A 55,497-nucleotide genomic window follows, 5' to 3' on the forward strand; every position below is an offset into this window, starting at 1 on the left:
CTGCCGCCCACCACCACGCGGGTGTGGACCTCGCGCCCCTCGACGGCGGTGACGTCGAGCACCACCCGGCCGTCGTCGAGCAGCAGGCGGTCGCCGGGGGCGACGTCGTCGATCAGCTGGCGGTAGTCGCAGCCGACCCGGGTGGCATCGCCGGCGTTGCCGTCGAGCGCCATGTCGAGCACGAAGGGGGCGCCCTCGGCGAGCTCGACGGCGCCCTCGGCGAAGCGGGCGATGCGGATCTTGGGGCCCTGGAGATCGCCGAGGGCGGCCACGCTTCTGCCCAGGCGGTCGGCGATCTCGCGCACCCGCACCAGGCGCTGACGGTGGTCATCGGGCGAGCCGTGGGAGAAGTTGAGGCGCACGACATCGACGCCGGCCGCGATCATGGCCTCCAGCACGCCCTCGCGGTCGCTGGCTGGGCCCAGGGTGGCGACGATCTTGGTGCGGCGGATGGGGGGATGCGGCGGTTGGTTCGGCATGTCGGGCGCCTCCTGAAGGGAAGGGGATGTTGTCAGACTACAACGATACCGGGCATTTGGTAAGTTTACTACATGGTGATGAGGGGTGAATATGCCGGATATCCGCGTGGTAAGGCGATTTTGCTAGCTTGCGAAGAGATTGTCGAGATGATCCTGGCGTCGGGTGCCTCGATTCACCTGGGTCATTATGTTGTAAAGTTACTAAAAAAATCTTGAGTCCCTGATCGGTTTGCGTCACATTGTGGTCATATCGCCAAGAGCCGCAGGCGACGACCCGGCCGGCATCACCGATGCCCGATCTCTGCCCACCGGCTCTGCCCCTACCTTGACGACACAGAGACGCTCTGGAGGAGAGAGGACATGACCCTCAAGATTGCCATCAACGGCTTCGGCCGCATCGGCCGCAACGTGCTGCGGGCCCTCTACGAGAACGGCTATCGCCACCGGGTGCAGGTGGTGGCCATCAACGATCTCGGTGATCCCGCCCTCAACGCCCATCTGCTGCGCCACGATACCGTGCACGGCCACTTCCCCTTCAAGGTAGAGCACGACGAGCAGAGCCTTTGCGTGGACGGTGACCGCATCGCCATCCTCTCCGAGCGCGACCCAGCGGCGCTGCCCTGGAAGGCGCTGGGCGTCGATCTGGTGATGGAGTGCACCGGGCTCTTCACCCGACGTGCCGCCGCCGCCAAGCACCTCGCGGCCGGCGCCCGGCGGGTACTGATCTCAGCGCCGAGCCCGGATGCCGACGCCACCGTGGTCTACGGGGTCAACGAGGAGGTGCTCAAGCCCGAGCACAAGGTGGTCTCCAACGCCTCCTGCACCACCAACTGCCTGGCGCCGATCGCTCAGGCGCTCCACGCGGCGGTGGGCATCGAGAACGGCCTGATGACCACGGTGCACGCCTACACCAACGACCAGAACCTCTCCGACGTCTACCACAGCGACCCCTACCGGGCGCGCAGCGCCACCCACTCGATGATCCCCACCAAGACCGGGGCCGCCGCCGCCGTGGGGCTGGTGCTGCCGGAGCTCGACGGTCGCCTCGACGGCCTGGCGGTGCGGGTGCCGGTGATCAACGTCTCCCTGGTGGACCTGGTGTTCACCGCGAGTCGCGACACCACCCGGGAGGAGATCAACGCCATCGTCGCCAGGGCCGCCGAGGCCTCCCCGGTGCTGGCGGTCAACGCTCAGCCGCTGGTCTCCATCGACTTCAACCACGACGCCCACTCCTCCACCTTCGATGCCAACCACACCCGGGTGAACGGTCGCCTGGTGAAGGTGATGGCCTGGTACGACAACGAGTGGGGCTTCTCCAACCGCATGCTGGATACCGCCCTGGCGATGCAGGCGGTGAGCGACGCCAAGCGCGACGCGGCCTGATCCGCCGGCCTGCCGCCGGGTCCTGCAGTGAACGCCGGGATGGGGAACCTCCCGGCGTTCTCGTGTTCGTCGCCCGGGCGAGAGACCGGCGCAATGCGCGACGCGGAGGGCGGGGCCGGCAGCCAGTTGAGCGCCATGGAACACAGCATCAGGGCCGGGCTGGTGCCCGGGCCCTGTGGCTGGGTGGTGCCGTCGGTGCCGGCTCAGGTGGCAGCACCCACCGCCACCGGGGCGGCGCCGCGCTTGATCGCGGCGTAGCCCAGGCCGGTGACCAGGGAGCCGATCACGATGGCCGCGAGGTAGAGCAGCACCGGGGTGATGGCGCCGGGAATCAGCAGCACGAAGATGCCGCCGTGGGGGGCCATCAGCTGGGCGCCGACCAGCATGGAGAGGGCGCCGGTCACCGCGCCGCCGGCGATGCAGGCGGGGATCACCCGCAGCGGGTCCTTGGCGGCGAAGGGGATGGCGCCCTCGCTGATAAAGCACAGCCCCAGCACGAAGGACGCCTTGCCCGCCTCACGCTCCGGCTCGGAGAACTTGTGCTTGGCCACGAAGCTACTGATGCCCATGCCGATGGCCGGCACCATGCCGGCGGCCATGATCGCCGCCATGGGCGCGTAGGTCTGGGAGGCCAGCAGGCCGACGCCGAAGGTGTAGGCGGCCTTGTTGACCGGTCCACCGAGGTCGACGCACATCATGGCGCCGAGCAGGATGCCCAGCAGCACGGCGTTGGTGGCGTCCATGCCGGCCAGGAAGCTGGTCAGGCCGGCCATGATCGCCGCCACCGGCTCGCCGACCACGTAGATCATGGTCAGGCCGGTGACCAGGCTTGCCACCAGCGGGATGATCAGGATCGGCTTGAGCGACTCGACGCTGGCCGGCAGCTTGACGTGGCGTGCCACCGCCAGCGCCACATAGCCCGCCAGGAAGCCGGCCAGGATGCCGCCGAGAAAGCCCGCCTCGATATTGGCCGCCAGCATGCCGCCGATCATGCCCGGGGCGATGCCGGGGCGGTCGGCGATGGAGTAGGCAATATAGCCGGCCAGTACCGGGATCATGAGCGCAAACGCCGTGCCGCCGCCGATCTGCATCAGCGCCGCGGCCAGGGTCCCTTCCTGCTCGAAGGCCTCGATGCCGAAGGCGAAGGAGAGCGCGATCAGAAGGCCCCCGGCCACCACCATGGGTAGCATGAAGGAGACCCCGGTGAGCAGGTGCTTGTAGACGCCGACCTCCTTGAGGCTCTTCCTGGCGCTGCTGGAGGCGCTGCTGGGAGCGCTGCCGGTGCTCTCTACCGCGGCGTTCTCCAGGGCTGCCTCGATGGTGGGCTTGGCCTTCTTCAGGGCATTGCCGGTGGAGGTGCGGTAGATCCGCTTGCCGGCGAAGCGGGTCGGATCGATCTCGATATCGCAGGCGAGGATCACCAGGTCGGCGTCGGCGATCTCCTCCTCGGTCAACTGGTTCTGGGCGCCCACCGAGCCCTGGGTTTCCACGCGGATCTGGTGACCGAGTGCCTTGCCTGCCTCGGATAGGGCTTCGGCCGCCATAAAGGTATGCGCCACCCCGGTGGGGCAGGCCGTTACCGCCACGATCCGCGCGCCGGAGGCGGGGGCCGTCGCGTCAGCCAGCGCCGGCCCGGGCTCGTCGGCCGGGGTGAAGGCCTCGGCCTCGCGCTCGGCCCGCGCCAGGAAGGCCGCCGGGTCGGGCAGCGCCTGGTCGATGGGGGCCTGGAAGAGCCGCATGCCGGCGAAGCGCTGCGGGTCGGGCACCTGGTCGGCGGCGACAACGACCAGGTCGGCGGCGGCGAGCGCCTCGGCGGAGACCGGGGTCAGTGGCTCGAGCTCGCCGTGCATCTCGACATCGACCCGCCAGCCGAGACGCTGGGCGGCCTGCTCCAGACGGCGGGCGGCGAGGAAGGTGGTGGCCATGCCGCTCGGGCAGGCGGTGACGATGATGGTGTTCATGCGATGGCTCCCCCCGCGCTGGCATCGACATCGTTGAGGCGACGCACGCGGGTCTGTTGTTGGAGGTGGGGGAAGTCGGAGGCGCGGGGGTTGCCCACGCCCAGGTGGCGGACGGACTCGGCGGAGAGCGCGGTGGCCAGGCGCAGAGTCTGCTCCGGGGTGTGGCCCTCGATCACCCCATGCAGGAGGGCGGCGAGCAGGGTATCGCCGGCGCCCACGGTGCTGGCCACCTCGAGCTGTGGCGGCACCGCCTGCCAGGCGCCGCGGCCGCTGACCCACAGCACCCCGGCGGGGCCCGCCGAGATCAGCGCCTCCTCGACGCCGACCGCATAGAGCCGGAGCGCCGCCTTGAGGCGCGCCTCGAAGCCCTCCAGGGAGTGGCCGGCCCAGTCGGCCAGTTCATGCTCGTTGGGCTTGACCGCGGTGGGAAGGGCCTCGATGGCCTGGCCGAGCGCCTCGCCGCTGGTGTCCACCCAGACCGGCAGGCCGTCGCCACGCAGGTGGGCGATCAGCTCGGCGAGCCCCGCAGGAGAGAGGCCGGGGGGCAGGCTGCCGGCGATCACCACCGCCGCGGGGCGACGCTCGGGGTTGGCGAGGCGGGCGTCGAGCCAGGCCAGCAGCCGCTGCCAGGCTCCCTGGTCGATGGTGGCACCGGGGCCGTTGATATCGGTGACCCGCCCGTCGGCCTCGGCGAGCTTGGCGTTGATGCGGGTCTCGCCGGGCACGCGCAGGAAGGCGTCTTCCACGCCGAGTGCCTCGAAGGCGCGCAGGAAGGGGCCGTCGTTGTCGGCGCCGAGAAAGCCCGACACCGTGACCTCGTGGCCGAGGGCGACCAGCACCCGGGCCACGTTGACCCCCTTGCCGGCGGCCTCGAGATGGGTCTCCCGGGTGCGGTTGACCTCCCCGGGGACGAGCCGCTCGAGGCCGATCGACAGATCCAGGGCGGGGTTGAGGGTGAGGGTGAGGATCCGGGCCATCAGCGCGCCTCCAGGGCGTCACGCACCGCCTCGGCGGTGGGTTGGGCGAGTGCCAGCGTGGCCTGGGCACGGGCCTCTTCGAGGTCGAACTCGCGCAGCCGCGCCTTGACCAGCGGCACCTGGCGGGCGCTCACGGAGAGTTCGTCGACGCCGAGGCCGACCAGTACCGGGACCGCCGTGGCGTCCGAGGCCAGCTCGCCGCACACCCCGACCCACTTGCCCTGGGCGTGGGCGGCCTGGACGGTCAGCTGGATCAGCCGCAGCACCGCCGGGTGCAGGCCATCGGACTGCGCGGAGAGCTCGGGGTGGCCGCGGTCGATGGCCAGGGTGTACTGGGTCAGATCGTTGGTGCCCACCGAGAAGAAGTCCACTTCGGGGGCCAGCGTCGGGGCCAGCAGCGCCGCGGAGGGGATCTCGATCATCACCCCGAGCTGGACGTCGGTGGCGCGCTCGGTCTCGGGGATCTCCTCAAGCAGGCGGTCGTAGATTGCCCTGGCCTGCCGGAACTCGCCGAGGTCCTTGACCATCGGCAGCATGATGCGCAGCGGGCGGGATTTTTTATCAACCCCAGCCGCGGGCGCCTTGACCCCAGCCGCAGGCGCTTGTTCCGATTCTGCCGCAGGCGCCGCGGCCATCAGCAGGGCGCGCAGCTGGGTCTCCAGCACCTCGGGACGGGTCAGCGCCAGGCGGATACCGCGCAGGCCGAGGAAGGGGTTGTCCTCCCTGGGTACCGGCCAGTAGGGCAGCGGCTTGTCGCCGCCCACGTCCAGGGTGCGGGCCACCAGGGGGCGGCCGTCCAGGGCCTCGGTGGCCTTGCGGTACTCCTCGACCTGGGTCATGAGGTCGGGCATCGCCGCATGGGCCATGAAGATGAATTCGGTGCGCAAGAGGCCCACCCCCTCGGCGCCACGCTCCACGGCGTCCTGTGCGTGAGCGGTGTTACCCAGGTTGGCGGCCACCTCGACGCGGTGGCCGTCGCGGGTCGCCGCGGGCTGGTGGCGGGCCTCCCAGGCCTCGGCCTCGCGGCGGCGCTGGTCGGCCAGGCGCTGTTCGGCACTGGCCAGGCGCTCCTCGGAAGGCGCGACGGTATAGCGGCCCCGGTCGCCATCGAGGATCAGCAGGGTGTCGTTGGAAAGCGTCAGCACTCGCTCGCCTGCACCAACCGCGGCGGGGATGCCCAGGGCACGGGCCAGGATGGCGCTATGGGCGGTCGCGCCCCCCCTCGCCGTGAGCAGGCCGCGGACCCGTGCGGTGTCCAGGCGGGCCACGTCGGAGGGGCCGAGGTCGTCGGCCACCAGGATATAGGGGCTGTCCGGCGGCTCGGGCAGCGCAACGTTGCAGAGGATGCCCAGCACCCGGCGACCCACATCGCGCAGATCGGCGGCGCGTTCGGCCAGTAGCCGGTCCGCGAGCATCTCCTGGGCGTGGGCGGCGGTCTCGATGGCGTGCCACCAGGCGGCCTCTGCGGAGGCGCCTTCGCCGATGCCCTCGCGGGCGGCCTGGTGCAGCTCGGGGTCGCCCAGCATCTCCTCGTGCATGGAGAGGATCTGGGCCACCTCACCGCCGCGGGCCTGGCGCACCAGGGCCTCGAGCTGAGCCGCGCCCTCGCGCAGCGCCTCGTCCAGCCGGCGGCTCTCGACGGCTGGTTCGCTGGCCCGCTCGGGGTACTCGAAGCGTGGTGTGCGCAGCACGAAGGCCGGGGCGATGGCCAGGCCCGGAGAGGCGGCCACCGCCGTCTGGGGTTCGTCCTCGGGCAGGGGGTTGATCGTCACTACCGGCTGGGGCAACTGGTGCTCGCGGCTCTCGTTGAAGGGCGCGACCGCCTCGCCCAGGCCCTCGGTCACCGCCCGGCAGACGGCCGCCAGGGCACGCTCGGCGGCGTCGGCGGGGAGGTCGCTGCCGTCGATGGAGAAGAGCAGCGGCTGGCCGCGGCGGGCGCCGAGGCCGATCACCTTGGTCAGGCTGGTGGCCGAGACCGCCTGGCCGCTGCCTTCGGCCAGGCGCACCCGGATCGACACGCCCTGAGCGCGGGCCACCTGAACCAGCTGCTTGGCCGGTCGGGCGTGGAGGCCATGGGCATTGAGCACCCGCACCGTGGCGGTGATCGCGCTCGCCGTTTCGCCGGCCAGGCGGGCCAGCACGGTGGCGGCGTCGGCGCCGGCCAGGTCGCCGGCGCTGCCGCTCTCCAGCAGGGTGACGAGCCGCTCCAGCAGGCCGTGATGGGCGTCGCCCTGGGCCGCCAGGCAGAAGACCCCGACAAGGCGAGCGTCCCCGATGTTGAGCGGGTGCGCCGGTGTCGCCAGCGCCAGGGCGGGCTGGGTCACCCCCAGGTCGCTTGCCACCAGCCACAGGCCCTGGCCCAGGGCGCGAGGTGCCTGGTCGGCCACGGTGGCGACGAAGGCGTTCTCCACGCAGCCGGCCTGGCGCAGCCGGGCGGCGGCGGCCAGCGCCAGCTCCTGGCTGTCCCGGGCGGGGAAGCCCAGGCAGAGGGTGTCGGCATCCAGGCGCGGCTCCACCACCGTCTTCGACAGCAGCCCGGCGATCTCGCCCCGGGAGTCGGCGGCGGCCAGCCGTTCGGAGATGCCCTCGCGGTCCAGCACATGGGTCAGCTGGCGCAGGATCTCCAGGTGCTCGTCGCTCTGGGCGGCGATGGTCACCAGCACATGGACGCGATTGCCGTCGTGCCAGTCGATGCCCCGGGGAAACTGCAGCACCCGCACCCCGGTGGCTCGGACGTGCTCGCGGCTCTCCGGGGTGCCGTGGGGGATGGCGATGGCATTGCCGAGGAAGGTGGAGGACTGGGCCTCGCGGGCGTGCAGGCCGTCGCGGTAGCCATCGGTCGTGAGGCCGGCCTGCAGTAGGGCCTCGGCGGCGTGGTCCAGCGCCGCCTGCCAGTCATCGGCATGGCAGTCGAGCAGGATGTCGTCGGGTGTCAGAGTCAGCATCGGGAATGTCTCGAGGGTTAGTGAATCGAGTCACCATGCCGATAAGGCTGGATCGATTCACTTGAGATGGCAAGGCGAACGGCCTACGACATTGGTCGCATCTCGGTGGGGCGCCAGGTCGGTAGCGGGTGGCGTAGAATCGTGTCACCTCCATCACAAGGGAACGTCATGACGCTCGCAGAAATCGCCCGCCTGGCCGGCGTCTCGCGCACCACGGCCAGCTATGTCATCAACGGCAAGGCCGAGGAGCGACGGATCAGCCCCCAGACCGTGGAGCGAGTGATGGCCGTGGTGCGCAAGCACCGTTACCGGGTCGATGCCCAGGCCGCGGCACTGCGGCGTGGCTCGAGTCGCACCCTGGGGCTGATCGTCCCGGACCTGGAGAATACCAGCTATGCGCGCCTGGCCAAGCGGCTGGAGCGCGGCGCTCGGGAGCAGGGCTATCAGCTGCTGATCGTCGGCTCAGATGATCGGCCGGAGAGCGAGCGCGACCTGGCGCTGGCGCTGCGCGCCCAGCGCTGTGAAGTGTTGATCACCGCCAGCTGCCTGCCGCCGGACGATCCCTTCTACGCCGAGCTGATGGCCGATGGCCTGCCTGTCATCGCCGTGGATCGAGGCTTCGATCCCTCGCGCTTCGTCAGCGTGGTGAGCAACGACGGCGAGGCCGCCGAGCGGCTGACCCGTTCGGTGCTGGGCGAGGGAGTGAAACGGGTGGCCTGGCTGGATGCCGTGCCGGGGATCTCCATCACTCGGGAGCGCCGGGCGGGGTTCGAGCGGGCCCTGGCGGACAGCGAGGCCGAGGCAATCATCGCCAGCGGTGAGCGCTATGACCGCGACGAGGGGGCACGGCTGCTGCGCGAGCTGATCGACGCCCACGGTCTGCCCGATGCCCTGGTCACGGCCTCCTATGCGCTGCTCGACGGCGTCTTCGACGTGCTGCTGGAGGAGGGCGGGCTGCCTCAGGGCCTGCGCCTGGCCACCTTCGGCGACAGCCGGCTGCTGGACTTCTTGCCGCAGCCGGTCAACTCGGCGGTGCAGGACCACGAGTGCATCGCTGCCACGGCCCTGCAGGCCGCCCTGGCCGCGGCCCGCGGCGACTATCGACCGGGCGAGACGGTCATCGCCCGGCGGCTGCGCTGGCGGCGGCCGGATCGCCGGCGGGTGTCATGACGGCGGGTCAGTCTTCGAGGCGCGCCAGGTCCTCACGGGTCGGCAGGGCGGCATAGGCGCCGGGGCGGGTCACGGCGTGGGCGCCGCATCGGCAGGCGGTCTCCACGGCCCGGGCCAGGAAGTCGGCGTCGCGGTGCCAGTCGCCGTCGATGCCTGCCTCGCCGAGGTGTTCGGCGAGTTCGGCCAGCAGGCCGCCGATAAAGGCATCGCCGCCGGCGGTGGTGTCCACCGCCTCGACCGGCGGCGGCGTCACCCGTTGCTCGAGGCCCACGCCCAGCAGGCGCACGTCGCCGGCCCCGTCGGTGATCACGATGGCCTTGACCCCAGCGGCCAGGCGCTCGGCCAGCCAGGCCTTCCGGGGATGGTCGCCACGCAGGCAGTCGAGCTCCTCGGTGGAGAGCTTGAGCAGGTCGGCCGTGTCGAGCAGGCGGGTCACCAGGCTGATGTCGGCGGTGCCTTCAGCCCACAGGTTGTGGCGCAGGTTGGCGTCCACGCTGACCAGGCAGCCGGCGCGGCGCGCCATCTCGGCCATGGCCAGGGTGGTCTCGGCGATCGCCGGCTCGGTCAGGCTGTTGCTGCACAGGTGCAGGATGGCGGGTTCGGCGAACACGCCGGCGGGCAGGTGCTCGAGCCGGTAGAGCAGGTCGGCGGCCGGCGGGCGGTAGAAGTCGAAGGTGCGCTCGCCGTGCTCATCCCGGGAGACGAAGGCCAGCGCGGTTCGCGCCTCCCGGGTGCGCACCACCCCGGAGGTGTCGACGCCGTGGGCGGCCAGCTCCCGGGCGAGGAAGTCGCCGAAGCGGTCCTCGCCGAGCATGCCGAGGAAGCGGCTGGGCACGCCGAGCCGGGCGCAGGCCACGGCCACGTTGGCCGGCGCCCCGCCGGCATAGGGCGTGAACGTCTCGGGGCCCTGCGCCGCATCGCCCAGCCGGCTCGAGAGCATGTCGACCAGGGCCTCGCCGAAGGCGATCACGGGCATCATGCGGGAAGCTCCAGGCTGAGGGTGGTGCCCAGCAGGTGCTGGGCGCCGGGCACCAGCCACACGGGGTCGAGGCGGGTATTGGCGGCCTCCACGCAGAGGAAGTGGCGGGCCGCCTCGGCGGCGGTATCCTCGGGCGGGGCCTCGCCGGGGTGCCAGACCACCGCCGAGTCGCTGCCCTGGCGGGCGATGCGCAGGCGCCGGTGGCCGTCGTCCAGCGTCAGCTCGGCGTTGGTGTGGTAGATGCGGTCGAGGGCGCCGCGAACCCCCAGCTCGCCCTGCTGATCGGCCTCGGCGAAGTCGCGGTGCTTGTCCAGGTAGCGGGCCCCGGCTAGCCCCTCGACGCGGCAGGCCTGGGCGTCGCTCACCGCCAGGTAGCTGTGCAGGGCGCCGCTGAGCTTCACCGGGGTCTCGCCGGTGTGCTCGGTGATCAGCTCCACATGCAGGCGGTTGGCGTTGGCCTGGACCAGCAGCCGCGGGCTGAGCTGGCTATGCAGGCGGCTCTCCGGGGAGAGGTGCAGCTCGATGCCGCCCTCGTGCTCGTCCACCGCGTCCAGGCGCCAGTCCGCCTTGCGGGCCGGGCCGTGGAAGGGGCCGCTATGGTCTTCCGATTCGTCCGCGTAGCGTTCGTCGGCGAACCAGGGCCAGCAGAGCGGGATGCCGCCGCGGATCGCCCCGGGCAGCGCCTGGGGCGTAGGGGTCACCCAGAGCCAGCCGCCGCTGTCACTGGCCGTAGGGCGGAAATGAAGCACCTGGGCGCCCTGGAGGGAGAGCGCGAGCTCCCCCCAGGCTTCGTTGGCCAGCCACACCTCGCGGCCTTGCCATTGGGTGCGGCGCTGGCCCTGGGTGGCATCCAGCAGCTGGCGCAGGGAATCGGGAATCATCGGGCTCTCCTGGGGGACGTTGACAAGACCTAGTCGACCTCGGGGTTGTGGAGGGCCTCGGCGGCGCCCAGCAGGCCGGGCCAGGGGGCGGTGACCAGATGCACGGGGATCGTCGCCGTGTAGGCGCCCATGCGCCCCTTGGCGGAGAAGGCCTCACGAAAGCGGCTTCGCGGCAGCCAGTCGCGTAGCCGCGGCAGGATGCCCCCGCACAGGGTGACCCCGCCGCGGGCGCCCAGCATCAGGGCGGCGTCACCGCAGACGTCGCCGAGGATCTTGAGAAAACGCTGCAGGGTATCACGGGCCAGCGGGTCGCTGTCGGCCGCTGCGGTGACCTCGGCGGGGGTGGTGTGCACGGGGTTGGCGCCCTTGAGCGAGCAGTGGGCGAGGTAGAGGTCCAGCAGTCCCTGGCCGCACAGCAGGCGCTCCACGCTGACCCGGCCGTAGCGGTTGCGGAAGTGGCGCAGGAGGTTCTGCTCGCGCTCGTCGGTGGGGGCGAAGGTGACGTGGCCCCCCTCGGTGGGCAGCGGGATCCAGGCCTGGCGGCCGGGGAAGAGACCGGCGACGCCGAGCCCCGTGCCGGGGCCGATCACCAGCCGGGCCGCATGGGGAATCGCCTCGCCGGGCTGCACCTCGACGAGGTCCGACTCGGCCACATGGGGCACGCCGAGGGCCTGGGCGGTGAAGTCGTTGATCACCTTGAAGAGCGTCAGGCCCAGCGCCTGCTGCGCCTCGCGCCGGGAGAAGGCCCAGTGGTTGTTGGTCATCTTGACCCGGTCGCCGCGGATCGGGCAGGCGAAGGCCAGGCAGGCCTCCCGGGGCGCCTGGGCCCCGGTGGCGCCCACCCGGGTCAGGTAGTCGCGTACCGCCTCCACCAGGCCGGGGTAGTCGGCGCAGGGCAGGGCGAGGATGTCGTGGGGCGCGAAGGCGCCGGGGGTCACCAGGGCGAAGCGCGCATTGGTGCCACCGATATCACCGATCAATGCCGGTCGAATCATCGTAAGCTGGTCTCTTTAAACAGTCGCAGACGTAGGGCTTGGTGCCACCGCTTGCCATAAGCCCCGCCGATCAATGCCGGTCGAATCATCGTAAGCTGGCCTCTTTATACAGTCGCAGATGGCTGAATCGCTCGAAGCTGTTCCGTCGACAGGTCTGCGAGGGGGCGCTGTGAACCCTTCCCTGGGCGCTACCGACGCCCTGCGGCGCTCTCGCATCCTGCTCCGCTTGCAGGACCGGTGCTGGCCATCCATGGCCAGCCCGTTCGGAGCAGTGCTCCTCACCCCTGGCGTAGGACCCCCTCTGCGACCTGTCCCCGGCGCTTCTCGCTGTTGCAACCACGATAGCTATTTGTGGCAGTGGCTTAGGCGTCCTCGTCGTGGATCAGGCCGGCCTGGCAGGCCAGGTCGTCGGCCTCGAAGCCTCCGAACACCGAGGCGCCCTGCTCGGAGCCACTGGCCAGGTGGCGCAGGCCGGCGAAGAGCTCGCGGCCCAGGCCCTGATGGTAGTGCTCCAGGTGCGGTTCGGCCCGCTCCCGTTCGGCCCAGGCGTGGGCGTCCACCTTGACCTCGAGGGTGCCGGCATTGGCGTCCAGGCGGACGATATCGCCATCGCGCAGCCGTGCCAGGGGGCCGCCGTCCAGCGCCTCGGGGGTCATGTGGATGGCCGCGGGGACCTTGCCGGAGGCCCCGGACATGCGCCCGTCGGTGACCAGCGCCACCTGGAAGCCGCGGTCCTGGAGCACGCCGAGATAGGGGGTGAGCTTGTGCAGCTCCGGCATGCCGTTGGCCTTGGGGCCCTGGTAGCGCACCACCACCACCAGGTCGCGATCCAGCTCGCCGGCCTCGAAGGCCGCCTTGAGCTCGTTCTGGTCCTCGAAGATGCGGGCGGGCGCCTCCACCAGGCGGTGTGCCTCGGCCACCGCCGAGACCTTGATCACGCCGCGGCCCAGGTTGCCGTCGAGCACGGTGAGCCCGCCGGTGGGGGCGAAGGGCTCGGCCACGCCGCGCAGCACGTCGGCGTCGAGGCTCTCGGTGGGACCCTCACGCCACACCAGCTTGCCCTCCTCGAGGAAGGGCTCCTGGGTGTAGGCGGTCAGGTCGGTGCCGAACACCGTGGGGATATCGGCGTGGATCAGGCCGGCCTGGATCAGCTCGCGGATCAGCAGGCTCATGCCGCCGGCGGCCTGGAAGTGGTTCACGTCGGCCTGGCCGTTGGGGTAGATGCGGGTCAGGCTGGGGGTCACCGCGGAGAGGGCGGTGAAGTCGTCCCAGGTGATGGTGAGGCCCGCCGCGGCGGCCATGGCCACCAGGTGAAGGGTGTGGTTGGTGGAGCCGCCGGAGGCCAGCAGGCCGACCATGGCGTTGACGATGGCGCGCTCGTCGATCTGCCGGTAGAAGGGACGGTAGTCGCCGCCGACCTCGGTGTTGCGGATCGCCTGCTCGGCGGCGTAGCGGGTGAGGGCTTCGCGCAGCGGCGTGCCCGGGTTGATGAAGGAGGCCCCGGGCAGGTGCAGGCCCATGATCTCCATCATCAGCTGGTTGGAGTTGGCGGTGCCGTAGAAGGTGCAGGTGCCCGGGCTGTGGTAGGAGGCGGATTCGGCCTCGAGCAGCTCGTCGCGGCCCACCTTGCCCTCGGCGTAGAGCTGGCGGACGCGCGCCTTCTCCTTGTTGGGCAGGCCGCTCTCCATGGGGCCGGCGGGCACGAAGAGCGCCGGCAGGTGGCCGAAGCGCGCCGCGCCGATGAAGAGTCCCGGAACGATCTTGTCGCAGACGCCCAGGTAGAGGGTGGCGTCGAACATGTTGTGGGAGAGCGCCACGGCGGTGGCCATGGCGATCACTTCCCGAGAGAAGAGCGACAGCTCCATGCCGGGCTGGCCCTGGGTGACGCCGTCGCACATGGCCGGCACGCCGCCGGCGAACTGGGCGGTGGAGCCCATGGCCCGGGCGGCGGCCTTGATGATCGCCGGGTAGCTCTCCAGCGGCTGGTGGGCCGAGAGCATGTCGTTGTAGGAGGAGACGATGCCGAGATTGGCGCTGTTCATCAGCTTGAGGCGATTCTTCTCCTCGGCGCCGCAGGCGGCGAAGCCGTGGGCCAGGTTGCCGCAGGAGAGCTCGCCCCGGTGTACCCCGCGCCGGTGCTGGGCTGCCATGCGCGCCTCGTAGAGGGCGCGGCGCTCGGTGGAGCGCTCGCGGATGCGTCGGGTGACGTCGGCAACGGTGGCGTTCAGGGCGGGGGGCGTCGTGGCCATGGGGCACCTCGGTCTCTGTGTTTTTTGGTAAGTTTACCAAAATAATCTCGGAATCCTCCGCCATGCTAGCCGATGTTTGGCTATAATTGTAGTTTTATTACTTTGTGCATCGCTTGGCCCGTCACAGCCCCAGCAGCCTGAGCAGCCAGCGCCGGTAGGGCGGGTTGAGCAGGCCCACGGCGTTGCGCCGCGCCTGGAGGAAGACGCTGCGCTCCAGGCTGAAGCGCAGGAAGCCGGCCTCGCCCTGGTAGGCGCCCATGCCGCTCTCGCCCACACCGCCGAAGGGCAGGGCGGGCACGGCGTTGTGCCAGAGGGTGTCGTTGAAGACCACGCCACCGGAGTGGGTGGTCTGAAGCACCCGGCGGCGCCGCTCGGTATCGTCGGTGAAGGCGTAGAGCGCCAGCGGCCGCGGCCCGGCGTTGACGTGGGCCAGGGCGGCATCGAAGTCGCGCACGCCGAGGACCGGCAGCCAGGGGCCGAAGATCTCCTCCTGCATGATGGCGAGCCCCTTGTGGGGGTCGATCACCAGGGTTGGCGGCAGCTTGGCTCCGCCGCCCGGCAGCTCGACGCGCTCGCCCAGGACGATCACCCGGCAGCCGTGGTCGCGGGCCTCGTCGAGCATCGCCTCGAGCCGTGCGCGCTGGCGTTCGCCCAGTACGGCGCTGTAGTCCTCGCTGGCGGTGCCTCGGGGGTAGAAATCGGCCACTGTCCGGCGCATCGCCTCGATGAAGTCGCCGAGCCGGGAGGCCTCGACCAGCACGTGATCGGGGGCGATGCAGGTCTGGCCGGCGTTGAGCCACTTGCCGAAGGCGATACGCTCGGCGGCACGCGACAGGTCGGCATCGGGGCCGATGATAGCCGGGGTCTTGCCGCCCAGCTCCAGGGTGATGGGGGTCAGGTGGGCGGCGGCGGCCCGGGCCACCTCGCGCCCGATGCGTGCATTGCCGGTGAACAGCAGGTGATCGAAGGGCAGCGCCGAGAAGGCGCGGGCCGTCTCCACCTCGCCCGGGGTCACGGCGAGCTCGGCGGGGTCGAAGTAGCGCTCGGCCAGGCGCGCCATCAGAGCGCTGGTGGCCGGGGTGTGCTCGCTGGGCTTGATCAGCACCCGGTTGCCGGCGGCCAGAGCGTCCACTGCTGGCAGCCAGGCGAGGTTCCAGGGGTAGTTGGAGGGGGCGATGATGCCCACCACGCCCAGCGGCTGGCGGTGTACCCGGGCCCGCCCCGGCTGGAGCCGCCAGGGCACGGCGGCGCGCCGGGAGCGCATCCAGCGGCGCAGGTGGCGCCGCGCATGACGCACCGCCTGCAGCACGGTGGCGATCTCGGCCAGCCGGCTCTCGGCCTCGGCGCGGTGGCCGCAGTCCTCGCCGATGGCGGCGATGATCTCCTCGCGGTGGTGCCGGGTCAGAGCCGCCAGCCGCGCCAGGCGATCGCGGCGAGTGGCAAGCGTCGGGTAGGGCTCGGCCGAGAAGGCGCGGCGCTGAGCATCGAATTGCGCCTGCAGCTCGCGGGCATCGGTCATGCACGTCTCCGTGTGTCGATGAGGATGGAAGGAGGCTCGGGCTCTGGGCACAATGTAGGCCTTCTGCCAACGGCTTGTCAGCTGCCGGAGCCGCCATGTCCTCGCTTGTGTTGCAAGAACTCCCCGCCATCGAGGCGGTGCCGGCCGCGGCCTGGAACGCCCTGGTGGGCGACGACCATCCCTTCCTGCGCCATGAGTTCCTGCACGCCCTGGAGGCGAGCGGCGCGGTGGCGCCGGCCACCGGCTGGGTGCCGCGCCACCAGACGCTATGGCAGGGGCGGCGGCTGGTGGGCATCATGCCGCTCTACCACAAGTTCCACTCCTTCGGGGAGTATGTCTTCGACTGGGCCTGGGCCGACGCCTGGGAGCGCGCCGGCGGGCGCTACTACCCCAAGGCGCTCAGCGCCGTTCCCTTCACCCCGGCACCCGGGCCGCGGCTGGCGCTGGCCGGGGGTATCGACCCGCTGGCCGCCCGGAAGCGGCTGGCCGCGGCCTGGGAGGGGCGCGGGGAAGGCGTGGCCAGCGAGCTCTCCAGCTGGCACCTGCTGTTTGCCGAGGAGGCCGAGGTGGCCGCCTGGCAGGCAGCGCGCCCCGGGCTGCTGGCCCGCCACGGGGTGCAGTTCCAGTGGCGCGACGCCGGCTACGGCGACTTCGAGGGCTTCCTGGCCGCGATGACCTCCAAGCGGCGCAAGGCGATCCGCCGTGAGCGGCGCCTCGTCGCCGACCAGGGGCTGACGCTGCATCGCCTCGAAGGGGAGGAGATCGACGCGGCGGCCCTCGAGCACTTCTTTCGCTGCTACGAGATCACCTACCTGGAGCGGGGGCGCCACGGCTACCTCAACCCGGACTTCTTCCGCCGGCTGCGCGCCACCATGCCGGAGAGCCTGCTGCTGGTGCAGGCGCGGCTCGAGGGCCGGCCGGTGGCCGCGGCGCTCTGCCTGCAGGGCGCGCGCACCCTCTACGGCCGCTACTGGGGCAGCGAGGTGATGGCCGACTGCCTGCACTTCGAGGCCTGCTACTACCAGGGCATCGAGCACTGCCTGGCCCGGGGGCTGACCCTCTTCGACCCCGGCACCCAGGGAGAGCACAAGCTGGCCCGGGGCTTCGCGCCGCGCCTGCTCACCTCGCTTCACCATATCGCCGACCCCCGCCTGCGCGACGCCGTGGCGCGTTTCTGCGCCGAGGAGCGCGCCCAGATCCGCGCCTATTGCGCCGCCGCGACGCAGGCGCTGCCGTTCAGGGCGTGAGCGGGCCCGGCGATGGTGGCATAATGCCGCCATCCTTTTTCTCGCGACGGACGCTGTTCATGCTCAAGTGGTTGGCCATCGTGCTGCTGGTCCTGCTCGCCCTGCTGCAGTATCGCCTGTGGCTGGGTGAGGGGGGCATCCGCGACCTCGGCGAGGTGCGCGAGCGGGTGGCGGCCCTGGAGGCGGCCAACAAGCCGCTGCGCGACCGCAACGCCCGCCTGGGCGCCGAGGTGCTGGACCTCAAGACCGGCCTGGACGCCATCGAGGAGCGCAGCCGCAGCGACATCGGCATGGTGCGCGCCGACGAGCAGTTCTTCTGGGTGCCGGGCGTGGCGGTGGAGGCCGCGCCGGTGGTCAACCCCGCGTCGGCGGTGGGCCTGGAGGCTGGCCGATGAGCGTGGCGCCCTGGCTGGTGGTACCCGCGGCGGGGCAGGGGCGACGCATGGGGGCCGATCGCCCCAAGCAGTACCTGGCGATCGACGGCCGCCCGGTGCTGGCCCACACCCTGGCGCGCCTGCACGCCGCCTTTCCCGCGGCGCGACTCTGCCTCTGCCTGGACCCCGAGGACGCCCGCTTCGACCCGGCCTGGGTGCCCTTCGCCGAGTGGCGCCGGGTGCCCGGTGGTGCCGAGCGGGTCGACTCGGTAGCCAACGCCCTGGCGGCCATCGCGGGTGAGGCCGGTGAGAACGACCTGGTGCTGGTCCATGATGTGGCACGCCCCTGCGTGACCGTGGCGGATCTTCTTCGCCTTCACGTCGTGCTGGCGGACGACCCAGTGGGTGGCCTCCTGGCCGCCCCGGTGGCCGACACCATGAAGCGCGATGACGGCGCCGGGCGAGTCGCGGCCACCGAGCCCCGCGCCGGCCTCTGGCATGCGCTGACCCCCCAGGGGTTCCGCTACGGCCTGTTGCGCCGGGCGCTGGCGGCGGCGCGGGAGGCCAGCGTGGCGGTCACCGACGAGGCCTCGGCGGTGGAGGCGCTGGGGCTCTTCCCGCGGCTGGTCAGCGGGCGTCGCGACAACCTCAAGATCACCCATCCCGAGGACCTGGCCCTGGCCGGGCAGATCCTGGCCGCCCAGCGCCAGGCGGCGGCCTCGGGCGGGCAGGACAAGGCGCCTTCCGGCGCACTGGAGAGATGATGCGCATCGGCCACGGCTTCGACGTCCACCGCTTCGGCGAAGGCGACCACCTGATGATCGGCGGCGTCGCCGTTCCCTTCGACCACGGCTTTGTCGCCCACTCCGACGGCGACGTGCTGCTGCACGCCGTCAGCGATGCCCTGCTGGGCGCCTGCGCCCTGGGCGACATCGGCCGCCACTTTCCCGACACCGACCCGGCCTGGAAGGGCGCCGACAGCCGCGTGCTGTTGCGCCACGTGGTGGGCCTGGTGCGTAAGGCCGGCTACCGGGTCGGCAACCTGGACGCCACCCTGATGGCCCAGGCGCCGAAGATGGCCCCGCACATCGCGGCCATGGCCGCCACCATCGCCGAGGATCTCGGCGTCGAGGTCGGCGCGGTCAACGTCAAGGCCACCACCACCGAACGCTTGGGCTTCACCGGGCGCGGCGAGGGGATCGCCGCCGAGGCGGTGGTGCTGCTGCTGCCCGCGGCCCTCGTCGCTGAGGGAGAGCGCGCCGGTGAGTGACACCGACGCCCGGCGCGAGCCGGATGCCATCGCCTGGCCGCCGAGCTGGCCGCGGGTGCTCGACGCCGACTTCGGCCCGCCGCCGGCGGGGGAGTATCGCGCCACCCCGGAGGATTTCCAGGTCGCCGAGGTGCTCGACTTCGCCCCGGAGGGGCAGGGCGAGCACCTCTGGCTGCACGTCGAGAAGCGCGACCTGACCACCGCCATGGCGGTGCGCGAGCTGGCCCGGCTGTGCGAGGCCTCGCCCCGCGACGTCGGCTACTCCGGCATGAAGGATCGCGTCGCCGTCACCCGTCAGTGGCTCTCGGTGCAGCTGCCCGGGCGCGAGGCGCCGACAGGGCTCGCCGAGGCGCTGGCCGAGCGCGGCATCCGCGTGCTGGCCGAGGCGCGCCATCCCCGCAAGCTCAAGCGCGGCGTGCACCGCGCCAATCGCTTTCGCCTGCGGATCACCGGCCCCGCGGTGGCCGACCCTACCCTCGAGGCGCGCTGGGCGCGGCTGGTGGAGCAGGGCGTGGCCAACTATTTCGGGCCCCAGCGCTTCGGGCCGGATGGCCGCAACCTGCAGCGTGCCCGCTCGCTGCTGGCCCGCGGCTGGCGCAAGCGCGATGACCGCGACGGCATGATGCTCTCCGCGGCGCGCAGCTTCCTGTTCAACGAGCAGCTGGCCGAGCGCGTCCACGACGGCAGCTGGCACCGCCTGCTGCCCGGCGAGGTGGCGATCCTCGACGGTACCGCCAGCCAGTTCACCCTGGAGACGCCGGATGCCGAGCTCGAGGCTCGGGCGGCTCGGCTCGACCTGCACGGAAGCGGCGTGCTGTGGGGCGTCGGTGGCTCCGTGGCGACCAGCGAGGCGCTGGCCCGGGAGGCCCGGCTGGCCGAACGCTACCCGGCGCTCTGCGTGGGCCTCGAGCGCGCCGGCGTGCGCTTGGCGCGGCGTGCGTTGCGCCTGCGCCTCGGCGAGCCGAGCCTGACCCGCGGCGAGGGCGAGCTGTGGCTCGCCTTCAGCCTGCCGCGAGGCGCCTTCGCCACCGCCGTGCTGCGCGAGCTGATCGCCCACCCCACCCTGTGAAGGAGCCTGCCATGCGCCGACTGCTGCTCTCCAACGACGACGGCGTCCATGCCCCCGGCCTGCGTGCCCTGCATGACGCCCTGGCGCCCCACGCCCGGCTGCGCGTGGTGGCTCCGGACCGCGATAAGAGCGGGGCCAGCAACTCCCTGACCTTGAGCCGGCCGCTGTCGCTGACCGACATGGACAACGGCTTCTACAGCGTCGATGGCACTCCGGCAGACTGCGTCTACCTGGGGGTCAACGGCGTCTGGGAGGAGAGGCCCGACCTGGTGATCTCCGGCATCAACCACGGCGGCAACCTCGGCGACGACGTGCTCTACTCCGGCACCGTGGCCGCCGCCATGGAGGGGCGCAACCTGGGCATGCCGGCCATCGCCATGTCGCTGGTCGGGTCGCGCCACTTCGATACCGCCGGGCGCGTGGCGGCAAGCCTGGTGGGCGCCGCCGACCAGCTCTCGCTGCCGCCGCGCAGCCTGCTCAACGTCAACGTCCCGGACCTGCCCTGGGATCAGATCCAGGGCTTTCGGGTCACCCGCCTGGGCTATCGCGGTCCGGCCTCGCGTCCACTCGAGGTGCGCGACCCCCGCGGGCGGGTGCGCTGGTGGATCGCCGCCGCCGGTGAGAACGCCGACGACGGCGCCGATACCGACTTCGCCGCCGTCGAGGCGGGCTACGTTTCCATCACCCCGCTGCAGACCGACCTGACCCGGCATGCGGCGATCCGTGACGTACAGGGCTGGCTGGATGCACTCACCTGAACGACTGTCGGCGCTGGTGCGGGGAGTGGGCATGACCTCCCAGCGCACCCGCGACCGCATGGTGGCCAGGCTTGCCGATCAGGGCATCCGCGATGCCCGCGTGCTGGCCACCATGGCCGCCGAACCGCGCCACCTCTTCCTGGACGAGGCGCTGGCCCATCGCGCCTATGAGGACACCGCGTTGCCCATCGGCCACGGTCAGACTCTCTCCCAGCCGTGGATGGTGGCGAGGATGACCGAGCTGGTGCTGGAGGCGGCCCCCGCCCGGGTGCTGGAGATCGGCACCGGCTCGGGCTACCAGACCCTGATCCTGGCGCGGCTGGTGCCGGAACTCTGGTCCATCGAGCGGATCAATGCCCTGCACCGCCGCGCCGCCGAGCGCCTGCGCCTGCTGGAGGTCCATAGCGCACAGCTACGCCTGGCCGATGGCGGCCACGGCTGGCCGGAGCAGGCCCCCTTCGATGTCATCCTGCTCACCGCCTGTGCCAGTGAGCTGCCCGCCCCGCTGCTGGCCCAGCTGGCCGAGGGGGGGGTGCTGATCACGCCGCTGGCCGATGCCCGGGGGCGCCAGTGGCTGACCCGCGTGCGGCGCCAGGGCGACACATTCGAAAAGCAGCGTCTGGAGTCGGTTCGTTTCGTGCCGCTGCTGGAAGGCGTCATTCGTTGAAAGGAGTTCGTGCTTGAAGCGTTATCCAGGAATCTTTCTCAGGGGCGCCGGAATGGGGGCCGCCGATGCGGTCCCGGGGGTCTCGGGCGGCACCATCGCCTTCGTCACCGGCATCTACGAGGAACTGATTAACACCATCAAGCAGTTCGGGCCCAGCGCCTTCGTGGCCTGGCGCCGCGGCGGCCTGCCGATGCTGATCGCCCACCTCAACCTGGGCTTCGTGGTGCCGCTGCTAGCCGGCATCGCCGCCAGCCTGATCAGCGTCGCCCACCTGGTGGTGTGGCTGATGGAGGACCATCCGCTGCTGCTCAACGGCTTCTTCTTCGGCCTGGTGGCGGCCTCGGCCCTGGTGGTGGGGCGCCAACCCACCGACTGGCGATGGTGGCACATCGCCCCGCTGGTGGCGGGGCTGCTGCTGGCCCACTTCCTGCCGGCGGTGATGCCGCTGATCACCCTGCTCGGCAGCCCCAACCTGATGCTCATCGTGGGCGGTGCCATCGCCATCAGCGCGCTGCTGCTGCCCGGAGTCTCCGGGAGCTTCCTGCTGCTCACCATGGGGCTCTATGGCACCGTGATGCAGGGCATCCGCACCTTCGACCTGGGCCTGATCGCCGTGTTCGGGGTGGGCTGCCTGATCGGCCTGTTCTTCTTCTCTCGCCTGCTCTCCTGGCTGCTGCGCCGCCACCATGCGGCCACCCTCCAGCTGCTGCTTGGCTTCATCGTGGGATCGCTGCCGGTACTCTGGCCGTGGCGCGAACTGGTACGCTATCAGCTCGGCCCCGAGGGGCAGATGATCCCGTTGGACTATCGCTATCTCACCCCGGGCGATTTCACCCTGCTCACCGGCGAATCGGCCCAGCTGCCGGCGGTGGCCGCGCTGATGCTGGCCGGCCTGGCCCTGGTCCTGCTGCTGGAACGCACCGGCCGGCGTCCGGCCGGTGCGAGCACGCCCAAGGGGGCGAACAAGGAGGATGCTTCCGATGCGTAAGGCAATGATGATTTCCGCGCTGGCCCTGGCCATGGCCGGCTGTGCCGCCCAGCAGCAGGGCCAGGCGCCGCAGATCCGCGACCTGTCCACCAGCCGCGAGCGCGCTCCCGCCGCCCACTACACCGTGGAGGCGGGCGATACCCTCTATGGCATCGCCTGGCGCCACAACATGGACTACCGCGACCTGGCACGTCTCAACCACATCGGCCCCCCCTACCAGATCCAGCCGGGCCAGCGCCTGGTGCTGGACGCGGAAGGCGGACCGGCCCGCGACGAGGGCGTCTCCGCCGTGGCCAGCACGCCCGGCGTGGTGGCCACCCCCCTGGGCGGCGGCCAGCCCCCCGCCGATGTCGAGAGCGGCAGCATGGAGTGGCTGCTGCCTGACGGCACCACCGAGCAGGGCCGTCGGCTCTCCGTCCAGTCCCTGGACGAGGCCGATGGCCCGACCCAGGTGGCCATGGAAGGGGCCATGGAGGCCGCCGGTGGCACGGCGGGCCCCGGCCCCATCTATGACGCCACGACGCCCGGCGCCGACGGCAGCCTGAGCGAGCGTGACCTGGCCGAGCGGCGCGCCGCCGAGACCGCGCCGGAGGCGAGCGCCGAACCGGCGCCGGAAGTCCAGGAGGCGGCCCGTGAGGTGGTGGCGGTCGAGCCGGCTCCCCAGTCCTCGCCCGCCGCACAGCCCGAGCAGGATGCCGGCACCGCCGTGGCCGGCGGCAGCCCGGCGCCGGATCGCAGCTCGCGCACCTATACACCGGTGGACGAGGTCAACTGGCGCTGGCCCGCTGACGGCGAGATCGTCGGTCGTTTTGGCGAGGGTGGCAGTATCACCGCCGGCATTGATATCGCTGGGCAAAAGGGGCAACCTGTCAGAGCCGCTGGTCCGGGGATCGTCGTCTATGCGGGCAGCGGGGTGCGGGGCTACGGCAACCTGATCCTGCTCAAGCATAATGACGAGTACCTGAGCGCCTACGCCCACAACGACTCCCTTCGCGTGCGCGAGAACGATGTGGTCGAGGCCGGCGAGGTCATCGCCACCATGGGCGACAGTGACGCCGAGGACGTGCGGCTGCATTTCGAGGTGCGCAAGAATGGACAGCCACAGGACCCCCTGAACTACCTGCCGTCTCGCTGAGTGCCCTGAGGCCCCCGTTGGCCGGCGCACCGGCGGGGTGTCACACAATAATAATCAGGTGCGCCGATGCTCACCCCAGGGCATCGGCGCCGGGATGCAACTACAGGGTAGCCATCGATGAGCATGCTTGAACGGGACCTTCAGGATGTGAATCTCGACACGCTCGAGGAGAAGGACGACGCGGTAGTGGAGGACGCTGCCGACGAACTGGACGACGACCACGACGACACGGAAAGCCGTCGTGACGACGAGGAGGCCTTCGAGAAGGCGCTGAGTCGCGAGGATCGCTACAGCAACCACAGCCTCGACGCGACCCAGATCTACCTCAACGAGATCGGCTTCTCGCCGCTGCTGACCCCGGAGGAGGAGGTCTACTTCGGCCGCCTGGCCCGCAAGGGTGACCCAGCCGGCCGCTCGAGGATGATCGAGTCCAACCTGCGCCTGGTGGTCAAGATCGCCCGGCGCTACCTCAACCGCGGGCTGTCGCTGCTCGACCTCATCGAGGAGGGCAACCTGGGCCTGATCCGCGCGGTGGAGAAGTTCGACCCCGAGCGCGGCTTCCGCTTCTCCACCTACGCCACCTGGTGGATCCGCCAGACCATCGAGCGGGCGCTGATGAACCAGACCCGCACCATCCGCCTGCCCATTCACGTGGTCAAGGAGCTCAACATCTACCTGCGGGCGGCCCGGGAGCTGACCCAGAAGCTCGACCACGAGGCCTCCGCCGAGGAGATCGCCGACTACCTCGACAAGCCGGTGGAGACCGTCAAGAAGATGATGGGGCTCAACGAGCGCATCTCCTCGGTGGACTACCCGGTGGGCGGCGATAGCGACAAGCCGCTCATCGAGACCCTGGCCGACGACAACGACCTGGGTCCCGAGTCCTCGCTGCTCGATGGCGACATCAAGCAGCACGTCGACGAGTGGCTCTCCGAGCTCACCGAGAAGCAGGTGGAAGTGGTGGTGCGCCGCTTCGGGCTGCGCGGCTACGAGGCGGCCACCCTGGAGCAGGTAGGCGAGGAGATCGGGCTGACCCGGGAGCGGGTGCGCCAGATCCAGGTGGAGGCGCTGAAGAAGCTGCGCCGGGTACTCGACAAGCAGGGCCTCTCGCTGGATTCCATCTTCGAATGAACCGCGCTTGCCGATTTCCTGCATGCTGCTCCGTCAGCCTGTGGAAGAAATCGGCCCGTACACAGGAACTGCCACGCCCATGCACCCCCCGACCCTGACCCGCCTGATTCCCCGCCCGCTGGTCCTGCTGGTGGGGTTCACCGTGGCCACCTCGGCCCAGGCCACCGACCTGTGGACCGTGGCCCGCGACGCCCTGGAGAACGACGCCTCGCTGGCCGCGGCCCGCTCGGGCTTCTCCGCCGTAGAGGCGGGCAGCGATGTTGTAAGAGGTGCACTGCTGCCTCAGCTCAGCCTGGGGAGCAGCCTCAGCCACAGCCGCACCTACGAGAGCCAGAGGGGCGGGACGGCGCAACCGGGTGGCGGGGACGACGATGACTTCAACAGGCTCGCTCTGGGCCTGAATGCTAACTTGGCCCTCTATGACCCCGCGCAGCGCGCCCAGCTCGCCCAGGCCGAGCGCCGGGTCGATCGCGAATCGCTGTCGCTTGCGGTGGCCGAGCAGCAGTTGCTGCTGGAGGTGGCCGAGGCCTACTTCGAGATCCTGCGCGCCCACGACATCCTCTCGGCCCGGCGCTCCCAGGAGACCGCCATCGAGCGCCAGCTGGAGCAGGCCCGGGAGCGCTTCGAGGTGGGGGTGATCGCCATCACCGAGGTGCACGAGGCCCAGGCCTCCTTCGACCTGGCCCGGGCTCAGCGCATCGCCGCCGAGAGCGCCATGCAGGTGAGCTTCGAGGCCCTGGAGCGCCTGACCGGGAAGCGCTACGAGAGCATCGACGGCCTCGCCGAGGAGATTCCCATCGTGCCGCCGGAGCCCGTGGACCGTGGCGACTGGGTCGAGCTGGCTATGGCCAACAGTCCCATGCTGCAGATGGCCGAGGCCGGCATCGAGGTGGCGCGCAGCGAGCTCGACGTCTCCCGGGCCGGCCAGCTGCCGCGCCTGGAGGCCTTCGCCCGCTACGACTACTCGGACAACGACCGCAGCGGGGCTTCCGGCTACAACTCCGGCAGCCAGCTCGGCCTGCGCGCCAGCATGCCGCTCTACACCGGCGGCAGCACCCAGGCACAGATTCGTCAGAGCGGCTTCGCCCTGGAGGTCTCCCAGTACGACTTCGAGGCCCAGCGCCGCGATACCGTCCAGCAGGTGCGCTCGCTGTTCACCCGGGTGAGCAACGACGTGGAGACGGTGGAGGCCCGCGCCCAGGCCATCGTCTCCAACCAGAGCGCCCTGGAGGCGACCCGCTCCGGCTACGAGGTGGGCACCCGCAACATCGTCGACGTGCTCAACGCCGAGCGCAACCTGTTCAACGCCATCGCCGACCACGCCGAGGCCCGCTATGACTATGTGCTGGGCCTGCTGCGCCTGCAGCAGCAGGCGGGGCTCCTCGACGCCGAGTCGATCCAGGCCGTCAATGCCTGGCTCGAGGCCGAGAGCGCCGTCTCCCTGGAGCTGCCCGCCGCGGGCAACCCGGACCCGGTGATGAATATCGGCATCCGCCCCCAGGCGCCTTCATGACATCTTGCTGATCAACGCGCATCCTTCAGGTATAGCTACCGGAAACCACCAGTAATTTGGTGGTTTCTTTCATGAAAGCCTCTGCCTGTGCGTGGATAATGCCAGGACTCCCTTTACGACTCTCCCAGGACACGCCATGGCCCGGCCGCTGATCGCCGATATCGATCTCGACGCCCTGCGTCACAACTATCGTCTCGCCTGCTCCCTTGCCCCCGACAGCCGCACCGTCGCGGTGCTCAAGGCCGACGGCTACGGCCACGGCGCGGTGGCCTGCGCCCGGGCGCTGGAGGATCTCGCCCCGGCCTTCGCGGTGGCCTGCATCGAGGAGGCGGTGACCCTTCGCGAGGCGGGCATCAGTACTCCCATCGTGCTGCTCGAGGGGATCTTCGAGGCCGCTGAGCTCGACCAGGTCGAGGCGCTGGGCCTGTGGATGGCGGTGCACAGCGACTGGCAGGTGGAGGCGCTGCTCGCCCGGCGTCCCGCCCGGCCGATTCCCACCTGGCTCAAGGTGGATACCGGCATGCACCGCCTGGGCTTTTCTCCCGAGCGGACGGAGGGCGCCTGGCAACGCCTGGCGGCGGCACCCGGTCACGCCTGCGACCTGCACCTGATGACCCACTTCGCCACCGCGGACCTTGCCGCCACCGGCTACTTCGCCGGCCAGATGACGCGGCTCGCGGCCCTGGCCGAGCGGCTCGGCGCACCGCTCTGCCTGGCCAACTCGCCGGCTACCCTGGCCCGCCCCGAGGCCCACGGCGCCTGGAACCGTCCCGGGGTGATGCTCTACGGCAGCGACCCGCTGGAGCGCGCCAACGAGGCGAGCCGCCGGCTCGCGCCGGTGATGACCCTGCGCTCGGCGATCATCGCCGTGCGCGAGCTGCCCGCCGGCGAGCCGGTGGGCTACGGCGGGCGCTGGGTCACCCCGCGGCCGTCGCGCATCGGCGTGGTGGCCTGTGGCTACGGCGACGGCTACGACCGCCATGCGGTGGACGGCACCCCGGTGCTGGTGGCGGGCCGTCGCACCGCCGTGGCCGGCAAGGTCTCCATGGACATGATGACCGTGGATATCACCGATATCCCCGAGGCGGAGATCGGCAGCGAGGTGGTGCTGTGGGGCCGGGCCACCAATGGCGAGGTGCTCGGCGTGGACGAGGTCGCCCGTCACTGCGACACCATCAGCTACACCCTGCTCACCGGGGTGCTGCCCCGGGTGCCGAGGCGGTATCATGGGGAATCGGGGACAGACCCCAATTAATCATGCACAAGGAGAGGGTTCACATGGAGCGGTCCGTTAATTGGGGTCTGTCCCCATGAGCCACCAGAACTTCGCCCACCCCCGCTACTGGCCGGTGTGGTTCGCCATCGGCCTGATGTACCTGGCGGCCTGGCTGCCCTGGCGGCTCAAGCTCTGGGTCGGCAGGGGGATCGGCCTTGCCGCCTGGCGCCTCGCCCGGCGCCGGCGGCATATCACCGAGACCAACCTGCGGCTCTGCTTTCCCGAGCTGGAGGATGACCAGCAGCGGCGGCTGGTCAGGGAGACCTTTATCGCCAACGGGATCGGCATCATGGAGACCGCCACCGGCTGGTGCCGCGACCCCGAGCATCTTCGCCATCGCGTCACCTACAAGGGCGAGCACCATCTGGCCGCCGCCCAGGCGGAAGGGAAAGGAGTGCTGGTGGTGGGTATCCACTTCTCGACCCTGGATCTGGGAGGCGCCCTGCACTCGCTCTTCTTTCCGGCCGACGTGGTCTATCGGCCCCACGACAATCCGCTCTTCGAGCGTTTCATGACCCGGGCGCGCAACCGCATCTTCGGGCGTGCCATCGACCGTCATGACCTGCGCGGCGTGGTGCGTCGCATCAAGGCGGGCCATATCGTCTGGTACTCTCCGGACCAGGATTTCGGTCGCGACGTCAGCGTCTTCGCCCCCTTCTTCGGCGTGGAGGCGGCCAGCATCAAGCTCACCGCCAAGATCGCCAGGATGACCGGTGCGCCTGTGGTACCGCTGATGTTCCATCGCAACCCCGACAACCGTACCTACACCATCGAGTGCCATCCGCGTCTGGAGCCCTTTCCCACCGGCGACGAGGTGGCCGATGCGGCGCGCATCAATGCCTTCATCGAGGGCGCCATCCGCAAGCATCCCGAGCAGTACCTGTGGCTGCACCGCCGTTTCAAGACCCGGCCGGAGGGCCAACCCGGGTTCTACTAACGCTTCGCGTCAAGAGCGGCGCTGCGCGCCTGGAAGCTGGAAGTAAAAAACCCCACGACCGAGAGGTCCGTGGGGTTTTCACTTACAGCTTCAAGCTTAGGGCTTACAGCTGGCGCGCAGCGCCTCAAGCGTCGATGCGCTTATATTTCATGCGATGCGGGGTGTCATCGCCCACGCGCTTCCTGTGGTCCGCCTCGTACTCGGCGTAGTTGCCCTCGAAGAACTCCACGTGGGAGTCGCCCTCGAAGGCCAGGATGTGGGTGGCGATCCGGTCGAGGAACCAGCGGTCGTGGGAGATCACCATGGCGCAGCCGGGGAAGGCCAGCAGCGCCTCCTCCAGGGCGCGTAGGGTCTCGATGTCCAGGTCGTTGGAGGGCTCGTCGAGCAGCAGAACGTTGGCGCCCTGCTTGAGGGTCTGGGCCAGTTGCAGGCGCCCGCGCTCGCCGCCGGAGAGCTCGCTCAAGCGCTTCTGCTGGTCATTGCCCTTGAAGTTGAAGCGCCCCACGTAGGCCCGCGAGGAGACCTCGTAGCCGTTGATGTTGAGCATGTCCTGGCCGTCGGAGACCGCTTCCCACACCGTCTTCTTGTCGTCGAGGCCGTCGCGCAGCTGCTCCACATAGGCGACATCGACGGTATCGCCGATCACCACCTCGCCGGCGTCGGGCTGTTCCTTGCCCGTGATCAGCTTGAACAGGGTCGACTTGCCCGCGCCGTTACCGCCGACGATGCCGACGATGGCGCCCTTGGGCACGGTGAAGGAGAGGTTCTCGTAGAGCAGCTTGTCATCGAAGCCCTTGGCGACGCCGTGGAACTCGATGACCTTGTCGCCCAGGCGCGGGCCGGGCGGAATGTAGATCTCGTTGGTCTCGTTGCGCTTCTGGAAGTCGCCGGACTGCATCTCCTCGAAGCGGTTGAGGCGCGCCTTGCTCTTGGCCTGGCGGCCCTTGGCGTTGGAGCGCACCCACTCGAGCTCGTGCTTGATCGCCTTCTGGCGCGAGGCCTCCTGCTTGGCCTCCTGCTCCAGGCGCTTCTCCTTGGCTTCGAGCCACTGGGAGTAGTTGCCCTCGAAGGGGATGCCCTGGCCGCGGTCGAGCTCGAGGATCCAGCCGGCCACGTTGTCGAGGAAGTAGCGGTCGTGGGTGATCGCCACCACGGTGCCGTTGTAGTCGTGCAGGAAGCGTTCCAGCCAGGCCACCGACTCGGCGTCCAGGTGGTTGGTGGGCTCGTCGAGCAGCAGCATGTCGGGGCTGGAGAGCAGCAGGCGGCAGAGCGCCACGCGGCGCCGCTCGCCGCCGGAGAGATGGCCGACCTGGGCCTCCCAGGGCGGCAGGCGCAGGGCCTCGGCGGCAACCTCCAGCTTGCGCTCGAGGTTGTGGGCGTCGGCGGCCTCGATGATGTTCTCCAGGCGCGCCTGCTCGGCGGCCAGGGCGTCGAAGTCGGCGTCCGGCTCGGCGTAGGCGGCATAGACGGCGTCGAGCTTCTCCTGGGCTTCCTTGATGGCGCCCAGGGCCTCTTCCACGGTCTCGCGGACGTTCTTGCTGTCGTCGAGTTCGGGCTCCTGGGGCAGGTAGCCGACGTTGATGCCCGGCATCGGGCGCGCCTCACCCTCGAACTCGGTGTCGACCCCGGCCATGATGCGCAGCAGGGTCGACTTGCCCGCGCCGTTGAGGCCCAGCACGCCGATCTTGGCGCCCGGAAAGAAGGAGAGGGAGATGTCCTTGAGGATCTGCTTCTTGGGGGGCACGACCTTGCCCACCCGGTTCATGGTGAAGACGTATTGCGCCATGGGAACCCATCGGTTGGAGGATTTGCAGTGGTCTCGATGATAGTGGCCACTGCAGGCAAAGGCCAGCCGCGGCTACTCCTCTTCGTCGATGGCCCAGTCATCCTCGATGGCGCGGCGTAGGCGACGCTCCTCGAGCAGCGCCTCCACGCGGCGTCGGGCGCGCAGGGTATCGGCGCGGCTGGTGCGGGGACGAGCGTACTCCTCGTCGTTCACCGCTTCGGAAAAGTCCACCTCGTCATCGAGGCTCGGTTCGAGAAGGTGTTCACGGCCCATGCGATCTCCTCCCATGGCCAGGGGTCGACGGGCGTCGACCGGTCACATATCGCTTCTCTTCCCCAGTGCGTTGCAGGTCTGTAACGCGGAATCCGAAGCGCCCAGGCAACGTGGTTGCCTGGGCGCTATATATCGCCACTTGGCGAGGGACACAAGCCCCACGCGAATTTATTTGCCGGCGCGGCCGGCCGGGGGATTTCAACGCGGCGCGCTCACTCCACCTGTTCACTCCACCAGTTCACTCCACTTCAGGCAGCCGGCTGGCGCTGGCCGCGGCGGCCAGCGCCATCAGCGCTAACACCACCATCAGCGCGGCGGTGCCGAGCCACTGGGCCAGCGCACCGATCAGGCCACCTACCGCCAGCATCAGCACCCCGGTGATGGTGTTGGAAAGTGCCACGTAGAGCGCGCGCCTGTCGCTGCCGGCCATGTCGACGATATAGGTCTTGCGGCCCAGGCGCACCCCGGCGTGGATGATCACCAGCAGGGCATAGAGCAGCGCATAGGGCCAGACGGTCTGGCTCCAGGCGCCCGGCAGCCAGGCAATGGCGGCGGCCAGCAGGCAGCACACCGCGGCGCCCAGGCCCGCGTCGCGCATCACCCGGCGGCTGGAGGCGTCGGCGCGCTTGCCCCATACCGGGCTCGCCACCATGCCGGCGAGCCCCGAGACCACGATCAGCACGCCGAGGCCGCCGAGCTCCGTGCCGCTCTGCTGCTGGCCGAGCAGCGCCACATAGGGCAGCGCCAGGGCACTGGCCAGCAGCAGGGCGCGGGAGAGGTTGAAGTGCAGGAAGTCGCGGTCCTCGCGCAGCAGGCGCAGCCCCAGCCTGACGCTGTCCCAGGCGTTCTCGCCCCCCTCCACGGCGCCGGGGGCCTCCCTGATGCGCGCTGCACACAGGGCGTTGAGCGCCCAGCCCAGGGCCGCGATGCCCAGCAGCACTGCGAGGGCCAGCTCGCCGGGGCGGTCCTCGAAGAGCATCAGCACGCCGCCGGCGGCCAGGGTCACTGCCCCCGCCACGCTGCCGCTCCAGCCCATCAGGGTGCCGCGGCGCTGCTTGCTGATGGTCTTGCCGAGCACGTCCTTGGTGGCCACCGAGGAGAGCCCCCGGGCGAGCGACAGCGCCACCAGCACGGCCAGCACCAGGCCGCCGCCGACGGCGCCTGCGCCGAACAGCGCCAGCAGGGCGAGCAGGGCGGCGGCAGCCGCCTGGAGCAGCCCGCCCACCACCCAGACCCACTTGCGCTCGGGCCTTAAGCGAATGAACCCCGCCACGAAGAGCTGGGGCAGCAGGGCGCCGGCCTCACGGATCGGCACCAGCAGGCCAATCATCCACAGCGGCGCGCCGATCACCCCCATCAGCCAGGGCAGCACCAGTCGCGCGCTGGAAAGCTCGTCGGCCAGCTTGTTGCCGAGCGAGGCGGCCAGGTGCAGGAAGAAGTTGTGCGGCTGCTCGTCACAGGCCTCGTCCGGGATGTCCCGGCACATCCGGCTGTCCTCGTCGCCGGTCAGCCATTCGTAGAGGCGGGACTGGCTGATCTCGGGTGCGGCCATGGGGGCTCCTCGCTGGTAGGATGTTTCGCTCATATTGTCGCGACTGTGAGGACGCCGTGTCACCCGTTGGAATTCCCCGCCGCTTTCCTGCCCCGAGGTCACGCCCATGACCCGCGACGGCCAGGCGATGCTTTACGGCCTCGGCGCCGTGGCGCTGTGGTCCACCGTGGCCACCGCCTTCAAGGTGGCGCTGGGCTACATGTCGCCCCTTGCGCTGATGTGGCTCGCCTCGCTGGTCTCCTGGGGGCTGATCGGCGTGCTGGTGGCGCGCCAGGGGCTCGCTGGCCAGGCGCTTCGCCACGGCTGGCGCACCGCCGCTTGGGCGGGGCTGATGAACCCGGTGGCCTACTACCTGCTGCTCTTCGGTGCCTACGACCGGTTGCCGGGCCAGGAGGCCATGGCGCTCAACTACACCTGGGCGCTGGCCATGGCGTTTCTCGCCGTGCCGCTGCTCGGCCAGCGGCTCACCCGTATGGACGTTGTGGCCGGGCTGATCGCCTACGCCGGGGTGTGGGTGATCGCCACCCGGGGGGCGGTGTTCGATGTGGCCTTCGCGGACCCTCTGGGGGTCGCCCTGGCGCTGGCCTCGACGCTGATCTGGGCGCTCTACTGGCTGCTCAATGCCCGAGATCATCGCCCGCCGCTGGTGGCCCAGTGGCAGAACTTCAGCATCGGGCTGCCGGTGCTCACGGCGCTGCTGCTGGCGGGGCCGGGCCTTGCGTGGCACGGCTGGCCGGGGCTCGCCGCCGGGGTCTACGTGGGGCTCTTCGAGATGGGCATCGCCTTCGTGCTCTGGCAACTGGCCGTGCACCGGGTGTCGCGCACGGCCAAGGTCTCCAACCTGATCTTCCTCTCGCCGCCGGTGTCGCTGCTGCTGCTCTTCCTGGTGGTGGGGGAGCCGATTCTTCCCTCCACCCTGGTCGGCCTCGTACTGATCCTAGGGGGCCTCGCGCTGCAGCAGTGGCAGAAGGCCCCGGCGCACGCGGTTCAGGAGAGCAGCTGATACTCGAAGAGCAGCTGCTTGAAGTCCTGGCGCTGGTGGCTGAAGAGGTAGATCGACACCTGGCCTTGTTCGGGCCAGTGTCGGTAGATGACGCGATAGCTGTCGACCAGCAGCTCACGGTAGTGGCTGATGCCGAGCTCCAGGGCCAGTCGGCAAACAGGATAGATCTGGGGATGAGTCGCGAGCCGCTCGATACTGGAGGTCACGAGATGGCGTGAAATCGTTTCGACACGGGGCAGCGGGAGTTCGAGCTTGTCCAGCAGGAAATTCTCGCAGGTGGCCAAGGAGAGTTCGGCCGTCGTTTCGAAGACCACGCTCTGCAGCGTGGTCATGATGATTCGCCACGGCGTGCCTCGTGCCTGGCTTCGAGTCGGGCCATGAATTCATCGGCGCTCATGGTCTTGCCCTCCTCGCGGCTCTTCTCGCCCAGGCTCAACAGCTTGAGCAGGGCAATCGCCTGCTCGCGCCGCTCATGGGCGGCGTAGGACTCGACCACATAGGTGGGCTTGCCCTTCTGGGTGATGACCAGGGGTTCCTGAACATCGAGCGTCGCGGCATTCTGTTTCAGGTAGCTGATGGTTTCGGTGCGCATGGCCTTTTCCCGGCTGAGCTTGGATGGTCCAATTTTAGTCCATCAATGGTCCGTTTGCGAGCCGCTGGCCAGCGTTACGCCGTTCTCCTCCAGCAGCGTCTCGAGCTCCGGCCAGACATTGTCGAGGATGAGCGGCTGGGCCTCGGCGGTGGGGTGGATGCCGTCGCCCTGCATCAGCGTCTCGTCCAGCGCCACCCCCTCCAGCAGGAAGGGCACCAGCGGCAGGTCGAAGTCGTCGGCCAGGCGGTGGAAGACCCCGGTGAAGGCGTCCCGGTAGGCCTGCCCGTAGTTGGGCGGGATGTCGATGCCGAGCAGCAGCACCTCGGAGCCGGCCGCCAGGCTGGCCTCGACCATGCGGGTCATGTTGGCCTCGAACTGCCCCGGCGGCAGGCCGCGCAGGCCGTCGTTGCCGCCCAGTTCGAGCAGAACAATGTCGGGGCCATGCTGTCGGAGAAGCTCGGGCAGCCGGCTGGCGCCGCCGGCGCTGGTCTCGCCGCTGATGCTGGCGTTGACCACCCGCGCCTTTCCGTCGAGCCGCGCTTCCAGCAGACTGACCCAGCCCTCGTCGGCCTCGATGCCGTAGGCCGCGCTCAGGCTGTCGCCCATTACCAGCAGGGTGGGGCGTGCCTCGGCCGGGGCCGCGCCGGCTGCCAGCGTCAGGGTGATCGTCACGGGCAGGGCCAGCAGCCAGGCGGTCAATCGACGATACGCACAACCAGGGAATCCCTTCATCATGAACGATACCTCTCGCATGGACATGGCACCGATTCTACACGCCGAGCACCTGGCCAAGCAGGTGAGGAGCGGCGACCGGCAGCTCACCATTCTGAGTGACCTAGCCCTCTCGGTGTTCCCCGGCGAGACGGTGGCGATCCTCGGCCAGAGCGGCGCGGGCAAGTCGACCCTGCTGGGCCTGCTGGCCGGGCTCGACCTGCCCACCGGCGGAACGCTGTCGATGTTCGGGCAGTCCCTCGCTGCGCTGGACGAGGATGGCCGCGCCCGGCTGCGCGCCGGCCGGGTGGGGTTCGTGTTCCAGAACTTCCAGCTGCTGCCGACCCTCACCGCGCTTGAGAACGTGATGCTGCCGCTGGAGCTCTCGCCACGGCCCGGTACCGAGGCCCGCGCCCGGGAGTGGCTCGAGCGGGTGGGCCTGGGCGAGCGTCTCGACCACCTGCCCAAGCAGCTCTCCGGCGGCGAGCAGCAGCGGGTCGCCCTGGCCCGGGCCTTCGTCACCGGCGCCGAGCTGGTGTTCGCCGACGAGCCCACCGGCAACCTCGACCCGGACACCGGCGAGCGCATCATCGAGACCCTCTTTTCGCTCAACCGCGAGGCCGGCACCACCCTGGTGCTGGTCACCCACGACCACGCCCTGGCGCGGCGCTGCGACCGCTGCCTGCGCCTGGACCACGGCCGCCTGGAGACCCTGCGCCTCGACGAGGTGAGCGCATGAGCCTGACCGCCCTGCGCCTGGCGCGCTTCTCGGCCCGGGGGCTGGCCCGCGACCTGCGGGCCGCCGACGTGCGCGCGCTGTTCGTCGCCCTGGCCCTGGCGGTGGCCGCCTCCACCATGATCGGCTTCTTCCTCGACCGCCTGGACCGCGGCCTGGAGCGCCAGGCCAGCCAGCTGCTGGGCGGCGATCTGGTGCTGGAGCAGGGCCGCCCCTTCGGCAGCGAGCTGCGCCAGACCCTGGAGGAGGCCGGGCTGGTGCTCGCCGACCAGGTGGGCATGGTCTCCATGGTCAGCTTCGGGGACGCCTTCCAGCCCGCCAGCCTCAAGGTGGTGGACCAGCGCTACCCGCTCTATGGCGGGGTCCACGTGGACCTGGGCGAGGGCACCGAGGTGGTGGCCCGGGGCCCGGCCCCGGGGGAGGCGTGGCTGGCGCCGCGCCTGGCGCTGCTGCTCGAGGCCGAGATCGGCGACCGCGTGCAGGTGGGCAAGACCGAGCTCACCGTAGCGGGGCTGGTCGAGCGCGAGCCCGACCAGTCCGGCGGCTTCGCCAACTTCAACCCGCGGCTGATGATGCACGCGGCGGATCTCGCCGCCTCCAACCTGGTGCAGGACGGCTCGCGGGTCTCCTTTGAACTGCTCGCCGCCGGGCCGCCAGATATCATCGACGACCTGGCGCCGCTGCTGACCCAGCTGCGACGCGACGGGGTCGAGGTGCGCGACGTGCGCCGCGACCGCCCCCAGCTCGGCAACGCCCTGGAGCGCGCCGAGCGCTACCTGAGCCTCGCCGGACTTGCCGCCGTGCTGCTGGCTGGGGTGGCGGTGGCCATGGCCACCCGCCGCTACGTGGATCGCCACCTGGATACCGCGGCGCTGATGCGCTGCTTCGGCGCCACCCAGGGAGAGCTGACGCGGCTCTTCAGCCTGCAGCTGCTGTGGCTGGCGCTGGCCGCCTCGGCGCTGGGCGCACTGCTGGGGCTGGCCGGTCAGGCCGGGCTGTTGGCCCTGCTCACCGCCTTCCTGCCCATGGAGCTGCCGCCCCCCGGGGCGCTGCCGCTATGGCTCGGCGTGCTCACCGCCTTAGCCGTGCTGGTGGGTTTCGCCGGCCCGACCCTGCTGAGGCTCAAGAAGGTCAGCGCGCTCAAGGTGCTGCGCCGCGAGCTCGACCCGCTGCCCGCCGCGGCCTGGCTGGTGGTGGCGGTGGCCAGCGCCGTGTTCGGGGCGCTGCTGTGGCTCTATTCCGGGGACCTCGGCCTCTCGGTGGGGCTGCTGCTGGGCGGCCTGGTCATGCTGGTGGTGCTGTGGGGGCTCGGGTCGCTGCTGCTCGCGGGGGTGCTGCGCCTGGCGGCGCGGCTGCCCCAAGGCGAGGGCGAGGGCGAGGCGGGGCTGAGCCAGGCGCTGCGCCTGGGGGGCGCCCAGCTGGCGCGGCGGCGCACGGCGAGCCTCGGCCAGCTGCTGGCCTTCTCGGTCACCTTCTTCGCCATGGCGATGATCGCCCTGGTGCGCGGTGACCTGCTCACCACCTGGGAGACCCAGCTGCCGGAGGACACCCCCAACTACTTCGCCATCAACATCCAGCCCCACGAGCGCGAGGACTTCGAGACGGCGCTCGGCGGCGCCGCCGATGCGCGCAGCGCCCTCTATCCCATGGTGCGCGGGCGCATCACCGCCATCAACGACCGGCCGCCCCGGGAGGCGGTGCCGGCGGACGCCCGCGGCGACAACACCCTGCGCCGCGAGCTCAACCTGACCTGGCGCGAGACCCTGCCGGAGGGCAACCGCCTGGTGGCGGGGCAGTGGTTCGATGCCCTGGAGGGCGCCGAGCCCGGCGGCTGGCTGGGGGAGGTGGCCGCCGAGCCCGCGGTGATCCGGGTGCCGATCTCCGTGGAGGATGGCCTGGTCGAGCGCTTCGGGCTGGCGCTCGGCGACACCCTGACCTTCACGATCGGCGGCGAGGAGATCGTCGGCGAGATCGCGAGCCTGCGCGACCTGGACTGGGACAGCTTCCGGCCCAACTTCTTCGTGATCTTCCCGCCCGGAGTGCTGGAGCGCTTCGGCCACAGCTACATCACCGCCTTCCACCTGGATGCCGGCGAGACCACCACCCTGCGTGAGCTGGTGCGCGCCTTCCCCGGGGTCTCGCTGCTCAACGTGGATGCCATCCTCGGCCAGGTGCGCGATCTGCTGACCCAGGTGACCCGCGCCGTGGAGCTGGTGCTGGTGTTCGTGCTGCTGGCCGGGGTCAGCGTGCTCTACGCCGCCCTCACCGCCAGTCGCCCGGTGCGCGCCCACGAGAGCGGCCTGCTGCGGGTGTTCGGCGCCGGCAACCGCATGCTCTCCCGGGTGCAGGGGGCGGAGTTCGCCATCCTGGGGCTGGCCAGCGGCCTGATGGGGGCGCTGCTGGCGGAGCTTACCACCGCCGCCATCTACCTGGCCTGGTTCGATCTGACGCCGCGCCTGCACGGCTGGCTGTGGCTGGCGCTGCCGCTGGGCGGGGCGCTGTTGATCGGTGCCATCGGCCACCTGCTCTCCCGGGACCTGCGTCGCCAGGCCCCGGCGGCGAGCCTCGGCCTGCTGGGCGAGACCTGAGGGGAAGCGCATGAACACCGACACCCTGCGCTACCGGCTGCTGGACGCCCAGCTCGCCCTGGCCCGGGAGAAGCAGCGCGCGGTGATCCTGCTGCTCACCGGCCATGCGGTGACCCACAAGGGCGAGGTGGTCAACCGCCTCAACCACTGGCTGGAGAACCGCCACACCGAGGTCCACGCCCTGGGGCCGAGCAGCGAGGAGCAGGCGCGCCCCTACTGGTGGCGCTACTGGCGGCGGGTGCCCGATCGCGGCCGCATCGGCATCTTCATCCATGGCTGGTACGGCGATGCGCTCTTCGCCCGGGCCGAGCGCCGGCTCTCTCCCGGGGCCTTCCAGGACCGCCTGGCGGAGATCCGCGCCTTCGAGGCGGAGCTCGCCGCCGAGGGGGTGGTACTGCTCAAGCTGTGGACCGACATCGGCCGCCGCGAGCAGCGCCGCCACCTGACCGACCTGCAGCAGGACCCGGCCCGGGCCTGGCAGGTCGGGGTGAGCGAGTGGCAGCGCCATGGCCAGCATGCGGTCATCGAGGCCATCGGGCGGACGCTGCGCGATGACACCGAGGCGCCCCACGCCCCCTGGCAGCGGCTGCCCTTCCATGACCCGGCAGAGCAGCTCACCCGGGTCGGCCGTGCCCTGCTGGCGGCCCTGGAAGCGCCCCCCGAACCGCCGGCGGCGACCCTCGCCAGGCGGCCGGCAGAATCGCCCGGCACCCCTTCGCTGGGGCGCGCCAGCGCTGCGGTGGCCGAGCGTCTCGACAAGGTCGCCTACCGCGAGCGGCTGGCCAACGGTCAGGCCCGCCTGGCCGCCAATGCCCGGGAGGTCGCCCGTCGGCGCATCCCGGTGGTGATCGCCTTCGAGGGCCACGACGCGGCGGGGAAGGGCGGCAGCATCCACCGGGTCACCGCGGCGCTGGATGCCCGCCAGTACCGGGTCCATCGCATCGGCGCCCCCAGCGACGAGGAGCTGGCGCTGCCCTGGGGCTGGCGCTTCTGGCGCCGCCTGCCCGCCGACGGGCGCATCGCCATCTTCGATCGCAGCTGGTACGGGCGGGTGCTGGTGGAGCGGGTCGAGGGGCTGGCCAGCGAGGCCCAGTGGCGGCGCGGCTATGGCGAGATCCACCACTTCGAGCAGCAGCTGCTGGCCCACGGCGGGGTGCTGATCAAGCTGTTCCTCGCCATCGACAAGGACGAGCAGCTCAGGCGCTTCGAGGCTCGGGCCGCCACTCCCCACAAGCGCCACAAGCTGACCGACGAGGACTGGCGCAACCGCGAGCGCTGGGACGACTACCAGGCCGCCATCGACGAGATGTTCGCCCGCACCCACGTCCCCGGCGCCGAGTGGTCGCTGGTCGCCTGCGACGACAAGCGTCGTGCCCGGCTGGCGGTGCTGGAGCAGGTCAACGAGCGGCTCGAGGCGCGCCTCGCCTCGGCCGTCTGAGCTAGGCTCACTGGCAGAGCCTCCCTTTCCTATCGATCACACAGGAGGTGATCCATGTCTCGCTCCCTTCACGCCTCGGCGCGGCTTGCCCTGCCCCTGGGCCTCGCTGTTGCTCTTTCCGTGCCCTCCCTCGCGCTTGCCGATGCAGATGCCGAGCGCCTCGAGGCCGACCTGCAGGCCTTCTTCGCCGGCGAGGGCACCCTCGAGATCGGCGATATTTCCTCGGCGCTGCTGCGCAGCCGGGTGACCGCCGAGGACCTGCGCTTCGAGAGCCACGACGGCGAGCGGCTCACCATCGACCGCTACGTGGTCCGCGGGGACTACGACCGCCCCGACGAGGTCACCCTGGAAGGCATTCGCCTGGAGGCGTTTCTGGACGAGCCGGGGGTGATGGGCATCGAACGGGTGGTGCTGAGCGACCCCGGTCGCGCCGTGCCGCCCCGGGACGAGGAGGCCCTGGCCGAGCAGTGGCTGGGAGGGCTCCTGCTCTCCGGGCTGAGCCTCGAGCTCACCGAGGGGCCGGTGGCTTCCCTGGCCAGCCTGCGCCTGGATGGCGACCTCGAGGACGGCAGCGGCGGGCTGTGGGTCGAGGCCCTGGAGCTCGACCTGGCGCGGATGATCGACCAGGCCCCGGCCGACGAGCGCACCCGGCTGCGCATGATCAGCAACGTGCTCACCGACGGCAGCGGGCGGCTGCGCCTGGACGCCGCCTTCGACGCGGAGTGGGAGGAGCGCGACGGCCACACCCGTCTGGCCAGCGAAGGGCACATCGACCTGAAGGATGCCCTGCGCCTGGCCCATGCCGTGACGCTGCCGGTGCTGCTGCCCGAGGGCGTGAGCGCGGCGCAGCTCTTCACCGATGAGCGCCTGCTGGAGGCAGCTACCCTGCTCGGCGGCGAGCTCTCCCTGACCCTGGGCGACCACGGGCTCTTCCCGCGCCTGGTGACCCTGGGGGCCGCCATGGGGGGCGTCACCGAGAGCCAGTATCTGGAGCAGGCGCGTACCCAGGCCCAGGGCTTCGGCATGATGTTCGGCCCCCAGGTGCAGGAGCTGCTCGAAGGCCTGGTGGCACTGATGGAGGGCAGCGCCGAGACCCTCGAGCTCACCGTGACCCTGCCGGCCGAGAGCCGGCTGGAGAGCCTGGCCGACGATCCCCTGGCACTGCCCGACCGGCTCGACCTGCGGATCGAGACCCGCTGAGCCCCGGCCCCGTCGCCCGGCAGCGCCCATGCCGCCGGGCGGGGGCGGGATGAATTCCCTGCAACCCGCGATGACGGTGTTTCATATGAAAGCGCTCCGGGGCTGGGGTATCATACTGGCCTCAGATTTCCCCCTTGAAGCGAGGTCCCCCGCCCATGTTCAGCCGCGACATGACGATTGCCGGTTTCGATGACGTGCTGTTCGACGCGATGCAGAAGGAAGTCGCGCGCCAGGAAGCGCACATCGAGCTGATCGCCTCCGAGAACTACGCAAGCCCCCGGGTGATGGAAGCCCAGGGCAGCCAGCTCACCAACAAGTACGCGGAAGGCTACCCCGGCAAGCGCTACTACGGCGGGTGCGAGTACGTCGACATCGTCGAGCAGCTGGCCATCGACTATGCCAAGGAGCTGTTCGGCGCCACCTACGCCAACGTCCAGCCCCACTCCGGCTCCCAGGCCAACGGCGCCGTCTTCCAGGCGCTGGTCAAGCCGGGCGACACCGTGCTGGGCATGAGCCTCGACGCTGGCGGCCACCTGACTCACGGCGCCAAGCCCAACTTCTCCGGCAAGCACTACAACGCCGTGCAGTACGGGATCGACGAGAGCGGCCGCATCGATTACGCGGAAGTGGCCCGGCTTGCCCGCGAGCACCAGCCGAAGATGATCATCGCCGGCTTCTCCGCCTACTCCCAGATCATCGACTGGGCGAAGTTCCGCGAGATCGCCGACGAGGTGGGCGCCTACCTGCTGGTGGACATGGCCCACGTGGCCGGCCTGGTCGCCGCCGGCGTCTATCCGACCCCGCTGCCCCACGCCCACGTGGTCACCACCACCACCCACAAGACCCTGCGCGGTCCGCGTGGCGGCCTGATCCTCTCCGCCGAGAACGATGCCGACATCGAGAAGAAGCTGCAGTCCGCGGTCTTCCCGGGCGGTCAGGGCGGCCCCCTGGAGCACGTCATCGCCGCCAAGGCGATCTGCTTCAAGGAGGCGATGGACCCCGAGTTCAAGACCTACCAGCAGCAGGTGGTGAAGAACGCCCAGGCCATGGCCGGCGTCTTCATCGAGCGCGGCTTCGACATCGTCTCCGGCGGCACCGAGGACCACCTCTTCCTGCTCTCGCTGATCAAGCAGGGCCTCACCGGCAAGGACGCGGACGCCGCCCTGGGCCGCGCCCACATCACCGTCAACAAGAACGCCGTGCCGGGCGACCCCCAGAGCCCCTTCGTCACCTCCGGCCTGCGCATCGGCACCCCGGCGGTGACCACCCGCGGCTTCGGCGAGGGCGAGTGCCGTGAGCTGGCCGGCTGGATCTGCGACATCCTCGACGTGATGGCGAAGGGCGAGGACTCCGCCGCCATCGAGGCCGAGGTGAAGGGCAAGGTCGAGGCCGTCTGCGCCAACTTCCCCGTCTATCGCTGAGCCGCTACTGACCCGAGCGCCCGGTGGCCCTGGCCGCCGGGCACTTCGCGCCCCGCGCCGTGACAACGGTGCGGGGCGCGGTCGTTATGACAGCCAATGCGGAAGGATATGACATATTGTCATGATCTGATGCGCGCCCTTCGCCGCGATCCAGTATGCTGCAAGCATGAGTCACAAGAGCAGGCCAAGTTCGCAGCAAAGGAGCGCAACCCCATGTCGACACTCACTTTCCAGGGCGCGGTGAAGGAAGTCACCGGCTCCCGCTACCTGATCGAGGTGGACGGCAACGGCAGCCCGAAGAAGCTGCTGCTGGAGTGCGGGCTGCACCAGGGGGGCAGCGACGCCGACGAGGCCAACGCCAAACCCTTCGGCAAGCTAGCTCATGAAGTGGACGCGGTGGTGCTCTCCCACGGCCACCTGGACCACGCCGGGCTGCTGCCCAAGCTGGTTCGCGAGGGCTTCAATGGCCCGATCCACTGCACCCGGGGCACCCGTGACCTGCTGGAGATCATGCTCCAGGATGCCGCCTTCATCATGGCCAAGGACGTGGAGTGGGAGAACAAGTGGCGCAAGCGCCAAGACAAGCCGCTGGTCGAGCCGCTCTACGAGCTTGAAGACGTGGAGCGCACCCTTATGCTGTGCGAGTCCCACCCCTACGGCCAGCCGGTGGACCTGCCCGGCGGCGCCCGCCTGGTGTTTCGCGATGCCGGCCATATCCTCGGCTCGGCCATCGTCGAGCTGACGATCCCCTCCGGCGGCCAGGAGAAACGGCTGGTCTTCTCAGGCGACCTGGGTAACCCCAGTTCGGTGCTGATGAAGGATCCCGAGAAGCTCTATGAGGCCGACGTGGTGCTGATGGAGAGCACCTACGGCGATCGTGACCACCGCCCCCTGGAAGAGACTCTGGAGGAGTTCGCCCGGGTGCTGGAGGAGGCCCACGACGCGGGCGGCAACGTGCTGATTCCCTCCTTTGCCGTGGGGCGCACCCAGGAGATTCTCTATCACCTGAGCGTGCTCTACCACGAGGGGCGGCTGCGCCAGCAGCTGGTGTTTCTCGACAGCCCCATGGCGATCAAGGTCACCGAGCTCTACCACCGGGCGCGCAAGGCGCTGGATGCCGAGGACCTCAAGGTGCTCAACATCGCCGCCAGCGGCGATACCAGCCAGTACCTGCCGATCCTGCGCATGACCCGCACCGTGGAGGAGTCCATGGCCATCAACCGCATCCACGGCGGGGCCATCATCATCGCCGGGGCCGGCATGTGCACCGGCGGGCGCATCATCCACCACTTCCGCTACAACCTGGAGAAGCCCAATACCCGCCTGGTGATCGTCGGCTTCCAGGCCGCCGGTACCCTGGGCCGTCGGCTCGTCGATGGCGCCGAGCGGGTACGGGTGCTGGGCCAGGATCTGGCCGTAAAGGCGAAGGTGCACACCATCGGCGGCTTCTCCGCCCACGCCGGCCAGACCGACATGATCGGCTGGGCCGGGGCCTTCCGTAACGCTCCCCGCTTCTATCTGGTTCACGGCGAGCCCGGCACCCAGGAGGCCTTCAAGGTCGCCCTGGCCGAGAGCGGCATCGAAGCCGAGATTCCCTCCTACGGCGACCGCATCGAGCTCTGATGCCATTCGTCGCGGCTTGATCTGGATCAAGCTGCGACGACTTGCCCCATGTCATTCGGCGACCCCTGGTCTATCCTGACGTTAATTTCACATTATGGAATTAACTTAGACTTATTGGTTATGGGGGTGGATGAAAATTGTGATGAAGCGCCTGCTGGCAGGTTCCGTCGTGGCGGCGGCCCTGGCCGCCGGCCCTGTCCTGGCCCAGGAATCCGATGCCTACCGCGAGACCCAGCTGGGGCTCTACGTGACCGCGGCCGAGGCCTGGGACCTGATGCAGGAGAACGAGCGGGCGGTGCTGATCGACGTGCGCGACCCGGTGGAGATCAAGTTCACCGGCTTCGCCGAGCCCACCGACATCCACGTGCCCTGGGTGCTGGCCGATCGCGACAGTTTCGACGAGGAAGCGAAGACCTGGCCCATGGTGCGTAACGCTGACTTCGAGGCCCAGGTGAAGGCGCGCCTCGACGCCCTGGGCGTGGCCGAGGATGACCCGATCATCGTCATGTGCCGCTCCGGCGCTACCCGCAGCGCGCCGGGCGCCGATGCCATCCATGCCCTGGGCTACAGTCAGGTCTACTCCGTCGATGACGGCTTCGAGGGCTCCACCCTGAAGGAAGGCGACTCCAGGGGCGTGCGCGCCGTGAATGGCTGGCGCAACTCCGGCCTGCCCTGGAGCTACGAGATCGACCCCGAGGTGGCCTGGCGTCCGGCCAGCTGATTTCGCGGGGCGCCCGGGCGCTGAGACCCGGTCGCCCTGGCGCCACGATTTTCCACCCGACACCTGCCACGCGACATTTTCCAACCGACAAGAGGTGAATCATGAGCTTCAAGAAGACCCTGACCCTGGCCGCTGCGGCCACCGCCATCGCCTTCTCCGGCAGCGTTCTGGCCGACAGTCATGGCGGCGATGACCACGCTGACTACGCCGACAAGGCCCTGTTCATCGTGACCAGCGACTCCCTGCAGACCCAGGGGATGGCGATGATCCTGGCCAATGCCATGCGCGAGCAGGGCACCACCCCGCATATCCTGCTCTGCGATGCCGCCGGCGAGCTCGCCATCGACGGCTACGAGAGCGAGACCGAGCTGGGGCCGCGCGGCGTCAAGCCCGAGGGCCTGATGCAGATGATGATGGGCGAGGGGGCCGGCGTGGATGTCTGCGCCATCTACCTGCCCAACAGCGACTACGATGAAGATAATCTGCGCGACGGCGTGGGCGTGGCGACCCCGGGTGCCATGGCTGAGATGATGCGCGACCCGAAGATCCCGGTCTTCAGCTTCTGAACCCCACCGCCCGGGTGAGGCCGCCGGTGACCGTGGGGTCACCGGTGCGACCATCCGGCCCTCGAGGAGAGTCATCGTGAACATGAAGAGTAACGTGGGTGGTGCCGACAAGATTGCCCGTATCGTGATCGGTGCCGTGCTGATCGGCCTGGCCCTGACCGGCGTCATCGGCGCCTGGGGCTGGATCGGGGTGCTGCCCCTGGCCACCGGCCTGCTTAACTTCTGCCCCGCCTACGGTCTGCTGGGCATCAACACCTGCAAGCTGAAGAAGTAGTCCCGGGCGGGCCGAGGCCCGCCCTCGCGATGGCGTTACCGCTTCCCGGCGGTGGCGCCATTTTCTTTTTTGGGTAATGGGTTGGGTTTTCTATCGTGACCATTATCAAGCTCAATTGGTCGACATATCTCTATTTGGAATAATCTTATTCCTGAAGAAAGGGCGAGATCCACTCGCCGCCACCCCTGAAGGAGACAGACGATGGACAACACTACCCAGCAGCCCGTGATGCCCCAGCTCAACCGTCCGGCGCCGGACTTCACCGCCAAGACCACCCACGGCGAGAAGTCCCTGGCGGACTACAAGGGCAAGTGGCTGGTGCTCTTTGCCCACCCCTCCGATTTCACCCCGGTGTGCACCACCGAATTCTCGGCCTTTGCCACCCGCGCGGAGGACTTCAAGGCGCTGAACACCGAGCTGCTCGGGCTCTCCGTGGACAGCGTGCACTCCCACATCGCCTGGGCGCGCAGCATCAAGCAGAACTTTGGCGTGGAGATCACCTTCCCGATCATCGCCGACCTGAACATGAAGGTGGCTCACGCCTACGGCATGATTCAGCCCGGCGCCAGCGACACCGCCGCGGTGCGTGCCACCTTCGTCATCGACCCCGAGGGGGTGCTGCGCGCCATGCTCTACTACCCCATGACCAACGGCCGCTCCGTCGATGAGGTGGTGCGCCTGGTCAAGTCGCTCCAGACCAGCGACGCCCACGGCGTGGCCACGCCGGAGGCCTGGCAGCCCGGCCAGCCGGTCATCGTGCCGCCGCCCGCCACCCTGGACGCCGCCGAGGCGCGGGCCAGCGAGGGCTACGAGTACACCGATTGGTATTTCTGCAAGAAGGCCCTGTAAGGGCCGCTCCCTGGCCCCGGCAGGCTGCCGGGGCCATCTGGCCAGATCCGACCCGAGGAGGCCGCCATGAAGACCTTTTCCCTTTCTGCCAGCCGCGGTGCCGGCAGCCCCGACGTCGCGGGCTTCTTCGACCCGCGCACCTTTTCCATCCAGTACGTGGTCAGTGACCCGGCCACAAAGCAGTGCGCCATCATCGACCCGGTCCACGACTTCGACGAGAAGTCCGGCGCCACCGCCACCCACCACGCCGACGCGCTGCTCGCTTACGTCGAGGCGCAGGGGCTCGAGGTGCAGTGGATCCTGGATACTCACCCCCATGCCGACCATTTCTCGGCCGCCCGGTACCTCAAGGAGAAGACCGGTGCGCCCACCGCCATTGGCGAGAAAGTGGTCGAGGTCCAGGCGCTGTGGAAGAAGCTCTACCACTGGCCTGACCTTCAGGCCGACGGCTCCCAGTGGGATCGCCTGTTCGCCGACGGTGACACCTTCCGTATCGGCGAGCTCGAGGTGCGGGTGATGTTCTCGCCGGGCCACACCCTGGCCTCCATCACCTACGTGGTGGGCGACGCCGCCTTCATCCACGACACCATCTTCCAGCCGGACTTCGGCACCGCCCGGGCCGACTTTCCCGGCGGCGATGCCCATGCGCTCTGGCGTTCCATCCAGGCGATTCTGGCGCTGCCCGAGGCAACGCGCCTGTTCACCGGCCATGACTACATGCCGGGAGGCCGGGAGCCCGAGTGGGAGAGCAGCGTGGGCGAGCAGCGCCGGGCCAATGCCCATCTCGCCGGGGTAGCCGAGGCGGACTTCGTGGCCCTGCGCGAGGCGCGGGATCGCGAGCTGCCGATGCCGAAGCTGATCCTGCACTCCCTGCAGGTGAACACCCGAGGCGGCCGTTTGCCGGAGCCCGAGGCCAACGGCAGGCGCTATCTGAAGATTCCCCTGGATGCCCTGGAGGGCGCTGCCTGGGAGTGAGGGTGCCCGGCAGCCGGTGCCCCGCAGGCCGGGCCCCGAGAGCGGGGTTCGGCCTTTTTATGTCAAAAAAGTATATATATAGAACTTGTTTTTCGGCTATGCTGAGTCCACATCGTGAGGCAGCGACGCTAACGGAGGTACCATCCATGTCCCGTCCCATCGTGACCCACTTCTTCGACGAGCCCACCAACACCTTCAGCTACGTGGTGCAGGACCCCTCGAGCCGTGCCTGCGCGATCCTCGATTCGGTGCTCGACTTCGACTACGCCGCCGGGCGCACCGATACCCGTTCCGCCGACGAGATCATCGCCTTCGTGCGTGAGCATGGGCTCGAGGTGGAGTGGATCCTCGAGACCCACGTCCACGCCGACCACCTCTCCGCGGCGCCCTACCTGCATGAGGCGCTGGGTGGCAAGACCGGCATCGGTGCCAAGATCACCGTGGTCCAGGACGTCTTCGGCAAGGCCTTCAACGCCGGCACCGAGTTCGCCCGGGACGGCAGCCAGTTCGACCGCCTCTTCGAGGAGGGTGACACCTTCACCATCGGCCAACTGGAAGGGCGGGTGCTGCACACCCCCGGGCATACCCCGGCCTGCCTGACCTACGTGATCGGTGATGCCGCCTTCGTCGGCGACACCCTCTTCATGCCCGACTATGGCACCGCCCGCTGCGACTTCCCCGGCGGCGACGCCCGCACCCTCTACCGCTCCATCCAGAAGGTGCTGGCCCTGCCCGGCGAGACCCGGATCTTCCTGTGCCACGACTACAAGGCGCCGGACCGCGAGGCGTACCAGCACGAGACCAGCGTGGCGGAGCAGCGCGCCCACAACGTCCACGTGCACGAGGGCATCAGCGAGGAGGAATTCGTGAAGATGCGCACCGAGCGCGATGCCACCCTGGACATGCCGAAGCTGATCCTGCCCTCGGTGCAGGTCAACATGCGCGCCGGGCACATGCCGCCCGCCGAGGACAACGGCCAGGTCTACCTCAAGGTGCCGATCAACAAGTTCTGAGGCCCAACGATCAGGAGAGTGACCATGCAGATCCATCAGCTCGAACCCGGCTTCGCCATCACCGACGCCGTGACCCCTGCCGACCTTGACGAGGTCGCCCGCCGCGGCTTCCGTTCGGTGGTGTGCAACCGCCGCCCCGGCGAGGCCGAAGACCACCCCGATGACCGCGCCCTGAGCGAGCGGGCCGCCGAGCTCGGCCTCGAGTGGCGCTGCATCCCGGTCACCCCGGGCGAGTATGGCGATGCCGATATCGAGGCCTTCGGCCTGGCGCTGGAGACCCTGCCCACGCCGATCCTGGCCTTCTGCAAGACCGGCAAGCGCGCCGTACACCTCTGGGCCCATGCCCGCAGCCAGGGCGAGAGCTGCGACATCCCGGCGCTGCTGGCCGCAGCTCGCGCCGCCGGCCACGATCTCGAGGAGCGCCGCCCGCTGCTGGAAGCCGCCGCGGGGCAGCGCTGAGCGATGAACCCCAAGCGCTACTTCCCGATCCTGCAGTGGCTACCCGGCTACGGACGCGCCACCCTGGGCAGCGACCTGCTGGCGGCGGTGATCGTCACCATCATGCTGATCCCGCAGTCGCTGGCCTACGCCATGCTGGCCGGGCTGCCGCCGGAGGTGGGCCTCTACGCCAGCATCGCGCCGCTGGTGGTCTATGCGGTGTTCGGCACCAGCCGCACCCTCTCGGTGGGGCCGGTGGCGGTGGTCTCGCTGATGACCGCGGCGGCGATCGGGCAGATCGCCCCCCAGGGCACCCCGGAGTACCTCGGCGCGGCCCTGGTGCTGGCGCTGATGTCCGGGCTGATGCTGACCCTGATGGGGGTGGCGCGGCTGGGTTTCCTGGCCAACTTCCTGAGCCATCCGGTGATCTCCGGCTTCATCACCGCCTCGGGCCTGATCATCGCGGCGAGCCAGCTCAAGCATGTGCTGGGGGTCGAAGCCGGCGGCCATAACCTGCTCGAGCTGCTCCTTGGCCTGGCCGGCAGCCTGGGGCAGGTGAACGCCCCGACCCTGACTATCGGGCTCTCGGTGCTGGCCTTCCTCTACGCCGCCCGGTGCTGGCTCAAGTCCGCCCTGGTGCGCCTCGGCGTGCCGGGCCGGCCGGCCGACATGCTGACCAAGGCCGCGCCGATTCTCTCCGTGGCGGTGACGACCCTGGTCACCTGGCGGTATGGGCTCGACGAGCGCGGCGTGGCCGTGGTGGGGGCGGTGCCGGCGGGCCTGCCGCCACTGACCCTGCCCGGCGTCGACAGCGGCCTGTGGAGCCAGCTGTTCGTGGCGGCGCTGCTGATCAGCATCGTCGGCTTCGTGGAGTCGGTGTCGGTGGGCCAGACCCTCGCCGCCAAGCGCCGCCAGCGCATCGACCCCGACCAGGAGCTGGTGGGGCTCGGCACCTCCAACATCGCGGCCTCCTTCACCGGGGGCATGCCGGTCACCGGCGGCTTCGCCCGCTCGGTGGTCAATTTCGATGCCGGCGCCGAGACCCCGGCGGCCGGCGCCTTCACTGCCCTGGGCATCGCCGTGGCGGCGCTGCTGCTCACCCCGCTGATCGCCTACCTGCCCATCGCCACCCTGGCGGCCACCATCATCGTCGCCGTGCTCTCCCTGGTGGACATCCCGGCCATCCGGCGCACCTGGGCCTACTCGCGCAGCGATTTCGCCGCCATGCTGGCGACCATCGCTGTGACCCTGGTCGTCGGTGTGGAGAGCGGCATCATGGCCGGGGTGGGGCTGTCGTTGGCGCTGCACCTCTACCGCACCAGCCGCCCGCACAGCGCGGTGGTGGGCCTGGTGCCGGGCAGCGAGCACTTTCGCAACGTGGAGCGCCACACGGTGGAGACCGACCCGCGCCTGGCGATCCTGCGCGTCGACGAGAGCCTCTACTTCGCCAACGCCCGCTACCTGGAAGATACCGTGATGGCGCTGGCCGCTCGCCAGCCGGGCCTGGCCCACATCGTGCTGGCCTGCCAGGCGGTCAACGTCATCGACGCCTCGGCCCTGGAGAGCCTGGAGGCGATCAACGCGCGGCTCAAGGATTCCGGCGTCGCCCTGCACCTGGCCGAGGTCAAGGGGCCGGTGATGGATCGCCTGCAGCACACCGAGTTCTGCCACGAGATGACCGGCAAGGTGTTCCTCAGCACCTTCGATGCCTGGCAGGAGCTGCGCGGCGAGAGCGACGGCAGCTTGTCGCGACGCTGCGCCGAGCTGCAGATGGGCGCGACACTCGATTCCCCCATCGATGATTCGACACACCCGCATCCGCGGATGCACTGAAGGAGAGAGAAAGTGGACTGGAGCTCATCCCTGTCTGGACTGGCCGGCGGTATCCTGATTGGCCTGTCCGCCACCTGGCTGATGGCCACGCTGGGCCGCATCGCCGGCATCAGCGGCATCATCGGCAACCTGATCACGGTTCGGCCCAGGGGCGACAGCGCCTGGCGGCTCACCTTCCTGCTGGGCCTGATCAGCGGGCCCCTCCTGCTGATGCTGCTCGGCGGCGGGCTCGGCAACGTGGCCGGCACCGGGATCGATGTGACAGGCCAGGTGATCGGCGCCCCCGCCGGTGGCGTGGCGCTGATGCTCGTGGCCGGCCTGCTGGTCGGCGTGGGCACCGGGCTCGGCAGTGGCTGCACCAGCGGCCACGGGGTCTGTGGCCTGTCACGCCTCTCGCCGCGCTCCATGGTGGCGACCCTGACCTTCCTGGTGGCGGCGATCATCACCGTCTACGTGGTCCGGCATCTGATCGGAGGTGGCGCATGAAGACCGAGACCTTGAAGCCCCGGAATGTGAAATCAGTAGCGGGCTACATCGCCGGCCTGCTGTTCGGCCTAGGCCTCGGCATCTCCGGCATGACCGATCCGGCCCGGGTGCTGGGCTTCCTGGACCTCTTCGGCGCCTGGGACCCGACCCTGATGTTCGTGCTCGGTGGCGCCGTGGTCACCAACTTCATCGGCTACCGCCTGGTCTTCAAGCGCACGGCCCCGGTCTACGGCGAGGCCTTCCAGCTGCCGACCCGCCAGGACCTGGATGGACGGCTGATCGGCGGTGCCGCCCTGTTCGGCATCGGCTGGGGGCTCTCCGGCTACTGCCCGGGTCCGGCCATTGCCTCCATCGGCGGCCTGACCGCGCCCCTTGTCGCCATGCTGGTGGCCATGGTGGCCGGCTGGTTCCTGGCCAGGGCGATTCCAGCCCGCAGCTGAATCCCTCCCACCGGGCGGCGCCTCGCGTCCCCGTCGGCATCGCCGGCGGGGACGCTTGCGTTTCCCCGGGGTCATTGGACCAATGGATCATGCCGAACAGTTGTACGCTTATAACCGCTTAACACTTGCTTAATTGACGGGTGACACGATGCCCCACACGACGAGGAATCCATCTCATGCACGTTCTGTTGATCGAGGATGACGCCCTGGTGGCCTCCGGCATTCGGGCCGGCCTGACCGTCCACGACTTCGTGGTCGACCACGTGGCGACCCTGGCCGAGGCGCGCAGCGCCATGGGGGCGGTCTCCAGCGATGTGGTGATCCTCGACCGCGGGCTGCCCGACGGTGATGGCCTGACGCTGCTGGAGGAGTGGCGTGCCGCCGGGGTGACCACCCCGGTGCTGGTGCTGACCGCCCGGGACACCGTGCAGGACCGCGTGGCGGGCCTTCACGGCGGCGCCGACGACTACCTGATCAAGCCCTTCGACCTGGACGAGCTGGTGGCCCGGCTGCAGGCGCTGCTGCGCCGTGCCGCCGGGCGGCCGCGCTCGCTGATCGAGCACGGGGCGCTGTGCCTGGATCCGGTGGCCCGGGAGGTCACCGTGGCGGGGCGCCCGGTCGCGCTGTCGCGCCGCGAGCTGGTGCTGCTGGAGACCTTCCTGCAGTCGCCTCGCAGCGTGCTCTCGGCCGACCAGCTCAAGGACAGCCTCTATGGCATGAACGACGAGGTGGAGAGCAACGCCCTCAACGTGCATATCCACCACCTGCGCCGCAAGCTCGGCAGCCGCGTGATCGAGACGGTGCGCGGGCTGGGCTATCGGCTCGGCAAGCCCTCCGCGGTGGAGTCGACCGACAGGGGGCGGGGAGCATGAGCCTGCGCACGCGGCTGCTGCTGACCCTGGGGCTCACCCTGGCGCTGCTGTGGGGCCTGGCCGCGGCCTGGCTGATGCGGGACCTCGAGGAGCAGTTCGTGGCCACCCTGGACCAGCGCCTTGCCCAGTCGGCGCGCATGGTGGCGGGGCTGATGGCCCAGTTCCCCGAGGAGGTGTGGCTCCAGGCCGACCGCCGCGCGCTCTCGATTCCGCCCATCGAGGGGCTGGCCTGCCAGGTGCATTCGCCGCGGGGCGAGATCATGGCACGCACCCACACCGACCTGGAGACGATCCTGGCGGCGGGGGAGCGCGGCCACACCTTCCGCGAGGAGGGCGGCGTCACCTGGCGAGTGTTCACCTACGAGCGCGGCGGGCTGACCATCACCACCGCCGACCGCATGGACGAGCGCGACCAGCTGCTGGCCGACGTCTTCAAGGTGGCGGTGGTGCCCTTCGCCGTGGCGCTGCTGGGCAGCATGGTGGCGCTCTGGCTGGGCGTGCTGCGCGGCCTGGCGCCGCTCTCGCGGCTGCGGGACTCCCTGGCGCGGCGCCACCCGGACGCCCTGGCGCCGGTGGCCACCTACGGCGTGCCCATGGAGCTGCGCCCCCTGATCGAGACGCTCAACGGCCTGCTGGCGCGGATCCAGCAGGCCATCGTGCGCGAGCAGCGCTTCACCAGCGATGCGGCCCATGAGCTGAAGACGCCGCTCACCGCCATCAAGACCCACCTGCAGGTGGCGGGCCGGGTCGAGGGCGAGGCGGCCCGCCAGTCGCTGGCCTACGCCGAGGAGGGCGTGGGGCGGCTCGCGCGGATCCTCGACCAGCTGCTGATGCTGGCCAGGGTCGAGGGGCGCGTGCAGTTCGAGGATGGCGAGCCGAGCCGGGTGGCCGACGTGGTCGAGCTGGCCCTGCGCGATACCGGCGTGGACCCGGGGTGCTTCGCGCTGCCCGAGGCGTGGCCCGAGGTGGACCTGGCGCTGCCCCGGGAGCTTGCCGTCACCGCGCTGCGCAACCTGGTGGACAACGCCCTGCGCCACGGCGGCGAGGGCGCGCCGGTAACGGTCACGGCCCGCCTGGACGAGGCAGCGGGTGAGCTGACGTTACGGGTGCGCGATCGCGGCCCGGGGGTGGACGACAAGGCCCTCGCCCAGATGTCCCAGCGCTTCTGGCGCGCCAGCAAGCAGCGCGGCAGCGGCCTGGGGCTGGCCATCGTGATGGCCATCGCCGAGCGTTTCGCCGGCCGGCTCGAGTTTGCCCGTCCCGACGGGGAGGGGCTTGAGGCCTGCCTGACCGTGCCGGTCAAGGCGGGTCGTTGAATACCCCGTACCGATCACCGCGTACCGGGGCCGATGACACAACAAGGGGAAACCACATGACCAGCAAGAGGATCACGGGCGGGCTTGGCCTGCTGCTGGGCGTCGGCCTGGCCGCCGGTCAGGCCATGGCGCTGGAAGGCGACGCCGAGCGGGGCCAGGCGGCCGCGGGGACCTGCGTGGCCTGCCACCAGGCAGACGGCAGCGGCATGAACGTGCCCGGCGGTGAATCCTGGCCGCGCCTGGCGGGGCTGGATGCCGACTACATCGCCAAGCAGCTGCACGACTTCAAGGAGGGGCGCCGCCAGAGCGCCAGCATGCTGCCCTTCGCCAACATGCTCGACGACCAGCAGATCGCCGACGTGGCGGCCTACTACAGCGAGATGCCGGTGACCGCCGCCCAGGGCGGTGACGTCGATGACGACCTGCTGGCCCGCGGCGAGCAGCTCGCCCTGCGCGGCGACTGGGACCAGTACATCGTTTCCTGCAAGAGCTGCCATGGCCCGCGCAACGAGGGGGCCGGCAGCACCTTCCCGGGCATCAGCAGCCAGCACGCCGGCTACATCGAGAAGCAGCTGCGCGCCTGGCAGACCGACGAGCGCAGCAACGATCCGCAGAACCTGATGGGGGCCGTGGCCAAGCGCATGAGCGACGATGACATTCGCGCGGTTTCCGCCTGGCTGGCCAGCCAGTCCGTGGCATCCGAGTAAGGGGGAGCAGAGCATGACACATCACAGGACTATCCTGGGCAGGACCTCACTGGCAGTGGCCGGCGCCACCCTGGCCGCCGGCGTCAGCCTGGCGGCCACCGCCGACTCCCTGCACCCAGCCATCGAGACCCTGGTGGAGCTGGGCTACCCGGCACCCCAGGAGGGCGAGCTGGTGCATGTCCCGCCGACCATGGCGGACCTCGAGGCCTCCAACCTGCACCCGGAGACCAAGAAGGTCATCCGGCGCGGCTACGACCTCTTCACCGACACCCAGCAGCTGCGCGGCCAGAACGTCTACAACGACATGAACTGCTCGAGCTGCCACCTGGGCGAGGGGCGCCAGCCGTTCAGCGCGCCGGTGTGGGCGGCGGCGGTCACCCTGCCCAACTACCGCGGCAAGAACGACCACGTCAACAACCTGGAGGAGCGCATCGCCGGCTGCTTTGCCTACTCCATGAACGGCGTGCCGCCCGAGTACGGCAGCGACGACATGCTGGCGCTGACCGCCTACCACCAGTGGCTGGCCAAGGGCGCCCCCATGTATCCCGACCAGCCCATCTACGGTCGCGGCTTCCCGCACCCGGATCGCCCCGACGAGCTCAGCTACGAGAACGGCGAGGCGCTCTACCAGGAGAACTGCGCCATCTGCCACAGCGAGGATGGCTCCGGCTATTACCAGAACGGCGAGTATGTCTTTCCGCCGCCCTGGGGTGACGGCTCCAACAACTGGGGGGCCGGCATCGTGCGCGTCCACACCGCGGCAGGGTTCATCAAGAACAACATGCCGCTGGGCCAGCCGCTGTCGCTCTCCGACCAGGAGGCCTGGGACATCGCCTACTACATGAGCAACCAGGAGCGCCCGCAGGATCCGCGCTACACCGGCGACGTGGCCGAGACCCTGGAGCGCTACGGCCCCAGCTTCCACCGCACCTCCCTCTACGGCCAGGAAGGCCCTGACGGCAATATCCTTGCCGACCACGCCAACTGGGGCGAGAAGGGTGAGGATGTGAAGCCGTGGAACATCGGCCAGCCGCGCTTCAAGGACCTCGAGGACTGAGGCCACCCTGGCCCCGCCCGGCGCTGCCCCGCCGAGGCGGTGGCCAGATGGTGAAGAGCCCCGCCTGGCGTGCCAGGCGGGGCTCTTCGCTTCAACGCTTGCTTCCCATAGAGGGGCGTCGAAGCGTCAGGGCGCCTCGCCGCCCATCACCTCCACCAGCCGCTCGTCGCTCGGCAGCCCCTGGACGCGATCGACCCGATCGCCGTCGCGGAACAGCGTGGAAGGGGTGGCGATCATGCCCAGCTCGTCGAAGAGCTGGTTGTTGGCGTAGACCTGCTCCTCGATCTCGCGCGCCTGGGCGGTGGGGACGATCTCCTCGCCGCCGTCGCTGTGGGCGTGCAGGGCCGCCGACGGGTCCTCGGCGCCCAGCAGGCTTGCCGCCTTGGCGGGGCTGTTGGAGGCGAGGATGCCCACCATGATATGGCGCAGCTGCACCTCGCCGGCCTCGACCCAGGGCCGTGCCGCCTCCCAGAATTGCCGGCAGTAGGGGCAGTTGGGGTCGGTGAAGGTGTAGACCACCCGCGGCGCGTCGGCGTCGCCATCCAGGATCCAGTGGCTCCTTTCCAGGCGCTCCCACACCTCGGCGAACTGGGCGGCGCGCACATGCTCGTCCAGGGCGGCATCGGAGAGGTCGTTGCCCTCGGCGTCCACCAGGGTGCCGACGATGGCGTGCTCGCCGTCCGGGGTGAGGTAGATGGCCACTTCGCCAGCGGGGTAGCTCGCGGCATAGCCCGTCAGGCCGCCGGGGGCCTTGAACTCGGCGTGGATCTGCAGGCCCTGGGCGCTGAGCGCCTGGACCGGGGCCGGCCAGTGGTCATCGGCGAGGGCGGGGGCGGCCATGGCCAGGGCCAGGGCGCCGACGGAAAGCAGGGGGGAGGGCAGTCGCATGGGGAGGTCCTTTCTCATGGATGGGAGCACGGAAATGGGCAGTGGCTGCCTTCAGCGCAGGCGCTCCAGCCCGCGCTGCAGGGTGGCCCGAGAGAGCTCGCCGAAGTGGGTGTCCACCAGGCGGCCCTCGGCGTCGTAGTAGAGGGTGGTCGGCATGGCCATGGCGCCGGTGGCATCGCCCAGGGCGTTACGGGCATCCAGCAGCACGTTGTCCAGGGTCAGTGACTCGTGGTCGA

Annotated in this window: 53 protein-coding genes (1 of these 53 only partly in view); 36 read left to right on the top strand and 17 right to left on the bottom strand. The window is 70.0% G+C overall.

Features of this window, described 5'->3' with window-relative positions; translation table 11 throughout:
- Positions 1-479: pyruvate kinase (locus DER72_RS06285; protein WP_258306225.1), on the bottom strand; the 479-nt coding region annotated here is incomplete at its 3' end.
- A 360-nt stretch (positions 480-839) separates the two neighbouring features.
- Here DER72_RS06285 and gap point away from each other — a divergent pair.
- Positions 840-1,862: a type I glyceraldehyde-3-phosphate dehydrogenase gene (gene gap, locus DER72_RS06290; RefSeq protein WP_110069153.1), complete on the top strand. Its 1,023-nt coding sequence runs from the start codon at positions 840-842 to the stop codon at positions 1,860-1,862.
- 203 nt (positions 1,863-2,065) lie between these two features.
- On the opposite strand, the gene DER72_RS06300 is transcribed toward gap, so the two are convergent.
- From DER72_RS06300 to fruB, 3 genes are read right to left on the bottom strand one after another with little or no spacing between them, the layout of a single operon-like run.
- Positions 2,066-3,823: a PTS fructose-like transporter subunit IIB gene (locus DER72_RS06300; protein ID WP_110069155.1), complete on the bottom strand. Its 1,758-nt coding sequence runs from the start codon at positions 3,821-3,823 to the stop codon at positions 2,066-2,068.
- Positions 3,820-4,800, bottom strand: a complete 981-nt coding sequence (pfkB, locus tag DER72_RS06305) for a 1-phosphofructokinase (protein ID WP_110069156.1) — start codon at positions 4,798-4,800, stop codon at positions 3,820-3,822. Before pfkB ends, DER72_RS06300 begins: the two co-directional genes overlap by 4 nt.
- Positions 4,800-7,745, bottom strand: coding sequence for a fused PTS fructose transporter subunit IIA/HPr protein (fruB, locus tag DER72_RS06310; protein ID WP_110069157.1), 2,946 nt, complete (start codon positions 7,743-7,745; stop codon positions 4,800-4,802). Before fruB ends, pfkB begins: the two co-directional genes overlap by 1 nt.
- A gap of 168 nt (positions 7,746-7,913) precedes the next feature.
- Here fruB and cra point away from each other — a divergent pair, with 168 nt between their 5' ends.
- Complete coding sequence (cra, locus tag DER72_RS06315) at positions 7,914-8,915, top strand: catabolite repressor/activator (RefSeq protein ID WP_110069158.1); 1,002 nt, start codon at positions 7,914-7,916, stop codon at positions 8,913-8,915.
- A gap of 7 nt (positions 8,916-8,922) precedes the next feature.
- Here cra and DER72_RS06320 read toward each other — a convergent pair whose 3' ends face one another.
- The 5 genes from DER72_RS06320 to DER72_RS06340 form a co-directional block, all read right to left on the bottom strand.
- Positions 8,923-9,894 (bottom strand): carbohydrate kinase, encoded by a 972-nt coding sequence (locus DER72_RS06320; protein ID WP_110069159.1) that lies wholly within the window; start codon positions 9,892-9,894, stop codon positions 8,923-8,925.
- Positions 9,891-10,775, bottom strand: a complete 885-nt coding sequence (locus tag DER72_RS06325; protein WP_110069160.1) for a D-hexose-6-phosphate mutarotase — start codon at positions 10,773-10,775, stop codon at positions 9,891-9,893. The genes DER72_RS06320 and DER72_RS06325 overlap by 4 nt, the downstream gene beginning before the upstream one ends.
- Positions 10,776-10,804: 29 nt before the next feature.
- A complete protein-coding gene (gene glk, locus DER72_RS06330; protein ID WP_181395612.1) occupies positions 10,805-11,770 on the bottom strand; it encodes a glucokinase in 966 nt (321 codons plus the stop codon).
- 362 nt (positions 11,771-12,132) lie between these two features.
- Positions 12,133-14,019, bottom strand: a complete 1,887-nt coding sequence (gene edd, locus DER72_RS06335) for a phosphogluconate dehydratase (RefSeq protein ID WP_110069161.1) — start codon at positions 14,017-14,019, stop codon at positions 12,133-12,135.
- A 121-nt stretch (positions 14,020-14,140) separates the two neighbouring features.
- Entirely contained in the window at positions 14,141-15,538 is a 1,398-nt protein-coding gene (locus DER72_RS06340) for a coniferyl aldehyde dehydrogenase (protein ID WP_110069162.1), read from the bottom strand.
- A gap of 95 nt (positions 15,539-15,633) precedes the next feature.
- On the opposite strand from DER72_RS06340, the gene DER72_RS06345 reads away from it, so the two are divergent.
- From DER72_RS06345 to lpxL, 13 genes are all read left to right on the top strand, one after another.
- A complete protein-coding gene (locus DER72_RS06345) occupies positions 15,634-16,785 on the top strand; it encodes a GNAT family N-acetyltransferase (protein WP_110069163.1) in 1,152 nt (383 codons plus the stop codon).
- Positions 16,786-16,844: 59 nt separating this feature from the next.
- Entirely contained in the window at positions 16,845-17,180 is a 336-nt protein-coding gene (gene ftsB / locus DER72_RS06350) for a cell division protein FtsB (protein WP_110069164.1), read from the top strand.
- On the top strand, positions 17,177-17,923 hold the full coding sequence (ispD, locus tag DER72_RS06355; RefSeq protein ID WP_110069165.1) for a 2-C-methyl-D-erythritol 4-phosphate cytidylyltransferase: 747 nt from the start codon (positions 17,177-17,179) through the stop codon (positions 17,921-17,923). Before ftsB ends, ispD begins: the two co-directional genes overlap by 4 nt.
- Positions 17,923-18,429 (top strand): 2-C-methyl-D-erythritol 2,4-cyclodiphosphate synthase, encoded by a 507-nt coding sequence (gene ispF, locus DER72_RS06360; protein ID WP_110069166.1) that lies wholly within the window; start codon positions 17,923-17,925, stop codon positions 18,427-18,429. The genes ispD and ispF overlap by 1 nt, the downstream gene beginning before the upstream one ends.
- Entirely contained in the window at positions 18,422-19,498 is a 1,077-nt protein-coding gene (truD, locus tag DER72_RS06365) for a tRNA pseudouridine(13) synthase TruD (RefSeq protein WP_258306226.1), read from the top strand. The genes ispF and truD overlap by 8 nt, the downstream gene beginning before the upstream one ends.
- Before the next feature lie 11 nt (positions 19,499-19,509).
- On the top strand, positions 19,510-20,256 hold the full coding sequence (surE, locus tag DER72_RS06370) for a 5'/3'-nucleotidase SurE (RefSeq protein WP_110069167.1): 747 nt from the start codon (positions 19,510-19,512) through the stop codon (positions 20,254-20,256).
- Positions 20,243-20,923 carry a protein-L-isoaspartate(D-aspartate) O-methyltransferase gene (locus DER72_RS06375; RefSeq protein WP_110069168.1) on the top strand — a complete coding sequence of 227 codons (681 nt, stop codon included), beginning with the start codon at positions 20,243-20,245 and terminating at the stop codon, positions 20,921-20,923. The genes surE and DER72_RS06375 overlap by 14 nt, the downstream gene beginning before the upstream one ends.
- A gap of 13 nt (positions 20,924-20,936) precedes the next feature.
- Positions 20,937-21,911 (top strand): DUF368 domain-containing protein, encoded by a 975-nt coding sequence (locus DER72_RS06380; RefSeq protein WP_110069169.1) that lies wholly within the window; start codon positions 20,937-20,939, stop codon positions 21,909-21,911.
- Positions 21,904-23,046 (top strand): peptidoglycan DD-metalloendopeptidase family protein, encoded by a 1,143-nt coding sequence (locus tag DER72_RS06385; protein ID WP_110069170.1) that lies wholly within the window; start codon positions 21,904-21,906, stop codon positions 23,044-23,046. The genes DER72_RS06380 and DER72_RS06385 overlap by 8 nt, the downstream gene beginning before the upstream one ends.
- A 117-nt stretch (positions 23,047-23,163) precedes the next feature.
- Positions 23,164-24,177 (top strand): RNA polymerase sigma factor RpoS, encoded by a 1,014-nt coding sequence (gene rpoS / locus DER72_RS06390; RefSeq protein ID WP_110069171.1) that lies wholly within the window; start codon positions 23,164-23,166, stop codon positions 24,175-24,177.
- Positions 24,178-24,256: 79 nt separating this feature from the next.
- Positions 24,257-25,690, top strand: a complete 1,434-nt coding sequence (locus DER72_RS06395) for a TolC family outer membrane protein (protein WP_110069172.1) — start codon at positions 24,257-24,259, stop codon at positions 25,688-25,690.
- Between the two features lie 136 nt (positions 25,691-25,826).
- The gene (gene alr / locus DER72_RS06400; protein WP_110069173.1) at positions 25,827-26,945 is read left to right on the top strand and encodes an alanine racemase; all 1,119 of its coding nucleotides are present in this window, start codon (positions 25,827-25,829) and stop codon (positions 26,943-26,945) included.
- Between the two features lie 55 nt (positions 26,946-27,000).
- A complete protein-coding gene (gene lpxL, locus DER72_RS06405; protein ID WP_110069174.1) occupies positions 27,001-27,903 on the top strand; it encodes an LpxL/LpxP family Kdo(2)-lipid IV(A) lauroyl/palmitoleoyl acyltransferase in 903 nt (300 codons plus the stop codon).
- Between the two features lie 124 nt (positions 27,904-28,027).
- On the opposite strand, the gene ettA is transcribed toward lpxL, so the two are convergent.
- The 3 genes from ettA to DER72_RS06420 all read right to left on the bottom strand — a co-directional run bounded on the left by ettA (position 28,028) and on the right by DER72_RS06420 (position 31,514).
- Positions 28,028-29,689 (bottom strand): energy-dependent translational throttle protein EttA, encoded by a 1,662-nt coding sequence (gene ettA / locus DER72_RS06410; RefSeq protein ID WP_110069175.1) that lies wholly within the window; start codon positions 29,687-29,689, stop codon positions 28,028-28,030.
- Between the two features lie 72 nt (positions 29,690-29,761).
- Positions 29,762-29,962, bottom strand: coding sequence for a PA3496 family putative envelope integrity protein (locus DER72_RS06415; protein WP_169959042.1), 201 nt, complete (start codon positions 29,960-29,962; stop codon positions 29,762-29,764).
- A gap of 238 nt (positions 29,963-30,200) precedes the next feature.
- Positions 30,201-31,514: an MFS transporter gene (locus tag DER72_RS06420; protein WP_110069177.1), complete on the bottom strand. Its 1,314-nt coding sequence runs from the start codon at positions 31,512-31,514 to the stop codon at positions 30,201-30,203.
- Between the two features lie 106 nt (positions 31,515-31,620).
- Between DER72_RS06420 and DER72_RS06425 the strand changes: the two genes are divergently transcribed.
- Positions 31,621-32,517, top strand: coding sequence for a DMT family transporter (locus tag DER72_RS06425; protein ID WP_110069178.1), 897 nt, complete (start codon positions 31,621-31,623; stop codon positions 32,515-32,517).
- Here the strand turns inward: DER72_RS06425 and DER72_RS06430 are convergent.
- Genes DER72_RS06430 through DER72_RS06440 form a run of 3 tightly spaced genes read right to left on the bottom strand, consistent with a single transcriptional unit; the run spans position 32,502 to position 33,844 of the window.
- Entirely contained in the window at positions 32,502-32,849 is a 348-nt protein-coding gene (locus DER72_RS06430) for a type II toxin-antitoxin system RelE/ParE family toxin (protein WP_110069179.1), read from the bottom strand. The genes DER72_RS06425 and DER72_RS06430 overlap by 16 nt on opposite strands.
- A complete protein-coding gene (locus DER72_RS06435; protein ID WP_110069180.1) occupies positions 32,846-33,109 on the bottom strand; it encodes a type II toxin-antitoxin system Phd/YefM family antitoxin in 264 nt (87 codons plus the stop codon). Before DER72_RS06435 ends, DER72_RS06430 begins: the two co-directional genes overlap by 4 nt.
- A 42-nt stretch (positions 33,110-33,151) precedes the next feature.
- Entirely contained in the window at positions 33,152-33,844 is a 693-nt protein-coding gene (locus tag DER72_RS06440) for an arylesterase (RefSeq protein ID WP_110069181.1), read from the bottom strand.
- Here DER72_RS06440 and DER72_RS06445 point away from each other — a divergent pair.
- The 20 genes from DER72_RS06445 (at position 33,843) to DER72_RS06540 (ending at position 54,373) form a co-directional block, all read left to right on the top strand.
- Entirely contained in the window at positions 33,843-34,559 is a 717-nt protein-coding gene (locus DER72_RS06445) for an ABC transporter ATP-binding protein (RefSeq protein WP_110069182.1), read from the top strand. The genes DER72_RS06440 and DER72_RS06445 overlap by 2 nt on opposite strands.
- A complete protein-coding gene (locus tag DER72_RS06450) occupies positions 34,556-37,144 on the top strand; it encodes an ABC transporter permease (protein ID WP_110069183.1) in 2,589 nt (862 codons plus the stop codon). The genes DER72_RS06445 and DER72_RS06450 overlap by 4 nt, the downstream gene beginning before the upstream one ends.
- A 10-nt stretch (positions 37,145-37,154) precedes the next feature.
- A complete protein-coding gene (locus tag DER72_RS06455) occupies positions 37,155-38,582 on the top strand; it encodes a polyphosphate:AMP phosphotransferase (RefSeq protein ID WP_110069184.1) in 1,428 nt (475 codons plus the stop codon).
- 54 nt (positions 38,583-38,636) lie between these two features.
- A complete protein-coding gene (locus DER72_RS06460) occupies positions 38,637-39,782 on the top strand; it encodes a hypothetical protein (protein ID WP_110069185.1) in 1,146 nt (381 codons plus the stop codon).
- A gap of 155 nt (positions 39,783-39,937) precedes the next feature.
- A complete protein-coding gene (gene glyA / locus DER72_RS06465) occupies positions 39,938-41,203 on the top strand; it encodes a serine hydroxymethyltransferase (protein WP_110069186.1) in 1,266 nt (421 codons plus the stop codon).
- Positions 41,204-41,416: 213 nt separating this feature from the next.
- Positions 41,417-42,826, top strand: coding sequence for an MBL fold metallo-hydrolase RNA specificity domain-containing protein (locus DER72_RS06470; protein WP_110069187.1), 1,410 nt, complete (start codon positions 41,417-41,419; stop codon positions 42,824-42,826).
- Between the two features lie 142 nt (positions 42,827-42,968).
- Positions 42,969-43,547, top strand: a complete 579-nt coding sequence (locus tag DER72_RS06475) for a rhodanese-like domain-containing protein (protein ID WP_110069188.1) — start codon at positions 42,969-42,971, stop codon at positions 43,545-43,547.
- 101 nt (positions 43,548-43,648) lie between these two features.
- Positions 43,649-44,113 carry a hypothetical protein gene (locus DER72_RS06480; protein ID WP_110069189.1) on the top strand — a complete coding sequence of 155 codons (465 nt, stop codon included), beginning with the start codon at positions 43,649-43,651 and terminating at the stop codon, positions 44,111-44,113.
- Positions 44,114-44,195: 82 nt separating this feature from the next.
- Complete coding sequence (locus DER72_RS06485; RefSeq protein WP_110069294.1) at positions 44,196-44,387, top strand: DUF2892 domain-containing protein; 192 nt, start codon at positions 44,196-44,198, stop codon at positions 44,385-44,387.
- Between the two features lie 201 nt (positions 44,388-44,588).
- Positions 44,589-45,236, top strand: a complete 648-nt coding sequence (locus tag DER72_RS06490; protein ID WP_110069190.1) for a peroxiredoxin — start codon at positions 44,589-44,591, stop codon at positions 45,234-45,236.
- A gap of 66 nt (positions 45,237-45,302) precedes the next feature.
- Positions 45,303-46,211 (top strand): MBL fold metallo-hydrolase, encoded by a 909-nt coding sequence (locus DER72_RS06495; RefSeq protein ID WP_110069191.1) that lies wholly within the window; start codon positions 45,303-45,305, stop codon positions 46,209-46,211.
- Between the two features lie 146 nt (positions 46,212-46,357).
- Positions 46,358-47,224, top strand: a complete 867-nt coding sequence (locus tag DER72_RS06500; protein WP_110069192.1) for an MBL fold metallo-hydrolase — start codon at positions 46,358-46,360, stop codon at positions 47,222-47,224.
- Between the two features lie 24 nt (positions 47,225-47,248).
- Complete coding sequence (locus tag DER72_RS06505; protein ID WP_110069193.1) at positions 47,249-47,683, top strand: TIGR01244 family sulfur transferase; 435 nt, start codon at positions 47,249-47,251, stop codon at positions 47,681-47,683.
- A 3-nt stretch (positions 47,684-47,686) separates the two neighbouring features.
- Positions 47,687-49,495 carry a SulP family inorganic anion transporter gene (locus DER72_RS06510; protein WP_110069194.1) on the top strand — a complete coding sequence of 603 codons (1,809 nt, stop codon included), beginning with the start codon at positions 47,687-47,689 and terminating at the stop codon, positions 49,493-49,495.
- A gap of 12 nt (positions 49,496-49,507) precedes the next feature.
- Complete coding sequence (locus DER72_RS06515; RefSeq protein ID WP_110069195.1) at positions 49,508-49,981, top strand: YeeE/YedE family protein; 474 nt, start codon at positions 49,508-49,510, stop codon at positions 49,979-49,981.
- Positions 49,978-50,421, top strand: coding sequence for a DUF6691 family protein (locus DER72_RS06520; RefSeq protein ID WP_110069196.1), 444 nt, complete (start codon positions 49,978-49,980; stop codon positions 50,419-50,421). Before DER72_RS06515 ends, DER72_RS06520 begins: the two co-directional genes overlap by 4 nt.
- Positions 50,422-50,597: 176 nt before the next feature.
- On the top strand, positions 50,598-51,293 hold the full coding sequence (locus tag DER72_RS06525; RefSeq protein WP_110069197.1) for a response regulator transcription factor: 696 nt from the start codon (positions 50,598-50,600) through the stop codon (positions 51,291-51,293).
- Complete coding sequence (locus tag DER72_RS06530; protein ID WP_110069198.1) at positions 51,290-52,609, top strand: ATP-binding protein; 1,320 nt, start codon at positions 51,290-51,292, stop codon at positions 52,607-52,609. Before DER72_RS06525 ends, DER72_RS06530 begins: the two co-directional genes overlap by 4 nt.
- A 56-nt stretch (positions 52,610-52,665) precedes the next feature.
- On the top strand, positions 52,666-53,316 hold the full coding sequence (locus DER72_RS06535) for a cytochrome c (protein ID WP_110069199.1): 651 nt from the start codon (positions 52,666-52,668) through the stop codon (positions 53,314-53,316).
- A 13-nt stretch (positions 53,317-53,329) separates the two neighbouring features.
- Positions 53,330-54,373 carry a c-type cytochrome gene (locus DER72_RS06540; protein ID WP_110069200.1) on the top strand — a complete coding sequence of 348 codons (1,044 nt, stop codon included), beginning with the start codon at positions 53,330-53,332 and terminating at the stop codon, positions 54,371-54,373.
- Between the two features lie 126 nt (positions 54,374-54,499).
- Here the strand turns inward: DER72_RS06540 and dsbG are convergent, their stop codons facing one another.
- Positions 54,500-55,261, bottom strand: a complete 762-nt coding sequence (gene dsbG / locus DER72_RS06545) for a thiol:disulfide interchange protein DsbG (RefSeq protein ID WP_110069201.1) — start codon at positions 55,259-55,261, stop codon at positions 54,500-54,502.
- A gap of 51 nt (positions 55,262-55,312) precedes the next feature.
- Positions 55,313-55,497 carry the final stretch of a TlpA disulfide reductase family protein gene (locus DER72_RS06550; RefSeq protein WP_110069202.1) on the bottom strand. The gene runs 637 nt beyond the window's last position, so the window shows 185 of its 822 coding nt (coding positions 638-822); its start codon lies off the right edge, out of view; it ends in the stop codon at positions 55,313-55,315.

Origin of the sequence: Halomonas sp. A11-A, assembly GCF_003182195.1 — a bacterium.
Classification (GTDB): Bacteria; Pseudomonadota; Gammaproteobacteria; order Pseudomonadales; family Halomonadaceae; genus Halomonas; species Halomonas alkalicola.

Coding starts and splice junctions, on each gene's coding strand:
- DER72_RS06490 (WP_110069190.1), top strand. CDS start 44,589: ATGGACAACACTACCCAGCAGCCCGTGATGCCCCAGCTCAACCGTCCG.
- DER72_RS06425 (WP_110069178.1), top strand. CDS start 31,621: ATGACCCGCGACGGCCAGGCGATGCTTTACGGCCTCGGCGCCGTGGCG.
- ftsB (WP_110069164.1), top strand. CDS start 16,845: ATGCTCAAGTGGTTGGCCATCGTGCTGCTGGTCCTGCTCGCCCTGCTG.
- DER72_RS06495 (WP_110069191.1), top strand. CDS start 45,303: ATGAAGACCTTTTCCCTTTCTGCCAGCCGCGGTGCCGGCAGCCCCGAC.
- ettA (WP_110069175.1), bottom strand. CDS start 29,689: ATGGCGCAATACGTCTTCACCATGAACCGGGTGGGCAAGGTCGTGCCC.
- DER72_RS06450 (WP_110069183.1), top strand. CDS start 34,556: ATGAGCCTGACCGCCCTGCGCCTGGCGCGCTTCTCGGCCCGGGGGCTG.
- rpoS (WP_110069171.1), top strand. CDS start 23,164: ATGAGCATGCTTGAACGGGACCTTCAGGATGTGAATCTCGACACGCTC.
- cra (WP_110069158.1), top strand. CDS start 7,914: ATGACGCTCGCAGAAATCGCCCGCCTGGCCGGCGTCTCGCGCACCACG.
- DER72_RS06510 (WP_110069194.1), top strand. CDS start 47,687: ATGAACCCCAAGCGCTACTTCCCGATCCTGCAGTGGCTACCCGGCTAC.
- DER72_RS06440 (WP_110069181.1), bottom strand. CDS start 33,844: ATGATGAAGGGATTCCCTGGTTGTGCGTATCGTCGATTGACCGCCTGG.
- DER72_RS06300 (WP_110069155.1), bottom strand. CDS start 3,823: ATGAACACCATCATCGTCACCGCCTGCCCGAGCGGCATGGCCACCACC.
- DER72_RS06460 (WP_110069185.1), top strand. CDS start 38,637: ATGTCTCGCTCCCTTCACGCCTCGGCGCGGCTTGCCCTGCCCCTGGGC.
- DER72_RS06435 (WP_110069180.1), bottom strand. CDS start 33,109: ATGCGCACCGAAACCATCAGCTACCTGAAACAGAATGCCGCGACGCTC.
- glyA (WP_110069186.1), top strand. CDS start 39,938: ATGTTCAGCCGCGACATGACGATTGCCGGTTTCGATGACGTGCTGTTC.
- alr (WP_110069173.1), top strand. CDS start 25,827: ATGGCCCGGCCGCTGATCGCCGATATCGATCTCGACGCCCTGCGTCAC.
- DER72_RS06345 (WP_110069163.1), top strand. CDS start 15,634: ATGTCCTCGCTTGTGTTGCAAGAACTCCCCGCCATCGAGGCGGTGCCG.
- DER72_RS06475 (WP_110069188.1), top strand. CDS start 42,969: ATGAAGCGCCTGCTGGCAGGTTCCGTCGTGGCGGCGGCCCTGGCCGCC.
- DER72_RS06525 (WP_110069197.1), top strand. CDS start 50,598: ATGCACGTTCTGTTGATCGAGGATGACGCCCTGGTGGCCTCCGGCATT.
- DER72_RS06375 (WP_110069168.1), top strand. CDS start 20,243: ATGCACTCACCTGAACGACTGTCGGCGCTGGTGCGGGGAGTGGGCATG.
- edd (WP_110069161.1), bottom strand. CDS start 14,019: ATGGCCACGACGCCCCCCGCCCTGAACGCCACCGTTGCCGACGTCACC.
- DER72_RS06485 (WP_110069294.1), top strand. CDS start 44,196: ATGAAGAGTAACGTGGGTGGTGCCGACAAGATTGCCCGTATCGTGATC.
- DER72_RS06325 (WP_110069160.1), bottom strand. CDS start 10,775: ATGATTCCCGATTCCCTGCGCCAGCTGCTGGATGCCACCCAGGGCCAG.
- lpxL (WP_110069174.1), top strand. CDS start 27,001: ATGAGCCACCAGAACTTCGCCCACCCCCGCTACTGGCCGGTGTGGTTC.
- DER72_RS06520 (WP_110069196.1), top strand. CDS start 49,978: ATGAAGACCGAGACCTTGAAGCCCCGGAATGTGAAATCAGTAGCGGGC.
- DER72_RS06415 (WP_169959042.1), bottom strand. CDS start 29,962: ATGGGCCGTGAACACCTTCTCGAACCGAGCCTCGATGACGAGGTGGAC.
- dsbG (WP_110069201.1), bottom strand. CDS start 55,261: ATGCGACTGCCCTCCCCCCTGCTTTCCGTCGGCGCCCTGGCCCTGGCC.
- DER72_RS06395 (WP_110069172.1), top strand. CDS start 24,257: ATGCACCCCCCGACCCTGACCCGCCTGATTCCCCGCCCGCTGGTCCTG.
- DER72_RS06320 (WP_110069159.1), bottom strand. CDS start 9,894: ATGATGCCCGTGATCGCCTTCGGCGAGGCCCTGGTCGACATGCTCTCG.
- DER72_RS06505 (WP_110069193.1), top strand. CDS start 47,249: ATGCAGATCCATCAGCTCGAACCCGGCTTCGCCATCACCGACGCCGTG.
- DER72_RS06420 (WP_110069177.1), bottom strand. CDS start 31,514: ATGGCCGCACCCGAGATCAGCCAGTCCCGCCTCTACGAATGGCTGACC.
- DER72_RS06500 (WP_110069192.1), top strand. CDS start 46,358: ATGTCCCGTCCCATCGTGACCCACTTCTTCGACGAGCCCACCAACACC.
- DER72_RS06340 (WP_110069162.1), bottom strand. CDS start 15,538: ATGACCGATGCCCGCGAGCTGCAGGCGCAATTCGATGCTCAGCGCCGC.
- DER72_RS06470 (WP_110069187.1), top strand. CDS start 41,417: ATGTCGACACTCACTTTCCAGGGCGCGGTGAAGGAAGTCACCGGCTCC.
- surE (WP_110069167.1), top strand. CDS start 19,510: ATGCGCCGACTGCTGCTCTCCAACGACGACGGCGTCCATGCCCCCGGC.
- DER72_RS06385 (WP_110069170.1), top strand. CDS start 21,904: ATGCGTAAGGCAATGATGATTTCCGCGCTGGCCCTGGCCATGGCCGGC.
- DER72_RS06455 (WP_110069184.1), top strand. CDS start 37,155: ATGAACACCGACACCCTGCGCTACCGGCTGCTGGACGCCCAGCTCGCC.
- DER72_RS06480 (WP_110069189.1), top strand. CDS start 43,649: ATGAGCTTCAAGAAGACCCTGACCCTGGCCGCTGCGGCCACCGCCATC.
- ispD (WP_110069165.1), top strand. CDS start 17,177: ATGAGCGTGGCGCCCTGGCTGGTGGTACCCGCGGCGGGGCAGGGGCGA.
- pfkB (WP_110069156.1), bottom strand. CDS start 4,800: ATGGCCCGGATCCTCACCCTCACCCTCAACCCCGCCCTGGATCTGTCG.
- fruB (WP_110069157.1), bottom strand. CDS start 7,745: ATGCTGACTCTGACACCCGACGACATCCTGCTCGACTGCCATGCCGAT.
- DER72_RS06540 (WP_110069200.1), top strand. CDS start 53,330: ATGACACATCACAGGACTATCCTGGGCAGGACCTCACTGGCAGTGGCC.
- gap (WP_110069153.1), top strand. CDS start 840: ATGACCCTCAAGATTGCCATCAACGGCTTCGGCCGCATCGGCCGCAAC.
- ispF (WP_110069166.1), top strand. CDS start 17,923: ATGCGCATCGGCCACGGCTTCGACGTCCACCGCTTCGGCGAAGGCGAC.
- DER72_RS06445 (WP_110069182.1), top strand. CDS start 33,843: ATGAACGATACCTCTCGCATGGACATGGCACCGATTCTACACGCCGAG.
- glk (WP_181395612.1), bottom strand. CDS start 11,770: ATGATTCGACCGGCATTGATCGGTGATATCGGTGGCACCAATGCGCGC.
- DER72_RS06535 (WP_110069199.1), top strand. CDS start 52,666: ATGACCAGCAAGAGGATCACGGGCGGGCTTGGCCTGCTGCTGGGCGTC.
- DER72_RS06430 (WP_110069179.1), bottom strand. CDS start 32,849: ATGACCACGCTGCAGAGCGTGGTCTTCGAAACGACGGCCGAACTCTCC.
- DER72_RS06530 (WP_110069198.1), top strand. CDS start 51,290: ATGAGCCTGCGCACGCGGCTGCTGCTGACCCTGGGGCTCACCCTGGCG.